The 46,832-nt window shown below is 40.8% G+C and carries 42 protein-coding genes and 2 pseudogenes; 19 read left to right on the top strand and 25 right to left on the bottom strand.

What is annotated here, in order from left to right:
- From B2V92_RS19495 to B2V92_RS19480, 4 genes and pseudogenes are all read right to left on the bottom strand, one after another.
- Positions 1-1,358, bottom strand: a pseudogene (locus tag B2V92_RS19495) (two-component sensor histidine kinase); the annotation flags it as partial.
- A gap of 149 nt (positions 1,359-1,507) precedes the next feature.
- Positions 1,508-2,389, bottom strand: coding sequence for an ACP S-malonyltransferase (gene fabD, locus B2V92_RS19490; protein ID WP_293311356.1), 882 nt, complete (start codon positions 2,387-2,389; stop codon positions 1,508-1,510).
- 144 nt (positions 2,390-2,533) lie between these two features.
- Positions 2,534-3,169 (bottom strand): GTP cyclohydrolase I FolE, encoded by a 636-nt coding sequence (folE, locus tag B2V92_RS19485; protein ID WP_293311354.1) that lies wholly within the window; start codon positions 3,167-3,169, stop codon positions 2,534-2,536.
- Positions 3,170-3,181: 12 nt separating this feature from the next.
- Positions 3,182-3,592 carry a 6-pyruvoyl trahydropterin synthase family protein gene (locus B2V92_RS19480; protein WP_293311352.1) on the bottom strand — a complete coding sequence of 137 codons (411 nt, stop codon included), beginning with the start codon at positions 3,590-3,592 and terminating at the stop codon, positions 3,182-3,184.
- Positions 3,593-3,827: 235 nt separating this feature from the next.
- On the opposite strand from B2V92_RS19480, the gene mqnB reads away from it, so the two are divergent.
- Together mqnB and B2V92_RS19470 are read left to right on the top strand one after the other, a co-directional pair.
- Positions 3,828-4,451 (top strand): futalosine hydrolase, encoded by a 624-nt coding sequence (gene mqnB / locus B2V92_RS19475; RefSeq protein ID WP_293311350.1) that lies wholly within the window; start codon positions 3,828-3,830, stop codon positions 4,449-4,451.
- Between the two features lie 117 nt (positions 4,452-4,568).
- Positions 4,569-5,417, top strand: coding sequence for a menaquinone biosynthesis family protein (locus B2V92_RS19470; RefSeq protein ID WP_293311348.1), 849 nt, complete (start codon positions 4,569-4,571; stop codon positions 5,415-5,417).
- Positions 5,418-5,877: 460 nt separating this feature from the next.
- Here B2V92_RS19470 and B2V92_RS19465 read toward each other — a convergent pair whose 3' ends face one another.
- From B2V92_RS19465 to B2V92_RS19455, 3 genes are all read right to left on the bottom strand, one after another.
- On the bottom strand, positions 5,878-6,573 hold the full coding sequence (locus B2V92_RS19465) for a response regulator transcription factor (protein WP_293311346.1): 696 nt from the start codon (positions 6,571-6,573) through the stop codon (positions 5,878-5,880).
- Between the two features lie 168 nt (positions 6,574-6,741).
- Positions 6,742-8,571, bottom strand: coding sequence for a sensor histidine kinase (locus B2V92_RS19460; RefSeq protein ID WP_293311344.1), 1,830 nt, complete (start codon positions 8,569-8,571; stop codon positions 6,742-6,744).
- Between the two features lie 245 nt (positions 8,572-8,816).
- Positions 8,817-9,182: a DUF3127 domain-containing protein gene (locus tag B2V92_RS19455; RefSeq protein WP_293311342.1), complete on the bottom strand. Its 366-nt coding sequence runs from the start codon at positions 9,180-9,182 to the stop codon at positions 8,817-8,819.
- Between the two features lie 70 nt (positions 9,183-9,252).
- Between B2V92_RS19455 and B2V92_RS19450 the strand changes: the two genes are divergently transcribed.
- The 12 genes from B2V92_RS19450 (at position 9,253) to B2V92_RS19395 (ending at position 25,615) form a co-directional block, all read left to right on the top strand.
- Positions 9,253-10,431: a THUMP domain-containing class I SAM-dependent RNA methyltransferase gene (locus B2V92_RS19450; protein ID WP_293311360.1), complete on the top strand. Its 1,179-nt coding sequence runs from the start codon at positions 9,253-9,255 to the stop codon at positions 10,429-10,431.
- Positions 10,432-10,496: 65 nt separating this feature from the next.
- Positions 10,497-10,991 (top strand): hypothetical protein, encoded by a 495-nt coding sequence (locus B2V92_RS19445; protein ID WP_293311340.1) that lies wholly within the window; start codon positions 10,497-10,499, stop codon positions 10,989-10,991.
- Positions 10,992-11,321: 330 nt separating this feature from the next.
- Positions 11,322-11,603 (top strand): helix-turn-helix domain-containing protein, encoded by a 282-nt coding sequence (locus tag B2V92_RS19440; protein WP_293311338.1) that lies wholly within the window; start codon positions 11,322-11,324, stop codon positions 11,601-11,603.
- Between the two features lie 69 nt (positions 11,604-11,672).
- The gene (locus B2V92_RS19435) at positions 11,673-12,317 is read left to right on the top strand and encodes an HD domain-containing protein (protein ID WP_293311336.1); all 645 of its coding nucleotides are present in this window, start codon (positions 11,673-11,675) and stop codon (positions 12,315-12,317) included.
- Between the two features lie 254 nt (positions 12,318-12,571).
- Positions 12,572-12,937 carry a hypothetical protein gene (locus B2V92_RS19430; RefSeq protein ID WP_293311334.1) on the top strand — a complete coding sequence of 122 codons (366 nt, stop codon included), beginning with the start codon at positions 12,572-12,574 and terminating at the stop codon, positions 12,935-12,937.
- Between the two features lie 92 nt (positions 12,938-13,029).
- Positions 13,030-14,286, top strand: a complete 1,257-nt coding sequence (locus B2V92_RS19425; RefSeq protein ID WP_293311332.1) for a putative DNA modification/repair radical SAM protein — start codon at positions 13,030-13,032, stop codon at positions 14,284-14,286.
- 139 nt (positions 14,287-14,425) lie between these two features.
- Positions 14,426-15,187 (top strand): TIGR03915 family putative DNA repair protein, encoded by a 762-nt coding sequence (locus tag B2V92_RS19420; protein ID WP_293311330.1) that lies wholly within the window; start codon positions 14,426-14,428, stop codon positions 15,185-15,187.
- Between the two features lie 398 nt (positions 15,188-15,585).
- On the top strand, positions 15,586-15,876 hold the full coding sequence (locus B2V92_RS19415) for a co-chaperone GroES (protein WP_056086646.1): 291 nt from the start codon (positions 15,586-15,588) through the stop codon (positions 15,874-15,876).
- Between the two features lie 160 nt (positions 15,877-16,036).
- On the top strand, positions 16,037-17,671 hold the full coding sequence (gene groL, locus B2V92_RS19410; RefSeq protein WP_293311325.1) for a chaperonin GroEL: 1,635 nt from the start codon (positions 16,037-16,039) through the stop codon (positions 17,669-17,671).
- Positions 17,672-18,023: 352 nt separating this feature from the next.
- Complete coding sequence (locus tag B2V92_RS19405; protein WP_293311323.1) at positions 18,024-23,915, top strand: PKD domain-containing protein; 5,892 nt, start codon at positions 18,024-18,026, stop codon at positions 23,913-23,915.
- On the top strand, positions 23,912-24,931 hold the full coding sequence (locus B2V92_RS19400; RefSeq protein ID WP_293311321.1) for a PorP/SprF family type IX secretion system membrane protein: 1,020 nt from the start codon (positions 23,912-23,914) through the stop codon (positions 24,929-24,931). Before B2V92_RS19405 ends, B2V92_RS19400 begins: the two co-directional genes overlap by 4 nt.
- 24 nt (positions 24,932-24,955) lie before the next feature.
- Positions 24,956-25,615, top strand: a complete 660-nt coding sequence (locus B2V92_RS19395; protein ID WP_293311319.1) for an MgtC/SapB family protein — start codon at positions 24,956-24,958, stop codon at positions 25,613-25,615.
- Here B2V92_RS19395 and B2V92_RS19390 read toward each other — a convergent pair.
- Positions 25,596-26,027 (bottom strand): annotated as a pseudogene (locus B2V92_RS19390) (RDD family protein); the annotation flags it as partial. The gene B2V92_RS19395 and the pseudogene B2V92_RS19390 sit on opposite strands and share 20 nt — an antisense overlap.
- 172 nt (positions 26,028-26,199) lie before the next feature.
- Here B2V92_RS19390 and B2V92_RS19385 point away from each other — a divergent pair.
- Positions 26,200-27,627 (top strand): L-serine ammonia-lyase, encoded by a 1,428-nt coding sequence (locus B2V92_RS19385; RefSeq protein ID WP_293311317.1) that lies wholly within the window; start codon positions 26,200-26,202, stop codon positions 27,625-27,627.
- Positions 27,628-27,740: 113 nt separating this feature from the next.
- Positions 27,741-28,934, top strand: coding sequence for an aminopeptidase C (locus B2V92_RS19380; protein WP_293311315.1), 1,194 nt, complete (start codon positions 27,741-27,743; stop codon positions 28,932-28,934).
- A gap of 346 nt (positions 28,935-29,280) precedes the next feature.
- On the opposite strand, the gene B2V92_RS19375 is transcribed toward B2V92_RS19380, so the two are convergent.
- From B2V92_RS19375 to B2V92_RS19330, 10 genes are all read right to left on the bottom strand, one after another.
- Complete coding sequence (locus tag B2V92_RS19375; RefSeq protein ID WP_293311313.1) at positions 29,281-30,192, bottom strand: AEC family transporter; 912 nt, start codon at positions 30,190-30,192, stop codon at positions 29,281-29,283.
- A gap of 179 nt (positions 30,193-30,371) precedes the next feature.
- Positions 30,372-31,592: a DEAD/DEAH box helicase gene (locus tag B2V92_RS19370; RefSeq protein ID WP_293311311.1), complete on the bottom strand. Its 1,221-nt coding sequence runs from the start codon at positions 31,590-31,592 to the stop codon at positions 30,372-30,374.
- A 173-nt stretch (positions 31,593-31,765) separates the two neighbouring features.
- A complete protein-coding gene (locus tag B2V92_RS19365) occupies positions 31,766-32,218 on the bottom strand; it encodes an Hsp20/alpha crystallin family protein (RefSeq protein ID WP_293311309.1) in 453 nt (150 codons plus the stop codon).
- Positions 32,219-32,271: 53 nt separating this feature from the next.
- On the bottom strand, positions 32,272-32,664 hold the full coding sequence (locus tag B2V92_RS19360; protein WP_293311307.1) for a hypothetical protein: 393 nt from the start codon (positions 32,662-32,664) through the stop codon (positions 32,272-32,274).
- A 4-nt stretch (positions 32,665-32,668) separates the two neighbouring features.
- Positions 32,669-32,902 carry a hypothetical protein gene (locus tag B2V92_RS19355; RefSeq protein WP_293311305.1) on the bottom strand — a complete coding sequence of 78 codons (234 nt, stop codon included), beginning with the start codon at positions 32,900-32,902 and terminating at the stop codon, positions 32,669-32,671.
- A 3-nt stretch (positions 32,903-32,905) separates the two neighbouring features.
- Positions 32,906-33,172: a hypothetical protein gene (locus B2V92_RS19350; protein ID WP_293311303.1), complete on the bottom strand. Its 267-nt coding sequence runs from the start codon at positions 33,170-33,172 to the stop codon at positions 32,906-32,908.
- 507 nt (positions 33,173-33,679) lie between these two features.
- Positions 33,680-34,033 (bottom strand): HMG-box domain-containing protein, encoded by a 354-nt coding sequence (locus B2V92_RS19345; RefSeq protein ID WP_293311301.1) that lies wholly within the window; start codon positions 34,031-34,033, stop codon positions 33,680-33,682.
- 10 nt (positions 34,034-34,043) lie between these two features.
- Positions 34,044-34,595, bottom strand: coding sequence for an RNA polymerase sigma factor (locus B2V92_RS19340; RefSeq protein WP_113951757.1), 552 nt, complete (start codon positions 34,593-34,595; stop codon positions 34,044-34,046).
- 437 nt (positions 34,596-35,032) lie between these two features.
- Positions 35,033-35,968 carry a TolB family protein gene (locus B2V92_RS19335; RefSeq protein ID WP_293311299.1) on the bottom strand — a complete coding sequence of 312 codons (936 nt, stop codon included), beginning with the start codon at positions 35,966-35,968 and terminating at the stop codon, positions 35,033-35,035.
- A gap of 218 nt (positions 35,969-36,186) precedes the next feature.
- Positions 36,187-36,951: a DUF4197 domain-containing protein gene (locus B2V92_RS19330; protein WP_293311297.1), complete on the bottom strand. Its 765-nt coding sequence runs from the start codon at positions 36,949-36,951 to the stop codon at positions 36,187-36,189.
- Between the two features lie 188 nt (positions 36,952-37,139).
- On the opposite strand from B2V92_RS19330, the gene B2V92_RS19325 reads away from it, so the two are divergent.
- The 3 genes from B2V92_RS19325 (at position 37,140) to B2V92_RS19315 (ending at position 39,735) form a co-directional block, all read left to right on the top strand.
- Positions 37,140-37,718 (top strand): RNA polymerase sigma factor, encoded by a 579-nt coding sequence (locus B2V92_RS19325; RefSeq protein WP_293311295.1) that lies wholly within the window; start codon positions 37,140-37,142, stop codon positions 37,716-37,718.
- Complete coding sequence (locus tag B2V92_RS19320; protein WP_293311294.1) at positions 37,711-39,018, top strand: carboxypeptidase-like regulatory domain-containing protein; 1,308 nt, start codon at positions 37,711-37,713, stop codon at positions 39,016-39,018. The genes B2V92_RS19325 and B2V92_RS19320 overlap by 8 nt, the downstream gene beginning before the upstream one ends.
- A gap of 78 nt (positions 39,019-39,096) precedes the next feature.
- Positions 39,097-39,735 (top strand): FMN-binding negative transcriptional regulator, encoded by a 639-nt coding sequence (locus tag B2V92_RS19315; RefSeq protein ID WP_293311292.1) that lies wholly within the window; start codon positions 39,097-39,099, stop codon positions 39,733-39,735.
- 291 nt (positions 39,736-40,026) lie between these two features.
- Here B2V92_RS19315 and B2V92_RS19310 read toward each other — a convergent pair whose 3' ends face one another.
- The 7 genes from B2V92_RS19310 to B2V92_RS19280 form a co-directional block, all read right to left on the bottom strand.
- Positions 40,027-41,037: an inorganic phosphate transporter gene (locus tag B2V92_RS19310; protein ID WP_293311290.1), complete on the bottom strand. Its 1,011-nt coding sequence runs from the start codon at positions 41,035-41,037 to the stop codon at positions 40,027-40,029.
- A 12-nt stretch (positions 41,038-41,049) separates the two neighbouring features.
- Positions 41,050-41,691, bottom strand: a complete 642-nt coding sequence (locus B2V92_RS19305; protein WP_208643648.1) for a DUF47 domain-containing protein — start codon at positions 41,689-41,691, stop codon at positions 41,050-41,052.
- Positions 41,692-42,171: 480 nt separating this feature from the next.
- Positions 42,172-43,197 (bottom strand): sensor histidine kinase, encoded by a 1,026-nt coding sequence (locus B2V92_RS19300; RefSeq protein WP_293311287.1) that lies wholly within the window; start codon positions 43,195-43,197, stop codon positions 42,172-42,174.
- 133 nt (positions 43,198-43,330) lie between these two features.
- Positions 43,331-43,696: a preprotein translocase subunit SecG gene (gene secG, locus B2V92_RS19295; RefSeq protein ID WP_293311285.1), complete on the bottom strand. Its 366-nt coding sequence runs from the start codon at positions 43,694-43,696 to the stop codon at positions 43,331-43,333.
- A 16-nt stretch (positions 43,697-43,712) separates the two neighbouring features.
- Complete coding sequence (locus B2V92_RS19290) at positions 43,713-44,852, bottom strand: hypothetical protein (RefSeq protein ID WP_293311283.1); 1,140 nt, start codon at positions 44,850-44,852, stop codon at positions 43,713-43,715.
- A 75-nt stretch (positions 44,853-44,927) separates the two neighbouring features.
- Complete coding sequence (locus B2V92_RS19285) at positions 44,928-45,443, bottom strand: LptE family protein (protein WP_349681441.1); 516 nt, start codon at positions 45,441-45,443, stop codon at positions 44,928-44,930.
- A gap of 70 nt (positions 45,444-45,513) precedes the next feature.
- Positions 45,514-46,764: a sigma 54-interacting transcriptional regulator gene (locus B2V92_RS19280; protein WP_293311281.1), complete on the bottom strand. Its 1,251-nt coding sequence runs from the start codon at positions 46,762-46,764 to the stop codon at positions 45,514-45,516.
- Positions 46,765-46,832 lie beyond the last annotated feature (68 nt).

Genomic DNA, 46,832 nt, shown 5'->3' with positions numbered 1-46,832 from the left:
CTGGTGTATTTAATTGAGGTATTAAAGGCCAGACAGAAAAAAACAATGGCAAACAACCCGATTGAAAAATGCTTTTCTTTAAGATAAACCGCTCTTGCCACGATAAACAGTACGAGTGCAAAAACAATAAAAAAGGCATTAAAATCTACAATGAGTTTATAAATGAAAACGCCTGCAAAACCGATCAGGAAAATAATCAGTCTTTCCTTATTGGTAACATTAAGTTGGCTGCTCACCGTTGCCGAAATAACGGTAATCAGGTAAATCTGGAACCAGGCCAAACATAAAATCACAATCCCAACCCAACTGGTACCGCTCAGTTTAAGAATATTTACAATGTCGAAGTTGATTTTCGAGTTAAAAATAAGTCCGAAAAAAATATCGTCCGTATCCCAAACAATCTGCCCGATCAGCACCATTAAACCAGCCTGGATAGTCAGGCCAACAGCCTTATTGCGTTTAATCCATGTCGGAAATTTATACTGCTCTTTATGGTTGTACATAAAAAGCAAGAGCCAGGTAAGCACAATTACATTTAGAAGGAAATCGCCGAGCGAGGGCATCAGAAAATTATCGGCATAGATCCTCGGATCGAACAGATCAAGGATAAACCGGTGGTTAAACCAGCCATAATACAGATCCGACAAACGGAAAGCCAGAAAGAAAAAGAGCAGTAAAAAGGTTCCCCAGGCAATATGGCCACGGCGTGCAATAAGCGAACTCAACGAGTTAAAGAACATGCAGATGCACAGCATCCCCGCAATAAACAGCCACAACTGTGTGCCCGAATAATAGGTCTCGGCATACCCCGGTTTTACCTTCAGCCCGAACAAAAATTTATTATCGAGGCTTTTTATTACGTAAACATCCTTATCGGTAAAAGATGCAAAGGTTAATAGCTTTGAAGATGATAATAGAGGATCGATATCGTTTTTAAAGTAGGGTGTTTCTTTAAAAGGATATTGCGATTGGATAGCGATTAAAAAAATCAGAGTAAATCTGCCCTGCGTACTTTTGATTACCTCATACCAGCCGTTGGAGAAGAAGAGTACCGAGCTGCCTTCACGGATTGAGTTTGGATCAATATCAGAAACCTTAACCGTACTCCAGTATTTCAGGTCGTTATTTTCGTAGGTTAGCAGATTTACCCCGCTATTGCTGCGATAGGTATTGATAAAATCGGTCGCATTTTTAGGATTATGGTGAAACTGCTTAGCCTTTGCTACCTGTTGTTTATCGGCCAAAAAAGCCTGCACCAACCGTTCTTTCGACAAAAGGTTCTGCTGTACTTCTTCCGCATCGTGCTCCAGTAATTCGCTTTTGGTGGTAAAATGGCTCAACGAAATAGACGTTACCATAAGGCAACAGCCCAAAACGAGTAATAGAAACCTAATTTTTACACCAAAGCTCATATTCATACACGATAAAGATATTAATTATTGATAAAAAGCAACGCCATAAACTTGGGGCTTATGGCGTTGGCATTGTTATATTTTACAACATTGATTTATGCTACAGTAGCGCTGCTGGTTTGTACCTCGCGGCTCACTTTTTTAACCAGCCCCTGCAATACATTACCCGGACCAACCTCAACAAATTCGGTTGCACCATCGGCAAGCATATTACCAACTGTTTGTGTCCAACGTACGGCGCCCGTTAACTGTTTAATTAAGTTCGCTTTAATCTCTGCCGGATCAGTATAAGGTTTTGCATCAACATTCTGATAAACCGGGCATACAGGTGCCGAGATATTTGTTGCTTCGATAGCAGCCTGTAATTCTATTTTGGCAGGCTCCATTAAAGGCGAGTGGAATGCACCACCAACATTTAATTTTAATGCCCTTTTTGCTCCAGCTTCGGTTAATTTTGCACAGGCAAGGTCGATACCTTCAATACTGCCTGAAATTACCAGTTGCCCTGGGCAGTTGTAATTTGCAGGTACCACTACCGCATCAATCTCTGCACAGATTTTTTCTACCACATCATCAGCCAAACCTAAAATAGCAGCCATAGTTGATGGTTCTGCCTCACAGGCTTTCTGCATGGCATTTGCGCGGGCAATAACCAGTTTCAAACCATCCTCAAAACTTAGTGCATTTGCAGCTACAAGCGAAGAAAATTCGCCCAAAGAGTGACCGGCAACCATATCTGGTTTAAAATCATCACCTAAAACTTTTGCCAAAATAACCGAGTGCAAAAAAATTGCAGGTTGGGTTACGTTGGTCTGTTTTAGTTCTTCGTCCGTTCCACCGAACATAATATCGCTGATGCGGAAACCGATAATTTCGTTTGCCTGTTCAAACAATGCTGCAGCTTTCGGGTTTTCGTAAAGATCTTTACCCATACCTACAAACTGTGCTCCCTGTCCGGGAAAAATATATGCTTTCATTATAATTGGTTTGGCGTACCGCGTTTGGTGGTTAGCGTTCTACATCTAGCCATTTACCTCGATACTTTCTACTTGATAATTATTACTTGTACTTATTCTCCTTAACTAAATACTTCTTTCTTGATACTAAACAGTTGATGCCAACTAGTCCAAGCTCGCAGTAATTAACCTTAAAAACTCCGCTCTTGTTTTATCGTTGCTTAAAAAAGTTCCGGTAAAGGCCGAAGTTGTAGTAACCGAGTTCTGTTTCTGTACACCGCGCATCGACATGCATAAGTGCCTACACTCCATTACCACAGCCACACCCATCGGGTTAAGGGTATTTTGGATACAATCCCTGATTTCGTTAGTTAAACGCTCCTGTACCTGTAAACGGCGTGCAAAAGCATCAACTACACGTGGGATTTTACTTAGCCCCACAATGTGTCCGTTAGGGATATAGGCAATATGTGCCTTACCAAAAAACGGCAGCATGTGGTGTTCGCACATAGAATATACCTCAATGTCCTTTACCACCACCATCTGGCTATAATCTTCCTCAAACATGGCCGATTTAAGGATTTCATCAGGCTTAATATCGTAACCATGGGTTAAATACTGCAAGGCCTTGGCCACGCGTTCAGGGGTTTTCAACAAACCTTCGCGCTGGGGGTCTTCGCCCAATTGCCCTAATATATCTTTGTAATGTGTAGCTACAGCTTCAATTTTTTCTTCATTGTAACGGTCTACTTTTACATAACCGCTTACCGGCTCATCGTCAAATGCGTCTATATTGCTCATTAATTTAGGTTTTTAACCAAAGTATTCAACAAAATTATTTTCGGTTTCGTAGATTTTTACACAGTGTAAAATGGCTCCGCTTTCTGCAATTGGTGCCTCTAACTGTTTCCAGATTTCGATGGCCAGATTTTCGGTAGAGGCCAGTTTGCCTTTCATAAAATCGACATCAAGGTTTAAGTTTTTATGATCAACCTTATCTACAACATAGTCGTTCATTACGTCTTTAAGCCATTTTAAGTCAACAAGAAAGCCCGTTTCCGGATTTACCTCGCCTTTTACTGTAACATACAGCCAATAGTTATGGCCATGCCAGTTGGGGTTGGCACATTTACCATAAACTTCACTATTTTTATCATCATCCCAATCTGGACGCGCCAATTTGTGCGCCGCATTAAATGATGCTTTTCTTGTTATGTAAATCATTACTATAAAATAAAATGCAAATATACGGATAAAATGGATGATGTTTGATGGATAATCATGTATGATGGAAGAGGGATAATGGATGATGTAGCAATGCCGGGTCCATATTCCATCTCTTCCCTTCCTTCATCCATTTTAACCTTATATACCCAACATCTTCTGACCTCGGACATCGGACTTTCCGACTCATCCATATTCCATTATACATTTTACATATCTTCATTAACTTTACATTATGAAAACTTTAGTTGTTGCCGCTACCAAGGCCGAATTGGCTTTCTTTTATCAGCATTTTAACCTGCCGGAAGGCGATTTTGTGGAAAGTAAAAATTTCGACCTGCTCATTACCGGCGTTGGTATGGTAGCAACTGCTTTCGCGCTGGGCAAACACCTTTCGCATAAATATGAACTGGTGGTAAATTTTGGTATTGCCGGCTGTTTTGATAGAGATATAGCCCTGGGCACAGTTTTAAACATTACTGAAGATACTTTTGCCGAATTGGGCGCCGAAAATGGCGATGAGTTTATATCTATAACCGATTTAGGCTTCGGAGAGAATCATTACAACTCCAAAACACAGCGTAAAGTTGGCTTGCCACTGGCCAAGGGCATTACCATGAACTGCGTAACCGGAAGCGAAAAAAGCATTAAAAGCCTGATCGAAAGATTTAACCCAACTACCGAGAGCATGGAAGGTGCAGCGGTTTTTTATGCGGCCAAACAATTAAATATTGACTGTTTACAGATCAGAAGCATATCCAATTATGTGGAACCCCGGAATAAAGACAATTGGAAAATTGGCCTTGCGGTTAAAAACCTGAACGATTGGGCCATTGCTTTTATTGGAGAAATGAACTGATTATGACCAATTACTGTAGCACAGTAGTTAATTTTGATTTATGAACCCGACACAATTAAAATAATTATTTTAATTGTCAAAGGCTCCATCTAACAACTGAAAACAAAAAATAAATAGATGAAACTTACACTTGGATTTTCTCCCTGCCCTAACGATACCTTTATTTTTGATGCTTTAATCCACCATAAAATTGATACCGAAGGTTTAGAATTTGAGGTTTTTTACGATGATGTAGAAACCCTGAACCAGAAAGCCATGCGGGGCGAGTTGGATATTACCAAATTAAGTTTTCATGCTTTTGCCTACGTAGCCAATCAATATGCTTTGCTTGATGCCGGTAGCGCTCTTGGTTTTGGTGTTGGTCCGTTGTTGATCAGTAAAAAGCATTTCGACGGCGAAACCGACCCCAAACTCCAAACGCCGAACTCCGAACTTAAAATCGGCATACCCGGAAAATATACTACGGCCAATTTTCTGCTGGGCATCGCTTATCCACACTTACAAAATAAACAGGAACTGGTTTTCTCTGAAATCGAATCGGCACTGCTGAATGAAAAGATCGATCTGGGATTGATTATCCACGAAAACAGGTTTACCTATCAGGACAAGGGATTGAACAAAATTGTTGACCTGGGCGATTACTGGGAAAAACTGACCGGTTGCGCCATCCCCTTGGGCGGTATTGTAATTAACCGTAACCTGGATCGCGAAGTGCAGCTAAAAGTGAACCGTTTGATCCGTCAATCTGTTGAGTTTGCTTTTGCACATCCAAAATCGGGTATCGATTTTATCCGCGAACATGCCCAGGCGATGGAAGAAAGTGTAATGTACAAACACATCGAACTTTACGTAAATAAATACAGCATTAACCTGGGTGAAGAAGGCCGCAAAGCAGTTGATACTTTATTTAAGCTTGCGCAGGAAAGAGGCATTATCCCTGCAATTCAGGAAAATCTGTATATTTAATCCTGCTCCTCATCCCGACCGTAGTGGAGAGATCTATATGTTATTGTTGAAAGGTTAGGAGGTTAAAAGTTGGAAGGTTGGTTTGAGGGAATTGTATTAAATTGCAAAAAAATCTACAAACTCTAGTTCGATAAATATTGATGTGCTTTCATCAATTTTAGCCAACTTTTCCTAATGCGGCCGTCATGCTGAATTTATTTTATTAGCCGTTTTTATTGTTTTCAAAGGTCTAATAGCTACTTCGTGGTCAGCATCTTTCCAGCTAGAAAGACCCTGAAACAAGTTCAGGGTGACGAGTTGATGGAGAAATCTGTGCCTCGATAGATTTGTCGACTGCGCTGCACCCGATAGCTATCGGTCCGCTCGAAATAATGATACGGTTTTAGGATGTAGTCGACATAAATTTGATACGCCAGAACGGTGTAACATTAAAACCTTACAACATTCCAACTTTTCAACCTTACCCTACCAACAACTTATAACCCTTACCATGAACATTGATAATCTCTACAGCCGGATCTGCTTTCAGGTATTTGCGCAATTTGCTTAAAAACACGTCCATACTGCGGCCGTTAAAGTAATTATCATCATGCCAGATGCTTAATAAAGCTTCTTCGCGGGTTAAAACAGTATTCTTTTTTAAACATAATAAACGCAGCAATTCTGCCTCTTTGGTAGAAAGTTTTTGCTGCTGATCATTATTGGTAATAATCTGTGTAGTATAATCGAAATGATACTGGCCTATAGAAAACTCTGTTTCCGCGGTTTCATCATTACTGCCTGTTTTATTGGCAACGCGTTTAAACATGGCATTAATGCGCAACAAAAGTTCTTCGATACGGAAAGGTTTGGTAATATAATCATCGCCGCCCAAATCATAAGCAGCAGATTTATCTTCAAGCATGGTTTTGGCCGTTGCAAAAATGATCGGAACCTGGGTATTTACCTTCCTAATGTCTTTACCGAGCGTAAAACCATCTTTTTTCGGCATCATCACATCCAAAATACACAAATCGAAGTTCTGTTTGTTAAATGTTCTTAAGCCATCCTCGCCATCAGTGCACAACACCACATCAAACTTGCCTTTTAACTGCAGATAGTCCTGTAATAATAAACCTAAATTCGGATCGTCCTCTACCAGAAGTATTTTTTTCATTTTCTTAATTTTATTCACATATGTAGCATTCCCTACAGTGAAAGTTTGATTCTGAATATGCATAACGGTTTAATTTAGGTTGTAGAATAAATTAATACGCTACTATATTAGGCAAATTAAACCTGTAATATTTTAATGTATCGATAAAGCCACCTTTTGTGCCGACGGTTATCCGTTATATAAAGGTAAAGATATTTCGAACGTTGTTCCCTTATCTTTTTCGCTACTTACCTTAACCGTTCCCCCTGCTTTTTTGATAATATCCTGAACATAATTTAAGCCCAGGCCAAAACCCTTAACATCGTGCAGGTTACCTGTAGGCACCCTGTAAAATTGGTCAAAAATTCTCTTCGATTGCTCTTTCGTCATGCCAATACCTTTATCTGCAATCTCAACAATTAAATTTTTATGGTTATTGCGGGTGGTAATGGTAATCTCGGGCGTATTGGTACTGTATTTATTGGCATTATCGATCAGGTTGTAGATTACGTTTGATAAATGCAGCTCATCTCCAAACACCACCGAATTTTCCGCATCAGTATTCACATGGATAATTGCATTTTTTTTCTGCAGCTGTAATTCCATACTATCCAGCACAATTACAATCAGATCGTTTACATCCACTTCGGTATTTTCCATTTTAAGTTCGCCCTTTTCTAAGCGGGCAATACTTAAAACACGTTCTATATGGCTTCCCAAGCGTACGTTTTCGTCATAAATAATCCCTGCCAAACGCTTTAAACGTGCTTTATCTTCTGTTACTTCGGGATCTTTTAAAGCCTCGCTGGCAATCATAATGGTTGCTACCGGTGTTTTAAACTCATGCGTCATGTTATTGATGAAATCCGTTTTCATTTCCGACAGTTTTTTCTGCTTTAAAATAGCATAAAGTGTGTAAGAAAAGATAAAAACGAGTACCAGCAACAGCCCAACCGATGATGCCAGGGTAACACTCAGATTGGCAACAATAGCCGAATTTTTATTTGGGAAACTTACAAAAAGCATCCCCGGATCGCGAAAAATATCGTTGCCGAACAAAGGGGTTTTATAGGTATTCTCCGGCAGAAACTCTCCTTTTACATTGGAGGCCGTCATAAAAATGGTCGAATCCTTTTTAGCCAGCGAAATGCGGTAAGCGGGCTCCAGGGTAATATTATGCGCCAGTAATTCGTCTTTTAACAGGTTACCGAGGGCATCGAAATTAATACGTTTAACAATAGGGATTTTGGTTTCCTGCAATTCCTTCGATACATCCTCAACCACACTTAACCGAGTGTACGAAAAGGTATCTTTACCCAATGCCGCAATCTTAATCTCCAGCTGTTTTTTGGCAATCTCATCCTCACGTTTAAATTTTTTCTGTAAATCGCTCGGAATCTTCGGAACATTGGCAAAACCCGGGCTACCATCCCGCGGGTCGAAAACCAGATACCTCAATGTATCGGGCAAACTCTGTAAACTTTTAAACTCAAATGCTTTAGGCGGTGTAGCAAATGGCTTTGTACGCATGCTATAGCCTTTAATGATCAGGCTTTTCATATCGATAAAAGCATCCATCTGCAGATCGAGCTTATCGCCGTTTTTTGAACTTAACGAACTAAATTCCTTTTCAGAAATTACTGCGGGCGCGCGGTATGTATTACGGATAATACTATCCTGCTGGTTCAGGTAATTTTCGATCTCATTTTCCCGTTCAACCTCTTTTAATTCACTTTGCTGAAGATATTGCTGCCTTAAATCTTTAATATCCAATGTACGTTGCCTCGAATCCTGAAGCTGTTTCAGTTTATTTTCAGCATCCTTGCGGTTTAAATGATCGGCAACATTTCTGCGCTGTATTTTATTTACTACCGTAGTTAAGGTCTGGTTTACCTGTTCATCAAAAAGCTGCGATTTTAGCTTATACGATTCCCTGATGTAATACAGCTGCATTACAAGAACACCCAGCAAAGCCACCGTCATTAAAACGGTAATTAACCAAAAACTCTTTTTCTTCATTGAACCGGAATGGTTTAATTTAAAACCGGAATAAACCTTTTAAATTTAAACAGGTATCAAAAATACTGAATAGCAAAGCTAAGTGTTTGTTTTTAACATATTTTAACAGCGGTGGCGAGACTTCCGAAGTTAGCCGGGCTGGTGCCTCCGCAAAACTTCGGAAGTCTTGGGCAAAAGGCAAAAAAAATGCCGAGACTAAAGCCTCGGCATGGTTCAAAATTGTTTGCTTAAAAAAGATTCTTTATTTAAAAAGGCAAATCATCGTCTTCGCCTGGTGCATTGCTTACATCAACCGGAGCTGCATAAGCTGGGGCTGCCGCTGGGGTACCTGCTGCAACAGCATTGATACGCCAAATTACCAAACTGTTAAAATATGATGTTTTACCTTGTTTATCTGTCCAAGGGCGACCACGTAAATTAAAGAACACTTCAACCTCATCACCTGCTTTAAATGTATCTAATAATGCAGTTTTATCTTGTAAAGCCTCAAAACGGATATATTCCGGGTATGTTGGGTTTTCTGCGTATTCTATTATTAAATCACGTTTTTTAAACGTTTCACTTACTTGTTGTGTGGCACCTACTTCGTGTACTTTTCCTTTAATTTCCATATCAATACTACTTATTGTACTATAAACATCAAATCTCTATAATTTTATTGATAACTTCGCATATATTATGATGCAAGTTTTCCACAATAAAAGCAGGGTAATTATTACCTGCAACAAGCGCCTTTCCCCTTATCTTCAGGACGAAGTTAAGGCTTTGGGCTATACCATCGAAAGGGCTTTCGCCACCGGCGTAGAGCTCAACATTACCCTTACAGAGTGTATTAAGCTTAATTTAAACTTGCGTTGTGCCAGTCAGATCCTTTATGCTTTAAAAAGTTTTAAGGCCGTTACACCCGATGATTTATACAAAGAAATATCAGCTATTGAATGGGAAGAACTGATCGATTTTTCGGGTTATTTCTCGGTTACCTCAAATGTTGATAACCCAAATATTACCACACCTCTTTTTGCAAACCTAAAAGTTAAGGATGCAATCGTAGACCGCATGAAAGAGAAAAAGGGCATTCGCCCCAATTCGGGTTCTGACGCCAATAAAGCAGTGGTACACTTATATTGGAAAGATGCCGATGCAGATATATTTATAGATACCTCGGGCGAAACACTTGCCAAACATGGTTACCGTAAAATCCCCGGAAAGGCACCTATGCTCGAAGCTTTGGCCTCGAGTGTTATCCTGGCCAGCAACTGGGACAGAAAATCGCCATTTATTAATCCCATGTGCGGTTCGGGAACTTTGGCTATCGAAGCCGCTTTAATTGCAACCAACCGTGCGCCGGGCCTATACCGTATGAATTATGGTTTTATGCATATATTGGGTTATGATGAACAGGCCTTTTTTGCTGAACGCCGGATTTTAAAAGACCAGGTAATTAAAAATGTCGACCTTAAGATTATAGCTTCCGATCTTTCGGAGGATGCCGTTGAAGTTACCCGCAGAAATGCGAAAACTGCCGGCGTGGATACTTTGATCGAATTTGAGGTTTGCGATTTTGAGTTAACACCCGTTCCGGAAGATGGCAAGGGCGTGGTGGTTTTTAATCCCGAATACGGTGAACGTTTAGGTGTGCACAGCAAACTTGAGCTAACCTATAAACGCATGGGCGATTACATGAAAACCAAGTGCAAAGGCTATTCGGGTTATATTTTTACCGGAAATCCCGACCTTGCAAAAAAAATAGGTTTAAAAGCATCTAAAAAAATTGAATTTTATAATGGTAAGTTAGATTGTCGTTTATTGGAATACGAATTATATGATGGCTCGCGCAGGGCTCCATTAATTGAGGCATAATTTTTCATTGAAAATTGATATATTACGCTCTCTTACGTACCATAACGTAGAAAATTTTGAAGAATATGGAATTTGATGACATGGATCATATGCCCGAATGGGAGCATTTTAGCCGTTTTGGCCGCGATGACGAGGATGAAGAAGGCCTATCGATTGATGACGCGGAAAAGGTTAGGCTAAAGGCAACCAGGGCAAAAAGTCTTTACAACCAGGCAAGGGCAGTATATAAATATGCCGCCCTATTCTGCGAAACCCTTGAAGGTGAAATGGCCGAAATGACGGCCAACCTGATTATGCAGAATGCACTGATGCTCTGTCCGAAAATTGTTGGTGCCGAAGGTGCCGATATGTATATTTTAAGGATGGAGAATGCTTCCATCATCCGTACCAACTGCCGCGAACTCGAAACACAGGTAAGGGCCGCAGATATGTTCGAAATCTGTACCCCTGAGTACAAGGATATTGTTCTGGATGAAATGGAGAAATTCCGCCTGTTGTTTATCGAATGGGTTAAATATTTCGAAAAAGACGAATTTGAAGATGACTGGGGGTTATATTAATCCTTGGCATCCAAATTTCCAGCAGCTTTTATTTTCCTATTAGGATAATACCCACTATATATATATTATCCTGCCCTATTCCATCCGCTAAGATCAGCGCCATAACAGATCTTATTGCTACGGCGGACAAACCCCACAAAACGCTCATAAACAGACAACTAAATACCCCGGATTTAGCACATTAAACATTTGGTCTGTTACTTTGTTATAACCATAAGTATCTTTTGGAGCACATATAATTCCTAAAAGTGCTAAAAATTTCCTTTTTTGAAATCTGCCCCATTTGGATTTTCGTAAATATCGGAAGAACATTAAAATTATCCCTTTTTTATGGAAGATGTATTGGCTTTAAAGACGAAGAATGTTGCCGGGAATATCAGAAAAATTAGAGAATACAGAGACTATACTCAAGATTATCTGGCAGCAAAATTAAAAATATCACAAAATGCCTACAGCAAGATTGAGCTTGGCTATAGTAAACTAACTATAGACCGCTTATTCCAGATTGCAGCAATTTTGGAGGTAGAGGTTGCGCATTTGCTCACGCTTAACCATAGCGATCTGATCAAAATTATTACCGATGATGAGAACAGGGCAGCTGCTGCAAGTTAAACCGCACTGTTGATATCATTTTTTTATCCCTGCCGATAATTCCGATACCTTTGGGAAAAAATTAGGATTATGCAGGATGCCATTCAGAAAACCATCGATTTTGTTAAAGAAACCTTAGCCCATGCTGAGGCGGGACATGACTGGTTCCATATTGAACGTGTTTTTAAAACCGCTCAAACCATTAATCAACAAGAAAATGGTGATGGATCTGTAGTGGCATTTGCGGCCTTATTACATGATATTGCCGATCCTAAATTTAACAATGGCGATGAGGAGTTGGGACCGAACATGGCTGCGTCATTTCTGGCGTCAATCGCTGTAGATGCTGCCGTTATCGAACATGTTAAACTGATTATCCAGAACATGTCGTTCAAAAACAGTTTCGATGGCACCGGCTTCACTTCAAAGGAAATGCAGATTGTACAGGATGCCGACCGTTTGGATGCCATCGGGGCTATTGGTATTGCAAGGGCTTTTACCTACGGTGGTTTTAAAAACCGGGTGCTTTACGATCCGGCTATCCCGCCAGAGGAGCATTTAACCAAAGAAAGTTATAAAAACACCACCGCGCCTACCATTAACCACTTTTACGAAAAGCTGCTCCTGCTAAAGGATATGATGAACACCGAAGGCGGTAAAACAATCGCCACAGAAAGGCATAACTTTATGTTGCAATACCTCAATCAGTTTTATAAAGAATGGGAAGGCCAATAAACCTACGGGCCGTCTGTTAAAAAATTACCCATTAGTAAGTATTTTGGCGCATTTTATAAGGACTTAACTTTACAAAAAATTAATTCCTTATGCAACCATACAAACTAAAGTACCACAAAAACAGTGTTTTGTTGATTGCCATGGTTGGCATTCCGGTGTTTTTTATATCACTGATGTTATATTGCCTCTTTAATTTGCCAACCTCACTTTCAGAACCCTCAACTCTGATTCTAATCTGCTTATCGGTCGTTTTTATGGCCACTACGCTTTTGTGGATTACCCGTACGCAGATTTTTGTATCAGGCAAAGTCCAGATCAATGAAAAAGGTATCCGGTTTAAGCTAAAAAGCACTTCATTTTTATACAGAAGAACAAATTTTTTCTGCCATTGGGATAATGTAATCGGTGTAACCGAAATGTTCGATAACCATAATGGCGGATATTTTTATAAGGTGGCGTTTAAAAACCCAAATTTCGTGGCTTATTTCAGTCCCCTAAAAAAACACGAAAAAGATGCAGAGCGTTTTTTTACGGAACTACAGTTTTATAAAGAAAGTTATAACATTCCACTTCAGTTACCATTAAATATAAAATTGAAGCCCAGCAGTAGTTTTGATTAAATTAAAATTATTCCCTAAACGAATAGGATAATCAGAGATTTTTACTAATATTTTTAGTTATTTAAGCTATCTTTGTTAGTAAACACATCCCTATGTCTGATAGAATCCGTGAAAAGCTGAACATTCTTGCTGACGCCGCTAAATATGATGTTTCTTGTTCATCAAGCGGCGGCACAAGAAAAAACACCAATAAAGGTCTTGGCGACAGTCACTCGTCGGGTATATGCCATACTTATACCGAAGATGGGCGCTGCGTTTCGCTGTTAAAAATCCTGTTAACCAACCATTGTATATACGATTGTTTATTCTGCGTTTCGCGGAAAAGCAATGACATTAAACGTGCGGCCTTTACCGTTGATGAAGTGGTAGAGCTGACCATGAATTTTTATCGCCGCAATTATATCGAAGGTTTATTTTTAAGCTCAGGTATTTTTAAAAATGCCGATTTTACCATGGAACGTTTGCTCCAGGTGGTAAAAAAATTGCGTTTAGAACAAAATTATAATGGTTATATCCACCTTAAAACCATTCCAGGTGCCAGCGATGAACTGATTAAGGAAGCAGGGCTATATGCCGACAGGATGAGTATTAACCTCGAAATGCCAACCGAAGCCGGTTTAAAACTTTTGGCACCCGAAAAAAACCACGAAGATGTAATTAAACCGCTTGCATTTGTACAACAGCAGATTAGCCAGTTTTCGGCAGATAAAAAGCTGATCAAACATATCCCAAAATTTGTTCCGGCGGGCCAAAGCACACAAATGGTGATTGGTGCCACGCCCGAAAGCGACAAGGATATTATGTACACGGCCAATGCCTTTTATAAAAACTTCGCCTTAAAAAGGGTTTATTATTCGGGTTATGTGCCCATCAGCAACGATACACGGATGCCCGTTCTGGGTACACAGCCTCCACTGTTAAGGGAAAACCGATTATACCAAACCGACTGGCTGATGCGTTTTTATGGCTTTAAGGTGCAGGAAATTTTAAATGACGCCAACCCTAACCTCGATGTGGATATCGACCCCAAATTAAGCTGGGCCATCCGCAACATGCAGCATTTTCCTGTTGATATCAATACTGCAGATTATAAAATGATCCTCCGCATACCGGGAATAGGTGTAATGTCGGCACAGAAAATTGTACAGGCTCGTAAATTCGGAAAATTAAGAATCGATCAGTTAAAAAAAATCGGCGTGGCCTATAACCGGGCGAAACATTTTATTACCTGTTTGGATAGTCCATACCAGCTAAGAGATTATCAGGGTACACAGATCAAAGCTTTTATTTTGGCCGAAAGCCAGAGTAAATATTTAAAAACAGATAGTAATCAGATGATTTTGTTTTAAAACCCATTCTCGTCATTGCGAGGAGGCTTTTTCAGCCGAGGAAGCAATCTTAAAACGATCGCTCCAGCATCCGCATTAAGATTGCTTTCCCGCAAAGCGGGACAGGCTGTTCCTCGCAATGATGGCGTTTATAATAATAATGACATACATTTTCGACAACTCCCTCCAAGGCCTTTTAACATCGGTTTTCGAATGGTTTGAACGCAAACCGGGCAAAGTGGTATTAAAATCGGCCGAAATTTTCCAGCCCGAAGCTTTTGTAGAAAGTTTTACGGTGATTACCGATGCCGAAAAAGCCGACCGGGTTTGGAATGGATTGGAAAAAAAACTCAAAAAAGATTGGTTACGCAAATTCTATTGCAGTTACTTATCAGAAATTCCGGAGGCCTATAACCACCTGTTCCAGTTTAGCATTTATATCTTTCAAAATCCGATAGGTGCCGAAAGCAATTATGGCAATGAACATGTAATTGCATTATCAAAATACGCAAAAAGTGTAGAAAGGGAAAAACACCGTATGGAAGCCTTTATCCGTTTTCAGAAAACAGGAGATGGTATTTTTTACGCGGGCATTGATCCCGATTTTAATGTATTGCCCTTAATATCCAATCATTTTAAAAACCGTTATGCCGATCAGCAATGGGTAATTTACGACCTGAAAAGAAAATACGGCCTGCATTATAATTTAACCGCAGTTGAAGAAATTACCATCAGTTTTAGCCATGGGGTAAATAAGCAAAACCCTGCCCCTGTTTTAATGGACGAGGGCGAAGCACTTTACGCCACACTTTGGAAAGATTACTTTAAAAGTGCTAACATTGTAGCGCGTAAAAACACTAAACTGCATGTGCAGCATGTGCCTAAAAGGTACTGGAAATATTTAACGGAAAAAGCGATATAGAACAACTGTAAATATTAACATATTTCAACACAATCAAATTCGTCATCTCGACTAAAACGCAGTGGAATGGAGAGATCTAACTCGAGATAGATCTCTCGGCTACGTTTCACTTCGCTCGAGATGACGTATCTGGGGGATTCAGCTTAAATTAACCCCTCTGTCAATAATATTGATTTTTAGGCAATAAATTATTCCTCGAAATGACGAACGGTTGATTAATCAATAATTTGGCTCAAAATTTAAAAACTTACTGCCATGCTGACACGCTGCATTCTTAATTAGGGTATAAAGTTTGACAGTTTGGTGAAAATTTGTCCCGCAAAATCACTTGGCATAAAAAGTGTTAAATGTATGCGTAGTTAAAAAAACAAAATCAAAATAAAAAAATAATAAAAGTTATGGCGTTAAACCTTAAACCAATTGCTGGCAGTTCGAACAGAGTAATAGTTGAACCGGCTGCGGCAGAAGAAAAAACTGCATCGGGTTTGTATATCCCTGATACTGCTAAAGAAAAACCATCTAAAGGAACCGTAGTTTCTGTTTCTGAAGAAGATTCTGAAGGTAAAAAAGCAACTGTAAAAGTTGGCGATGTTGTAATTTATGGTAAATACGGTGGTACCGAATTCCCTTACGAAGGTAAAGACTACCTAATTATGCGTGAAACCGATATTTACGCAGTTGTAGGGTAAGAATTTAGGATTGAATGACCAAGTGTTTCAAAATCACAACATTCAGCATCGATTAAAAAATAAACAATAAATGATAGAATGAATGATTTTTGAATGATAGAACATTTCGAAATTCAAAATTTAACATTCTCTCATAAAATCATTCAAAATTTAAAAAGTAATGTCAAAACAAGTAAAATATAACGTAGAAGCACGCGACGCCCTGAAAAGAGGTGTTGATATCCTTGCAAATGCAGTAAAAGTAACTTTAGGCCCGAAAGGCCGTAACGTAATCATCGATAAAAAATTCGGTTCTCCGGCAATTACCAAAGATGGTGTTACTGTAGCTAAAGAAATCGAATTGAAAGATGCGGTTGAGAACATGGGTGCCCAGATGGTGAAAGAAGTAGCTTCAAAAACAGCTGATATTGCTGGTGATGGTACTACTACTGCAACTGTATTGGCTCAGGCTATTATCACTACAGGTATTAAAAACGTTGCTGCAGGTGCAAATCCAATGGATTTAAAACGCGGTATCGATAAAGCGGTTGCTGCTGTTGTAGAAAACTTAAAAGCTCAATCACAAACTGTTGGCGAGGATAACAACAAAATTAAACAGGTTGCATCTATCTCAGCTAACAACGATGAAGTAATTGGTGCTTTAATTGCCGAGGCAATGGGTAAAGTAGGTAAAGATGGTGTAATTACTGTTGAAGAAGCAAAAGGTACTGAAACTGAAGTAAAAACAGTAGAAGGTATGCAGTTTGACAGGGGTTATTTATCTCCATACTTTGTTACCAACGCAGATAAAATGGAAGCTGAATTAGATAATCCTTACATTTTAATCTACGACAAAAAAATCAGCAACATGAAAGAATTGTTGCCTGTATTAGAAAAAACTGTTCAAACCGGTAAACCATTGGTGATCATCTCTGAAGATTTAGATGGCGAAGCTTTAGCTACCTTGGTAGTAAATAAAATCCGTGGTTCGTTAAAAGTTGTTGCTGTTAAAGCTCCGGGTTTTGGCGACAGAAGAAAAGCAATGTTAGAAGACATCGCTATCTTAACCGGTGGTATCGTGGTATCAGAAGAAAGAGGTTATAAATTAGAAAATGCTGATTTAACTTACTTAGGTTCTGCTGAGAAAGTTGTTGTTGATAAAGACAATACAACTGTAATTAACGGTGCCGGTAACTCAGAAGATATTAAATCACGCGTTAGCCAGATCAAATCTCAGATCGAAACTACTACATCTGATTACGATAAAGAAAAATTACAGGAGCGTTTGGCTAAATTAGCTGGCGGTGTTGCTGTTCTTTATGTAGGTGCAGCTTCTGAAGTCGAAATGAAAGAGAAAAAAGACCGTGTTGATGATGCTTTACATGCAACTCGTGCGGCTGTAGAAGAAGGTATTGTTGCAGGTGGTGGTGTTGCTTTCATCCGTGCAGTAGCTTCAATAGCTGATTTGAAAGGTGCTAACGAAGATGAAAACACTGGTATCCAGATCATCCGTCGTGCTATCGAAGAACCATTACGTCAGATCTGTGAAAACGCAGGTATCGAAGGTTCTATCGTAGTACAAAAAGTAAAAGAAGGTACTGCCGATTTCGGTTACAATGCCCGTACTGGTGTATACGAAAACTTAATTGGTGCAGGTGTTATCGACCCTACTAAAGTAAGCCGTGTAGCATTAGAAAACGCAGCATCTATCGCAGCAATGTTATTAACCACAGAAGTTGTTTTGGCTGACGAACCTGAAGAAGGTGGCGCTCCAATGCCTCCAATGGGCGGCGGCGGCATGGGTGGTATGATGTAATATCAGCTCCATAACGAAACCATTTCGTGTAAAAATATTCCCCGGGCCCGAAAGGCACCCGGGGTTTTTTATGCCCTCTACTTAGCGGAAACGAAACTTAATCCTGTTTATAACCTACTCATTTAGTTATGTTTGGTGTAAAAAAATATGAAATGTAATACAGAAATTACGTTCTTTGCACTTGAATATTTATTGGCGCGTCTTAGGGCTAGTACTCAATTCTGAGAACAGGCAAAAGCTGATTCACTAACAGCTTCCGGAACACAATAAAATCATTCCCTAGTGTTAGAGATTTATGAAGATTCGTTGTAAAAGGAAATGGCTTTGTTTTGTCCTATTTTTTGGGGCATTTTTGTTCACGTCAGATGTTTTAGCCCAGGTAAGCCTTGGCACGGTAGATCCCGGGCCTTATACTCCCGGCAGTACTATTGCAGTTCCATTTAAGGTACCGGCAAGCTGCATATCACAGGGAAACCAATTTCAACTTTATCTATCAGATCAGAACGGGAACTTCGGTACTGAAACACGTATTGGTACCTACGATAGTTTCTACAGCACTTATATCAATGGGTTGCTCCCTGCAGGGCTTACGCCGGGCACAGGTTACCGGGTGAGGGTAAAAACAACCATACCCGCTACCGTAAGTGCTGCCTCCACCCCCTTTGAGATTAAAGCCGGGGCCCCTATTGAAGCGAAATTAACTTCAAACTACCTGAATAATAATAACAAAGAAACATTTGGCACCTGTATAAGTAAACCCAATAATAATTTTTTAATCAGTAACGAGTCTACTGCCAACAGTACAGTTACAGCAACAATAACCGATGAAGGAACCGGTGGGGCTACAAGCTCAATGACATTCTCCGCTCCAATACAAACTTTTACTGCTCAACAATCTCATTATACCATATATACTAAAGCCGTAATGCCTGATGGTACAGTTGCAACCAAGGCGTATCTGCTAATCAATAATAAAACAGTAACCGCTTTCGCAAACACCGGAAATACTGTAGTATGTTTGCCTTTGGGTACACTAACATTTAATGTCGATGTAACGTCGGCATCGGGCATACAAAACAACTTTCCAGGTGATATTTATACCATTACCTGGGGCGATCAAACTACAACAACCTACACCCTTTGCGAGATCATCAGCAATGGTGGAATTGTGGCACACTCTTACTTAAAATCTTCGTGCGGAAGTGTGTCTACTTCAAGCGCCGGTACTATTTTTAATGCTTTTGATGTATCTATCAACGTTTCGAACACTTTCTGCGGTATAATTGGCACACCTGTATCTTCATCAGCCAAAGTAGTGGTAAAGCCGGTAAATTCGTTTGTTTTTAACAACCCTGGATGTACAAATACTGATATTACCTTTGTAAATACTTCTACCCTCGGCGAAAACCCCAACACCAATACACTAGGTTGTGCACCAAATGAGGTAACCTATAACTGGTATGTTGATAATGTACCGGTTAAGGCAAACCAACCACGATCTTATAATCTGGTATATAAGTTCCCAACAAATGGAGAACACACAATCCGATTGGAATCCAATAGTTCCGGTTCTTGTAATGCCGATCCTGTAGAGATGAAAATCTGCATCCAGGATCCACCTAAACCGGCATTCGAGATTTTACCAAGCACCATCTGCTCGGGAACAACTTTAATACCGAAAGATCTTTCAGTTATAGATAATATCTGCAATGCAGCCAATAGTTATTCGTGGTCGGTTACGCCTGCTGTAGGTTTTGCAGGTGGCACCAACGCAGCAAGTAAAGAACCACAGTTTAATTTTACCAATCCCGGCATTTATACGGTTACCTTAAGCATCACCACTCCATCTTGCGGTCCGGCTGTTAGCCTGCCCCAAACTGTTATCGTAAATGAAAGTCCAAAAGCCCTGCTTTCGCCCGATATTACCCTGTGTAACCTTACTACCTACGATTTTAACAATACCACCACTGGGCCAACCAAAACACTGATCAGCGGAACCACACAGGAACTCGCCGATACTTATATCTGGGAGGTTATACCTTCGGGATCGGGCACTTATAGTTTTACCAGCGGCACTACGGTAAACTCCAAATATCCATCGATTAAGTTTGATAGTTACGATACTTACAAGGTATCGGTTACGCATAAAAATAATTGTGGTTCGGTAACCGATTCCCAGATACTAACCTTTAGTACTGCTCCTGTGGTAAATGCAGGCGCTGACCAAAATATCTGTTTTAACGATCCAAGCTTTACCTTGAGCGGAGCGGTAACCGGAGCCACTACCACACAAACCTGGATAGGAGGAGCAGGAACATTTAGCCCGAACAGAAACGATTTAAATGCGGTTTATACCCCAACACTGGCCGAAAAAAGAGCAGGAATCGTTACGTTGACTTTGAGGGTAACCACCGCACTGGCTGCACCATGTAACCAGATTGATGATGATATTATCTTAAAAATCAAGCCGGATATCAGTTTAACAAGTGTAGCAACCAAAACCATCTGTACCGGTAACAGTGTAGCTTATACCCCAACCTCGGCAGTTGCAGGTGTTGCCTATACCTGGACGGCTACGGGAACAGCCACAGGCTACACCGCAAATGGAGCGGGAAATATTAATGATGTACTCACCAACACTGATCTTAATGCCGACGCAAATGTAACCTACATTATTACGCCTCATTTCGACGGTTGCGACGGTACTCCATTTCCATTCGTTGTTACGGTTAAACCTAACCCGGTTATCACAGCAACTCCCGACAAGACCATTTGTAACAAAACGTCATCGGCCATTACTTTATCGGCTAATTTAACCGGAATAAATTACACTTATACCAGTACTGCAACAGGCAGCATAACCGGTAACAGCAACAGGCCTACTGCTTCTGCAGGAGCACAGATCAATGATATTTTAACTAATCCAGGCACTACTTCAGGGACCGTAACCTATACCATTACTCCGGTATCTTCAAACGGGTGTCCGGGTGTGCCAATAAGCGTTACGATTACCGTATTGCCAAGCGCTACACCGGCCAATGCAGGTCCTGATGATGCCATCTGTAACCTAAACTCTTATACACTGAAAGGCAATACTCCGGTTGTGGGTACAGGTAAATGGACCATTGTTTCGGCACCAACCACGGTAACTTTTACCGATGATACACAGCCAACTACCGATATAACCGGATTACAGGCTGGCAACACTTATGTTTTAAGATGGACGATCAAAGATGCCAGCTGTTCTACCTCTGGCGATGATGTGCAGATTACCGTTAATCCTTTAAGTGTTGGCGGGACTACTGCCGGCGACGTAGATGTATGCGCAGGTGCCAATGGTGGGAATGTTACTTTAAGTGGGCAGGTTGGGAATATTACCCGTTGGGAACGCTCTATTGATAATGGGCTAACATGGTCTACCATTATTTCAACAGCCAATCCTTTTGTTTTTTCGAACCTGGCCATTAGTACTAAATACCGCGCCATAGTGCAAAGCGGTAGCTGTGCCGAAGCCGTATCAAGCCTAACTACCATTACCGTAAATCCCGGAACGGTTGCGGCAAATGCAGGCCCAGATCAAAATTTATGCAGTGGAAACGGCATTACCTTAAGCGGTAATAACCCTGCACCAAATACTGGTAAATGGGAAATAATAGCGGGACCAGCCGTTACAATTACCGATCCTACCCTATATAATACCGCGGTTACCGGCTTGGTACCAGGACAAACTTATACCTTCAGGTGGACAATTTCGGGCTTTAACGGATGTCCTCCATCAACAGACGATGTAACGGTAATCTATTATCCGCCCGTTACCAATAACATCAGCCCTATAACAGTTCCAGCCTGCTCCGGCCAGAGCATTACCATTACGGGCGATACCCCAACGGGAGGTACAGGTACTTTTGCTTACCAATGGCAGAGCAGTGCTGATGGGAACACCTGGATAAACATTCCAACAGCAACCAATAAAGATTTAACCTTAACTACAAGTTTATCAACCTATTTCAGGCGCTTGGTAAACAGTTCCATCTGTGTCCCATCTATCAGTAATTCTATACAGGTTACCGTTTTGCCGGGCTTAACCAACAACACTATTTCTACCGATCAGAATATCTGTACCGGTGCGCCCGCAGCTCCGTTAACAGGTACCCTACCAAGTGGAGGCAGCGGCTCTTATACCTACCAATGGCAATCGAGTGTTAACGGCACCACCTGGACCGATGTATTGGGAGCAACCGGCGTTAGTTTTACTCCACCAATACCAACCGCTACCATTTATTACAGGCGCTCCGTAACCAGCGGTGCCTGCAGTAATAATTTAAGCAATCAGGTTAAAATAACGGTTAACCTTCATGCCTTAGCCGAATTAAACTTTATTAAAAACATTGATTGCGCCCCTTTTAAACTCGTTGCAGATAACATTACAGCTACTTTACATCCTGATCGTAACGCCATCTATACCTGGTTTGCCAATGGCGCGCAGATTGGCGTTGGCCCAACTTTTCCCGGTTATACTATCGTAAACGGCAACGAAAGCGTAATCATCAAATTGGTGGTAACCAGCAGCCTGGGCTGTAACCCTGATGAAAAAAGTCAGGAATTCCGTACGCTTCCGGTAGTAACCCCATCTTTTACTGCGAGTAACACAGAAGATTGCGGACCGTTCAGCGTAACCTTTACCAATACCACAACACCGCTTTCGGGTGCTACCTATAAATGGGATTTTGACAATGGATCAGGATCTGTATTGCCACAACCAGCGCCACAGACTTTTCAGCCCGCCCCAACAGGGAAAGACAAAATTTATCATGTTACTTTGGAAACTACGCCACCCTGCGGACCACCGATTATTACAGATGTAACCATTATTGTGCATGCAAAACCTATTGCTATATTTTCGCCCGATAAAACCACCGGATGTTCTAATTTATTGGTAAACTTTGTCAATACCGGGCCAGAAAGTGCAGGAACAACCTATACCTATGATTTTGGTGATGGTAATACCTCCGGTCCTATTCCCGACAGAAGAACAATAAGCCACACCTTTACAACAACTGAGGTAAAAGATTTTACGGTAAAAATGACCGCTAAAAATAGTTGTGGTGAAGTAGAGGCCATCCCGGTTGTGATCAGGGTTTCGCCAAATAATATTATACCGGCGTTGGTAGTAAATGGAAATGAAAAAAGAGGCTGTGCGCCCTGGACAGTAAATTTTTTAAATAATACCAGTGGGGCAAGCCGTTTTATTTATACCATTACCAATGAAGATTCGGGAGAAGCCCCCATCCAGCTTCCAACCAATAGTACCGGCGTTTTCCCTTACACTTTTATTAAACCTGGGAGGTATACCATCCGCCTGGATGCTGAAAACGACTGTTCTAAAAACTTTGCCACAGAAACCGTAACCGTACTGGCGCAACCTACGGCAAGTTTCAGTGCCGATAAAACTGTTGGCTGTACCAACCTGGCCGTTAAATTTAAAAATACAAGTACCGGAGCAATTGGTTATACCTGGGATTTTGGTGATGGTTCTCCCGTTTCGAATGAATTCGAGCCACAGCATACCTACACAGGCTCGGGTATTAACTATGCAGTAAAATTAACAACCGTTAATGCAGAAGGTTGCAAGAACACAACTACACTGGCCAACTTCATCAATATTGTAGCGCCACCGGTAGCTACCTTTACCGTAACCCCAGGCAATGAAATATCTATACCCAACTATTCATTTGCTTTTAAAGATATCAGTACGGATGCGGTAAGCTGGCAATGGACTTTTGGCGATGGCGCTATTTCTACCCTTCAAAATCCTAACCATACCTACGCTAATGAAGGTTCGTACACCGTAACCCTTAAGGTACTCAATAAAGAAGGCTGTTTTGCTACCACTTTTCAATCGGTGAGGATTATCGGAGTACCGGGCAATCTGAATATCCCGAATTCATTTATGCCGGCGAGCTCGAAAAATGAAATCAAGGTATTTAAGGCCAAAGGCAGGGGAATAAAAGAGTGGCGCATGTCCATCTTTAACAAATGGGGACAGTTATTATGGGAAACTACCAAACTGGATGATGGCTCACCTCTGGAAGGTTGGGACGGCACCTACAACGGACAGGATCAGCCACAGGGCGTTTATTACTGGAAAATAGATATAAAATTTATTAATGGCAGCGATTGGAAAGGAATGACCTATGATTCATCTCCTCCAAAGAAAACGGGCGTAATATATTTAATAAGATGATGAGGAGAAGGATAATATTATTTTTGTTTTGGATGCTGCCATTGATTTCGCTGGCGCAGGACCATATTTATTCGCAGTTTTATAACGCCCCGATTTATTTAAATCCGGCCTTAACGGGTCAGTTTGAAGGCGACCTCAGGTTTAATGCCCTTTACCGTAACCAATGGACGGGTTTGGCAAGCGATTATTCGTACATGACCGCTTCGGGCGACCTGAACCTGCGGAGATTGAACAGCGGAGTTGGGATCATTTTTAACCGCAGTAGCGAGGGTACGGCCTATCTGGTTAAAAACAACATTGCTTTAAGCTATTCTTACATCATCGGCGGAGACGATTTCGCCCTTTCATTCGGCTTACAGGGCGGTATTACCAACCAGAAATTAAACTGGGATAAACTTGTTTTTGGTGATCAGATCGATATTGGCACCGGTTATATTCCCGGCAGCGTTTCGGGTGCAGAACGCCCCAGTATCGATAGCAGATACTATTTTGATGCCAACGCCGGAGCTAACCTTGTGGTAGGCAAATTTATGCTGGGTTTAGCCACACACCACCTTAACCGCCCCGACGAATCTTTATCTGGTTTTCAGGCAAAGTTACCCATGCGCATTTCAGCAAACTTAAGTTATAAACTTACTTTGGTGCCCGATGAATATGATCGCGATGGCAATTACATTATCCCCTCAATCGTAGCGTACAAACAGGGTAACGTAAGCTCTTTCAGCGCAGGCATGCAGTACAAATATGCAGGCATTAATGCAGGTATCTGGTACCGCAACGATGGGAATTCGAACGGAAATGATGCCATTGTTTTTTCAGTGATCTTCGATATTTTCAACAGGCGTACCAACGGCGAAAAATTCAGGCTGGGCATCAGTCACGACGCCACCATATCAAAAATTAATTACTCCAATACGGGTGGAACATCCGAAATTGGTGTGGGCTACGAAAAATATTTTCCAAATAGTTCAAATGGAGGTCGGGCAAATGGCCTGAGATGTTACGATTTTTATTAATTTGCCAATGATAATCCAGGGGCAATGAACGAAATCTTAGATCACGACCATTTTATTACACAAAGCGAAATCAATAAATTTTTATTGGCTACCCTGCTTTGCGGCATCATTGGGGCCGAACGAGAATACAGAAGTAAATCGGCAGGTTTAAAAACCATGATGATGATCGGTTTGGGTGCTACCCTATTTACCATTTTATCCATCAAAATCGGTCCAACCAGTCAGGATCGTATTGCCTCCAATATTGTTACCGGCATCGGTTTTCTTGGTGCCGGCGTAATTTTCAAAGAAGAAAACCGCGTAAAAGGGCTCACTACCGCCTGTATTATCTGGATTGTTGCGGCCATCGGCATGGCCATTGGTTCCGGCTATTACGAGCAGGCAGTTGGCGTTACCATTGTGGTATTACTGGCCCTGATTATTTTTCCTTTTCTGGAAGAAATCGGCGACCGCAGGTTTACAAAAAGGGTTTACCGCATTGTGAAAAAACAGCATACCCACGGCGATCTGGAAAGCTACGAGGAGGTTTTTAGAGAAAGTAAGCTTAAGCCGCAGCGTGGCAAACACCAATTGGTAAACGACATCATCACCGGAAACTGGATTGCTACCGGAACACCGCAAAACCATCAGAAATTTGTGGAGCGTATGCTAAAGGATAAGGATATTATAGAGTTTGATTTTTAACCGAATCAAACAGCTCTGCCCTACTGGTATGTAAAGCAAGTTTCTTCTCGTCGATTACAATGGTATCCGACCAGCGATCGTGCCAAGGATGACTTGGCGTGCCCAAAGCACTTAACGCATTAAATGGAATAGCCCGAACGATATTCCTAACAAAGGCTTTTTGAAAAGTCATATCACTACCATCCTCATTTACCGCCCTTGTACCCGTAATTAATTTGCCTATCGATCTTCCGTTAGACATTCCCTCTGTCATAAACATCACAATAGCGTAAAACAACAGCATAATTAAACGCAGGGATAAATTATCCAAACCCGTTAATAAATCTGGTTTTAAAATACCGATTACAATTCCCAATACAAAAGCGACAATGTAAAATACGATCATATCGATAACGTAATTGGCAAATCTTTTACCTGTGGTGGCGCGGCAGTAATCTAAATCAACTACCTAATCGTTTGTGCTGAAGTCCATTTTAGAGCGTTTATAATTAGACCTTTCTAAGGTAAAATATTTTGATCATCGGTCAAAATTAATTTAGCCAAAATCATAAAACAATCATAGCTTTGTATAACTTATATTCATAATGATCAAGGAACAAATTTCGGTTTTCGATATCTTTAAAATAGGCATTGGCCCATCCAGTTCGCATACTTTAGGCCCATGGCGTGCGGCACAGCAATTTACTTCTTCGCTTGCGCAAAATGGCCTGATTAACGATATTGAAGGCATTAAGATATTATTGTATGGTTCACTTGCAAAAACAGGTAAGGGACACGGAACCGATGTAGCCATTTTATTGGGTTTAACTGGTGCCGATCCGGTAACTTTTGATGTAGATGCGGTTACACCTACTTTCGAAAGCATCCAACGCGACAAAAAACTGAATCTTGCAGGCAATCTGATCATCAATTTTGACTATGACGAAGATTTACTCTTCCTTTTTACCGAAAGTTTACCTTTTCACCCCAATGCAGTAACTTTTCAGGCGTTTTTAAATAACGGAAAAGCCTTTTCAGAAACCTATTATTCTATTGGAGGTGGTTTTGTGGTAAAAGAAGGTGAAGACAACAGCAATAAAGCGCAGGTAGATCTTCCATTTCCGGTAGAAAAAGCCAAAGAACTATTACACTGGTGCTTATCAACCGGATTAAAGGTGAGCGAAATCGTAATGGAAAACGAATTGGCCTGGCGTACCGAGGCGGAAACCAAAAAAGGTATTTTACAGCATTTCGCCGTAATGCGCGATTGTATTTACCGTGGCTGCCATACTACCGGTTTTTTACCCGGCGGCTTAAACGTTGCCCGGAGAGCCTTTCCTTTGAATAAACGTTTGATCAACAAAAGCGAATATGCCAATTACGATGGCTGGGTAGAAGCGATCAGAAAAGGCGGTAACGGCTTTAATTATACTTTAGATTGGGTAAGCTGTTTTGCCCTGGCCGTAAACGAAGAAAATGCTTCATTTGGCCGCGTGGTAACAGCACCAACAAATGGTGCTGCCGGTGTTATCCCTGCGGTTCTGCAATATTTTATTACCTTTTGCGACGGTTATAGCGAAGAAAAAATCATCCAGTTTATTGCCTGTGCTTCAGAAATAGGCAGTATTTTCAAAAAAGGTGCAACCATATCTGCTGCAATGGGCGGCTGTCAGGCCGAAATTGGTGTTTCATCTGCTATGGCCGCAGCAGCACTTACCGAATGTCTTGGCGGCTCGCAAAGGCAGGTTTTAATGGCTGCCGAAATTGCCATGGAACATCATTTAGGCTTAACCTGCGATCCGATCGGTGGTTTGGTACAGATCCCCTGCATCGAACGGAACACCATGGGGGCCATTAAAGCCATTACGGCTAGTCAGTTGGCCCTGCAAAGTAATCCCGATAAAGCCAAAGTAAGCTTGGATGCCGTGGTTAACACCATGTGGGAAACGGCCCTGGATATGAACGCCAAATACAAAGAAACCTCTGATGGAGGCTTGGCAACCAATATCCCGATCAGTTTGCCAGAGTGTTAATTCAACTTTGTTGCAATTAAATGACTTATGTTATCGATTTATTACAAACTTTCTGACCCTAAATCAGCAAGTATTTCTACATTCGCTCAATTTTTAATAATTATTCATAAAAAATGATCAACTACACCAAAATCAGTGTGATTGGTTTGGCTTTGTCGTTATCTACTATGGTAACTTACGGCCAAGACAATCTTGTTAATTCTTTAAAAAACAACCAGAGCGAAAACAGTGCGGCTTCTTTTAAATTTACCGAACTGATTAATCTTGCTAATACACCAGTTCAGAACCAGGGTTCGTCAGGTACCTGCTGGAGCTATTCGACCAATTCATTTTTAGAGTCTGAAATGATCAAGGCAGGTAAACAACCTGTAACCTTATCGCAGCTTTTTTCCGCACGTAATGCTTACGTAGAAAAAGGAAAAAATTACGTACGCATGCATGGAGCCGTTTCGCTGGGCGATGGCGGTGCTTTGCACGATGTAATCAATATGTACAAAAAATACGGTGCAGTTCCACAGGAAGTGTATACCGGCTTAAACTATGGTACCAAAATCAATAAAACTGCCGAGCTTGGCGATATTGAAAAAGGTGTTTTAGAAGCAGTGGTTAAAAATGCAAATGGCGAGTTAACTCCTAACTGGTTAAAAGCTTACACAGGCGTAATTGATGCTTACTTAGGTGCCGTACCGGAAAATTTTACCTATAACGGCAAAAAATATACACCAAAAACCTTTGCACAGGAAGTTGTGGGTTTAAATCCTGATAATTATGTAGAATTATCATCTTTTAACGATCATCCTTTTTACAGCAAGTTTACTTTGCTAGTGCCTGATAACTGGTCGTTCGATCAGGTTTACAATGTTAAAGTAAATGAACTTACAGATATTATCGACAATGCATTAAAAGGTGGTTACACTGTTGCATGGGCAACTGATGTAAGCGAAAAAACTTTCAGCTGGAAAAACGGTGTTGCTTTTGTTCCGCAAACGCCTTTCGCAGATATGACAATGAAACAAAAAGCTGAACTTTTTAACGGTCCACAGCCAGAAATGGAAATTACGCAGGAAAACCGTCAGTTGGCTTTCGATAATTACCAGACTACCGATGATCATGGTATGCATATCGTAGGTTTAGCCAAAGATCAAACCGGTAAAGAATACTATATCGTTAAAAACTCATGGGGAGCAACCAACGATTATAAAGGCTATTTATACGTAACCAAAAACTACGTAAAATATAAAACCACAGCCATTTTATTGAATAAAGCCGGTATTCCGGCCGTCATTGCTAAGAAATTAGCTTTGTAAGCATTTTAAACATATTTAAAGGAGCCGCAAGAGAGATTTTGCGGCTTTTTTATTGGTGTTAACCGCAAAGGACGCTAGGTTTTTAGCAAAGAGCGCTAAGCGTATGGTGGCTGGCGTTAAGCGAAGCTCCTCCCAAACCGTCATTTCGAGTGCCTCTGTCAAATCTACTTTGTCATCCTGAGCGGAGTTGAAGGATTTCCATTCCACTGCGTTCCAGTCGAGATGACGATTTTGTCTGTAAATCCGTGCATCCCTGCCTGAACAGCTAGGCAGGCGTTGCAAAAAAAATCCTCTGTGTTCTCCGCGCCCTTCCCTTTGCGTGCTTTGCGGTTAAAAACGAATTAACTTAAACCAGCCCCGAGTAAGTTAGCACCAGCCACCACAAACCTGTGGTTATAAACGAAAGCAATATCCCGATCCCGACTACCAGATTGGAAAGTTTAGGGTTAAGGTTGTATTGGTCGGCTACTACTCCTGCGGTTAATAATGTAGGCATGGCCATTTCGAAAATGGTTATTTTGGTAATTGTTCCATTCATGCCCAGAACCAGGGCAATCAACATCACGAGCAAGGGAGCCAGAATTAACTTGTACAACAAAGCCAAACTGATGTGTTTGAGTTCGCTGAACCAGCCACCAAATTTGAGCTGTAAACCGATCGAAAACAAGGCCAGCGGACCAACCGTTCCGGCCAGCTTATCGAATAATGGATCGAGTATAGAAATGTCAATAAAATGGGGTATAGTTAAAGCCAATACACAACCGATTAAGGGTGGAAAAGTCAATACCTTTTTTAGAACAAGTTTTGCGCTCAATTTCTGGTTCTGCGACGATCGGATGGCTACAATAACACCAATGGTTGATAAAAGTGTGAAAGTAACCTGATCGCAGATAATGGCAATTCCGAGTTCTTTTTCACTAAAATAAGCCACAATTAACGGGAAACCCACAAATGAGGTATTGCTTAACGAACTGGTGAGTTTTAATCCACCCGAAGTTGCCTTACTGAGGTTTCTCATCCGGCTGTAAACCGTAATAAACAGCCAACCTGCCAGCCATATACAGACCGGTGCCAGGGCTGGAAAAAGCAGGTCTTTAGTCCAGGTAATGTGCGGAAGGTATTTAAACGAAACTGCGGGTAAAGCGATGTAAATAATCCAGGCGTTAATGCCCTTGTGTGCATCTTTTGGTAACGATTTGCTTTTTCTGAAAAGAATACCCGCCAAAATGCATAAACCGATAAGAATAAAATTTGCCATTTGAAATAGCGCAGAATTAATCTAAAACTTGAACTCTATAATGACTGATTTAAAATAATGTTTAGCATGAAAGACCCTGATCCCGAAGGTTCGGGACAGGGTGACGAGCGTTTTCAAAAAATGGACGAATATCCTATCGCTAGCTCAATCATCCATTTTACATCTTCCCTTTTACATTTTTAAGCTGAAGGCTTTGGTTTTTTCTTTTTATGCCAAACCTTTTTCTTGCCTTTATTTTGAGGTCTTTTTTCCTCTACATGTGTAATTTCCATGGTGGCTATGCTTTCAGGCAATGGCATCCGCGGCACTTCTTTTTCGATCAGTTTTTCGATATTATCGAATTTGCGTTTATCCCTGCCGTTAACCAGCGTAATGGCTGTACCTTTTGTTGCTGCCCTGGCTGTACGACCGATGCGGTGTACATAATCAGCCGGATCGCCCGGAACATCGTAATTAATTACAAGATCAACCCCTTCTACATCAATACCACGCGATAACACGTCGGTACCGATAATGATAGGCAATCTTTTGTTTTTAAAAGCCAACAGAATATCTTCCCTTTCTTTCTGCCCCAAATCGGAGTGGAAAGCCTCTGCTTTAATATTCAGGCTTTTAAATGTTTTGTATAATGCCTTTACTTTTTCTTTTGTCGAGGCAAAAATGATCGCACTTTTATAGGTTCCGGCTTTAAAAATATCAGAAAGCAGGGCCTGTTTTTGCTGATCGTGGATATTGTAGGCTTGCTGATCGATTCCTTCGGCAGGCTTAGCAATCGAAATGGTAATCTGCTGTGGATGATTTAAGATGCTGCCGGCCATTTTCCTGATCTTTGGAGCCATGGTAGCCGAAAACAGAAGCGTTTGCCTTTCTTTTGGCAGATAGCTTACAATACGCATAATATCGTCGTAAAAGCCCATATCCAACATCCTATCGGCCTCATCCAAAATGAGGTGCTGCAAGTGCTGCAGTTTTAATACTCCCGACGATAAATGTGCCATTAACCTACCCGGAGTAGCGATAATAATATCTACACCCTCGCGCATCGAACGCTTTTGCTGTTCGTAGGCAATACCGTCTCCCCCACCATAAACGGCCAACGAACTGATATTGGTAAAATAAGCCAAAGCTTCAACCTGTAAGTCGATCTGTTGGGCCAATTCGCGCGTTGGTGCCAGAATTAAGGTATTGTTATGCCTATCGGTAGCTCTGCTGATTTTGTCCATTACAGGCAAAAGATAGCTGGCGGTTTTCCCGGTTCCCGTTTGGGCGCAGGCAATCAGATCGTGGTTATCTAAAATTACCGGTATGGCTTGTTCTTGTATTGGAGTAGCGCTTTTATACCCCATGGCCATTAAGCCTTCGTATAAATCGGGGTTAAAGTTAAAGTCGTTAAAATTCAATCTATTGTATTTATGTCTTTTAGCAAAAGTACCTTAAAATACCGCCAATAGCAAACGGCATTTCAATATCGGCGAGTTTAATACGCTATAACTACTTTTTGCAGGCCAACTACAAATAAAATAGCCCCAACTGTTCTGAACAACTGGGGCTTGGAAATTATAATAGACGAAACTTAGTCTACCAGGATATCTTTCTCTGGTATATTGGTTTCGGGGTTTTTAGGAAGGGTAATTTTTAGGATCCCATCGGCATAACCGGCCGAAATGTTTTCTGACAAAACCTTTCCGTTTAGGGCAAAGCCCCTTTCGAAAGCACCGTTGCTGTATTCTCTGCGGCTATATTTTTTAGCGGCATCGGCTTCTTCCTGTGGTTGATAAGAAACGGTTAATACATCATCTTTGGTTACTACTTTTAAATTTTCTTTAAGCAGAGCCGGAGCAAAAAGCTCGATGATAAAGCTACTTTCTGTTTCTTCGATGTTTACCGGCACTTTTCTAAATCCCTGGTTAAACATCCCGAATTTGTGGTGACCGAAAGGGCCACCAAAGTGCCTTCCAAATCTTCCTTCTCCAGCGCCGAACCGACCGTGCATCTTGCCCTCATGGCATCTATGTTGATTGTACATGTTATTAATTTTAATGTGATTAATCTGTTAATTTATTGGCCCAAGGCCAATTTCTAATTTAAAACCGCCTGTTCGGTTTTTGGTATGCCCAATAGCTGTGTAATGATGTTGGCATAAGGGTAAGCTGGCGAAAAAACGGCATAATCGAATTTCAGTCCCCTGATCTGCACCAAAATATCATCGATAAACTTCATGGGTTCCAGCAACGCACTGATCAATCCCGATTTAGGTTTTTCTTCTCCGTCTGCATCTTTTTTCGGCTGAAAAATATTCACTTCCTGATTGTAGGCTTTAAAATCGGCACCTATTTCCTCAATGGGGGTTTTAAATTCATCCGAGCTAAAAAAGGTTACCTTTTCTCCACGGCTGATCAGTTCGTTGGCCATCCCTAAAATCGGACTTACATCACTTTGGGATGGATCGCTCAAAAAAAGTATCTGCGACATATCTTTATCTATTTAGGGTGTTAACACTATCAACCTTACTGATCATTGTATAGTTTGTGTTGCTGTTGTGGTGATTGAAAGCATGGTGTCTGTTACGCTCATGATCGCAATCTTCGTTATAATGCCTGTTTTTAAAGTCAAGGCGATCGCGGTATCCATTTTGAACCGCCAGTACATTTAAGCTGTAAAAAGTTCCTGCGGCAACAGCCAATGCCAGTAATATTCTAAATGTTCTCATGGCTTAGTAATTGATGTTGATGTGGTTAACCGTTCCATTGCTTTGTACATTTGGTTTGTACCATTGATTATCGATGGGTACAATCGGGTTGAAATGGTTTTCGAAACCATTATAACGGCTATGGAAATAATGACGTTTCCTACCTGCGAAAACCCTGAACATAAAGCCGATCACTACTATCGCCAATATAAATTTAAATACAAATGGGACAAAGAAAGCGGCTGCGCCAAGTATAATCCCAAATCCTATAGCTTTTAATATTTTTTTCATCTGTTTATATATGTTTTTATTTGTGATGAAGCTATCTTGATTTCCCTGATTGTTTTCTGTTCTGAAAATCAAGATGGTTTCATCTCTCTATATTTTATGACGGTAATCAATTCGCTATAAGCGATTTGATGTACGCATCTGTTATTTTTTGTTATTTATATAGGAAGACGGAAGAGTTTTATTTTTACTTTAAATTATTTTGATTTTTTTTATTTGTCATCCTCTCCTCCTCGTGTCATCCTGAACGCAGTGAAGGATCTTTTTAATCTGCGTCGATTATTATTTATTGAAAAGAATATTTATAAATGCACTGACTAGATCAATTCGTCATGCTGAATTTATTTCAACATCTTTTTAGCTTGTAAGACCCTGAAATAAATTCAGGGTGACGATCGCTTTAATTAAAAAGCTAGTTAAAACTCAAAAACGAAAAATTAACTATTTAAACTATCGGTTGTCCACCAACCAATAAAACAAAAAAGCCCCGAATTTCTCCGGAGCTTTTTACTATTCTTTATTGCGGTGATGGCCCCATCCGCCACACCTCCGTTTATATTCTTCCTTAAACCTTGCCCGTTCCTCATCATCCATGGTTTCCCATTTGGCGCGCATGGTTTTTGCACGCTCACGGAAACCTTCGTGCCCACCATGACCGCCTTTTTTAAAATTGCCGAAAAGTAATCGGCACAGCACCAATAAACCAAGGGCCTGCCAGTAAGTTAGTTTGCCCGCATGTGCCACCTCCGGTAAAATCCAATTCCATAAAAACATAACCACATACCCCAAAACCGCTGCAATAAGCAGGGCTACGGGTAAAAAGAAAATAAATTTCTTGCGCCGATTAAAATTTCTATTCATCATGTCTGCAAATTTAATAGTTAATAAATTCCTGATATAAATTTTGTAAGCGGTTACGCAGGTGTTTTACCGCATAACCTTTTCTTGATATTAATGTTTTGATATTCTCACCACTTTCATCAGCCAGCTCTTGAAAAGTACGTTCTTCCAGTTCATTCTGTACAAATACGTAACGCTGATTTTCGGGCAGTTCTTCGAGCGCCAGAAACAGCTGATCCCAGAATAGCTTTTTTAAGCTTTCCTCTTCCGGCGAGTAGGCCTCGGCAAGTAAAATTTCCTTAAAATTAATTTCACCATCTTCTCCCTCGAAACTAAAATCTTCCAGCGATTCTTCCTTTTGTTTACGGTATTTATCGGTAATCTTATTTCTGGCTACACGGTAAAGCCAACCGCTGATCTGCTCGATGGTGCCTACTTCGGGCTGATTGCTCAGCTGGAACCAAACATCCTGTAAAATATCTTCCGCGTCCTCATCGGTATTCACCCTTCCACGGATGAAACTGAACAGGCGCTTACCATAATTGGCAACCGTTGAAATGATATTTTGAGGTTCGTTTGTTGGCACTATTTATTGCGTATAAAGCAGTAAACGGATGAAACTCAATATTACTTTAAATTTTCTTTATTTTTTTGGCATCTTTCGAAGTTTAACGGAGGGGATTGGGAAGAGGGTAACTTCGAAAGTATAAATAGGCCTTGTTCAGGTTTATTATTAATTATTCTATTTTGAAAATGAAAGGCCGGGTGTTCTTGGCAGACTGCAGCCCTGCTTTCCTCTCCAAGTCCGCTCCCGATGAAGGATCGGGATTGCGGGCTTTCCGTTTCAATCAGGTTTATAAACAGCGTAGGTACACCCTGCAAGCGGTAAAATGAAATTATATAAAGTGTCCGTCATCTCGACCGAATATTCGGGAGCGGAGAGATCTATCTCGGGATAACTATTCTGCAGACTTCCGAAGTCTTCCCCGGCTCACCTGCCTTTTTTGACTTCGGAAGTTACCGTTACTTGAGCGCGCCTGTTGGGTTGCTTCCTTTATCAACCACCGTTTTAATATTGCCATTTAAATCGGCTACATAAATTTTACTCTCTGTATAAGGCTTTTCGGCACCACTGTAAAAAATACGGTCGTCGGCAGTTACAAAAAGAGAAGGCACGTTCATTCCTTTTTGCGAAAGTGGTGTTATTTTTTTGCTGGCCACATCGAGGATATAAACGGCATTGGCCATATCATGTAACTCATGTAGTACTTCGCCGCTGGCGGCAGTAAAAATCAGTTTATTTCCATCTTTGCTATAAAAGAAATTGTCGCTACTCGAGATATGATATTCATTTCCGATTAATGTTTTGATCGGTTTCGTATCGATCAATTTCCCGGAAAGATCAAAAGTGTAAAGGTTTTCAAGATCGTGTGCAATGATCTCTTTATCGTTTTTCCAGGTTGGTGCATAAGCATTTATTTTCGATGTGCTATCCAACATGATGTAACCGGAATTATCGGCCTTTATCACACCTATTTTCCAAATACCACTTTTGTTAAAAATACTGAAGGCGATATTGTTGCCGTCAGCAGACCATACCGCACCATAATAATTATTGCTGTTTACCTGTAGTTTGCCCTGGTTTTTATTTTCCATATCGGCAATCCAGATGGACCTGTTGCCTACCGAATCGCTTAATGTATAAGCCAGTTTATTGCCATCGGGCGAAATAGCAGGATTGGTAGCCCCACCGAACGAAATCTGTTTCATCGTATCGATACTCGTGGCAACGATTTTATCACCATCCTGGTAAGCTAATGCGAAATTTTTATTGCTTAATGAAACAGTATCCAAAACGGCTTTATTTCCATCGTTGTTAGATTTGCTGTTGTTGCATGAAGTGATTAATGCCACACAGGGAATTAAAATAGAAACTAATGTGCTACTGATTTTCGTCATACGCAATTTTACAAATAGTTTTCGTTTCTATCGGTCAGAAAGTAGCGGATAGGTGATATTTTACTTAGGGTAAACTTAATTAGTGGTTCGTGAAGACACGAACCACGAGGCATGGGATATCTTTCTTAAAACATTATGAAGCTTACGTTTCGTGAAGACACGAACCACAACATATATTAAATCTCGCCGATGTTCGTGTCTTCACGAACATCACTTAACTAAATTTTTTTCTTATCGGCGTAACCAAATACCTTTTGCAGCAAGGTAGAACTCCTGGAGCTTAGGTTACCCCTTATTTTTAATTCTTCTTTTGCTACTTCAACAAATAAACCATCTATGGCTTTTTGTGTAACGTATTCGGTAAGGTTCGTATTTACCGGTTTTACCAAAGGCAAACGGTTATACTGCGTGGTTAAATCGCTGTAATATTTGGTGGCATTTACCTTATTTAAACTCGTGCTTACAATCGGGCTAAATTTTTCCATCAACTGTGAAGTAGTCACCCTTTTAAAATAATCGGTGGCTGCATTGTTGTTCCCCAATAAAATATTGGTGGCATCGGTTAAAGTCATTTGCTTAATAGCAGAGATAAAAATCGGTTTCGCTTCTGTTGCTGCATCTTCTGCCGCACGGTTTAAGCTCACAATTACATTATCGCAAAGTTTGTTCAGCCCTATGCCACGTAATGTTTTTTCTACTTTCTGTGCCTCGGGTGGCATCAATATTTTAACGGCAAGGTTACCTAAAAAGCCATCTTTAACCGAGAGCCTGTCTGCCCCAGCCGAAACCCCGATCTGCAATGCTTCCTTAATGCCCTGCCCGATTTCGAGTGTAGATGGTGTTCCGGTTGCACCTGTAGCGGTAGTGGTACCCTGTTTTTCGGTTACCTTCTTAAAAATATCGCTTAGTTTTATCTGGGCGTTTGCGTTTAAGCTTACCGATAGCAGGCCTATCGATGCGGCTAAAATATAGATCTTTTTCATTGTGTGTGTTTAATTGGGCTTAGCAAAACAACTGCCATAATTTAAATTGATAACTCAAATATAAGTGTTTATATCCTGCGAATCCGGAATTATTCAAAGTCAATCAATCCTAAAATATTAGTTTATACGCCATCACTCAGAAATATTTTTTATACTTGAAAGATAATTCGAATAGCTGCCATATTTTTTTGAGATTTATAAAGAATACAGCTGGAAATAACCAGCAAGATGATGCCAAACTGATTGCCCAGTATAAAAATACCGGCGATTTGAATGCATTGGGTACGCTTTATAACAAATACATGCACCTGGTTTTCGGGGTTTGCCTTAACTATTTTAAAGATGTAGAGCAGAGTAAGGATGCGGTAATGCAGATTTTCGAAGAACTGGTTACCAAGCTAAAAATACATGAGGTACAGAATTTTAAAAGCTGGCTCCATGTTTTAACGCGCAACCATTGTTTAATGGCACTGCGGAAATCCTCGAAGCAGAATAATGTTTCGATTGACGATACTTTTGTGGAAAACAGCGAGTTTGTGCATCTGGATATAGACAACACAAAAGAAACGCAGCTTACCATCATGGAAAAGTGTATGGAAACTTTGCCCGAAGAACAGCGAAAAAGCGTAGATTTATTTTATCTACAGGAAAAATGCTATAAAGAAGTAGCCGATATTACGGGTTACGACATGCTTAAGGTAAAGAGTTATATCCAGAACGGTAAGCGGAATTTAAAGATTTGTATAGAGAAAAACAGTAGTGAATAACGATTGGTTAGATATTGATGTACTGGAAGATTACCTTGATGGTAAACTTGATGCCAAGGCTATGCACTTTGTAGAAAGGCAGGCTTTGGAAGATCCTTTCGTGGCCGAAGCTTTAGAAGGATTGAAACAGTCGCCAAAACGCAAACAAACGCTTTCCATTTTACAAAAACAACTGTACGACCGTGTTTCGGAAAAACCGATAAAACGCAAGCTTTGGGGCATTACCACACAAAGGTTAAGTATTGCTGCAACAGCTACGGTAGCTTTTATAGCCGTGAGTATTCTGTTTTTTATGCGTGAAACAAACCGCAGAAATATAGAAAATGCTGCACGTAAAAATAAAGGTGTAATGGTTCAATTAGATAGCAGTACCGCAATTGTATCCAATAAAACCAAGGAAGATACTGTAGTTCAAAATGCGACCAAATCTGCATTGGTAGATCAGGCGATTGCTGATGCAAAAACCGGCGATCTGGCAAAAAACACCAGAACAAAAGCAATTATTCAACCTTCAGAGAAAGCTGTTGCCGAACAAAAAGCTGTTATCGATTATAACCGTAAAGGTACCGCGAGATTTGAGAATTTTAATGGCTATGCAAGTAAAGCAAAGGCGGCACAAGAAGCCCTAAATGAACCGGCGATTGCTGCAGCACCTGCGCCAGCATTTGGCTCAAGCAAAATTGCATTTAGCGGCAACGTGGTAAATCAGAGCAATGGCCAGCCCATTCAGGGTGCTGTTGTAAAATTGGCCGGTTCTAAAAATGTAACCGCAACCGATGCCAAGGGTTATTTTTATTTGCCTGCCGATAGTAATGCAAAAGATAAAGACCTGTTGATTAATGCAATCGGGTTTAAAGAAGCGCCTGTAATTGGATTGCAGGATCCGAATGCGATTAAAAACGCTTTAACCGGCAATAGAACGCTGAACGAAATTGCTTTGATTACCGGCTCTAACGGACAGAAGAAAGAAAATATCCCTGCACCGAAAATCACCTTACGTGCAGAACAGAACCTGGATGGAAAAGCTAAAGAAGAAATAACAAAACCAGTTCCGGTTTCTACCATAAACTATACGCAATACCTCGAAAGCAACAATAAACTATACAACCCCAAAGGCCCTGAACAATTTGTTATTTTAAGCTTTAAGGTTAAAAAGAACGGACGGCCTACCAACGTTGCTGTTATAAAATCGCTGAACAAAAAAGCCGACGCAGAAGCCATGCGGCTTATCCAAAGTGGTCCGGATTGGGTATTACCTAAAAACGGAACTGATTCAGTAGAGATCAGTGTTAAGTTTTAAAAGATTTTCTTTCCAAAACAGTTTTCTAATTAGATTGTTTCGTCGTTCCTTCTCGCAATGACGACAGACTTAAATATTATGTACAAACTCCCACATTTTACAGCTAAAAACCAGGATGAAATTCTTGAGTTTATGCATCAAAATAATTTCATCACCTTAATTGGTTCCGACGGAGAATATCCCGTTGCTACGCAGGTACCTGTTAAAACGGTGGTGAATGGTGATTCGATAAAACTTATCGGCCACATCATGACCAAAACCGATCATTGTAAAGCCTTTGAGCAAAACCCGAAGGTAATGGCCATTTTTACCGGTGCACATGCTTATATCAGCGCATCTGTTTACGAAAAACCGGCTTCGGTTTCTACCTGGAATTATAAAACAGTTCAGGCTAAAGGCACCATCAGACTTATGGATTCAGAAGAAACCTACCAGGTAATTAAAGAACTGACCAATAAATATGAAGATCCCGAAACAAGCCCAGCGGCATTTAACAAAATGGATGAAGCTTATATCCAAAAACATTTAAAGGCAATTACAGGTTTCGAAGTTTCGGTGAGCCATATCGACCATGTTTTTAAACTGAGCCAGAACCATTCAGCAAAAAACCAGGAAAGCATTATTGCAAACCTGGAGAAAAGCGAAGATCCGGTGGCAAAGGAAGTGGCTAAAGAAATGAACAAATCAATGAAAGATTCTTCACTACGTTCAGAATGACAGAGGAGTTGACGGGTAACTTCTCTATAGTCGCCGTCATCTCGAGCGGAGTGCAACGTAGTCGAGAGATCTATCTAGGCAGATCTCTCCGTTTCGCTTTGCTTCAGTCGAGATGACGACCTTTTTGTTGGGGTATGTTAATGGGTAGCCCAGACTACACTTTTCCCGTTCACCTCTGTCCAAAACTCAATACCCTTTGTGGTAAGCCCATCAGCCTTTCCGTTAAAAAACGCCAAACAAAAAAGACCAAAGCTAATGCCTTGGTCTTTTGAGTATATAAAGGATTTTGTTTTACTTCAAGTAGTAAATGATGGCATAAATAATTGCAGCCAATGTTGCCGAAACCGGAATGGTTAAAATCCATGCCCAGATTAAGTTGATGGTAACGCCCCAACGTACAGCTGATACACTTTTTACCACACCAACACCAACGATAGAACCTGTAATGGTATGTGTAGTAGAAACCGGAATACCAAAATGCTCGGTAATACCCAATGTAACCGCACCGGCACCTTCGGCAGCAACACCTTCTAAGGCTGTTACCTTGGTAATTTTTGAGCCCATGGTTTTAACGATTTTCCAACCACCACTCATGGTACCTAAAGATATTGCCGAATAACAGCATATTGGCACCCAGGCCGGCATTGATTCGAAGTTAGGAATAACTTTGGCCGCAATTAAAGCGGTAGCAATGATACCCATTACTTTCTGTGCATCGTTACCTCCGTGGAAGAAACTTAGTGCAGCAGATGAGATCAATTGGAGGCGTTTAAACCATTTCTCTGCTGTTGCTGGCTTAGCATGGCGACAGATATTTATAATAATCAGTGTTAATACAACCGAAATTACCATACCAATTATTGGCGCAAGTACAATAAACGATACGATTTTAACAACATATCCCATTTCAACCGCAGCCAATGGGCTGGCACCAATGAGCAAAGCATGTGTCATACCAGCACCGGCAAAACCACCGATAAGCGTGTGCGAAGAACTTGAGGGAATACCGTACCACCAGGTTAACAGGTTCCAGATAATTGCAGCAATTAAACCTGCAAGAATTACCTCTAAAGTGATATAGTTTTCGATTACGGTTTTAGCAACCGTGTTGGCCACTTTGTGGTCGGTAAAATAAAAGTAAGCAGCGAAGTTGAACAACGCAGCCCACAAAACCGCCTGAAAAGGCGTAAGCACTTTTGTAGAAACAACTGTTGCAATCGAGTTAGCGGCATCGTGGAAGCCGTTAATGTAATCGAAAGCAATAGCCAGAATTACAACAACAACCAATAAGGTAGTTACCATGTTTGTTTTTTATTAAGCGTTTTTAACCAAGATAGTTTCAAGCACATTCGCCACATCCTCACATTTATCTGTCGCTTTTTCTATCGTTTGTAAAACCTCTTTTTGTTTAATTAATTCAATCGCATTGGTTTCGTATTCGAATAAACGGGCAACCGCCAATGTAAATACGTAATCGGCCTGGTTTTCGCCGCTGTTGATGCGGATACAGGCATCAGCAATTACACGGATGTTTTTAAAACTGCGTAATTCTTTAATGGCTTTATCAATATCGGTACACATTTCTACCAAAAGCTCTGCAATTTTAACAATCGGCTCGTTAATGGTATTCATGTTGTACATCTGCATACGGTTTGCAGTTCCATAAATATAATCGGCAACATCATCAACGGCAGTAGCCAATTGGTGAATATCTTCGCGATCGAACGGCGTAATGAAGTTCCTGCTCAATTCAAGAAAGATCGAATGGGTAATATCGTCTCCCACGTGCTCTAGGCGTTCAATCTCTTTAAAAATAGTTTTTCTGCTTTCAGCATCACCTGTGCTTACCATTTCTAAAAGGGCTTCTGCAATCTTTAATGCGTTGCTACCAGCCTGCTCGAAAAGTGGGTGAAACTTTCTATCCTGAGGGGTAAAGAACTTAAAAATATTGTTCATGTTAATTTTTAATATGTTGCAAAGCTACAAGCTCAATGTTAAGTTAATGTTAATTCATTAATTATATTAAGAAATTATTACCTGTTTTTGTCACATTACATCGCTTTCATCTTCCTATTAGGTATTTGATAATGAAACGGATAAAGGTTTAGGAAAATAATAATGTGGTGTGTAAGATACAAAGATAGGACGAGGGAGAGCACGCGGACAATATCACATTTTTTAGCCGCGGATGCACGGATTTGGATTTATTTATACTAATAGTGATCCGTGGAGACACGAACCATGGCGACGGATTAACACGGATTTTATCTTTCTCCGTGCTTTCAGTGTCTCCGTGGCAAAACAAAAATGGTTTGGTGAAATGAACCAAGGCGTGGATGCACCAAACATTGCGGGGCCTTAACGAGACGCTAAGACCAGTAAGAAGTCTTTGCGTGCTTCGCGCATTCCCCAGCGAACTTTGCAGTAAAACCCGGCCTACCCCCCCTTTTGCAGCGTAAATGCGAAGGTTGTACCAATGCCCGGCGTACTTCTCACCGAAATGGTCTGCTGGTGGGCCTCTAAAATGTGTTTTACAATGGCTAAGCCCAAACCTGTTCCACCAACTTCCCTTGCGCGGTGTGTATCAATGCGGTAAAAACGCTCAAACAAGCGCAATAAGTGCTTTTCTTCAATGCCGATACCGTTATCAGTAACCTCAATTAAAACCTGATCGTGCAGTTCGAAAATCTTGATTGCGGTTTCGCCGCCATCAATACCATATTTAATACTGTTTACAATTAAATTAATCAGTACCTGACGTACTTTCTCCCTGTCTGCCGAAACAGGAGTTATTGCGGTATATTTATCTTTAAAAAACAGCTTAATGTGTTTAGCATGCGCACGGTCTTCAAGGTTTTCCATTACCTCTTTGGCCAGCTGCACAAAATCGAATTTTTGGTAATTAATGGGCGATTCGCCGGTTTCGAGTTTAGAAATCACATCCAGATCCTTGATCAGATAACTTAAGCGCTCTACGTTATTCTCTGCCTTTTTTAAAAAAATAACGGCCTGGTCGGGATCATCCACCAAACAATCCTGCAAGGTTTCGATATACCCCTGAATGGCAAAAAGCGGTGTTTTAAATTCGTGCGAAACGTTTGAAAGAAATTCCCTTCTGAACTGCTCCTGCTTTTTCAACAGGTCTATTTCTTTTTTCTTAGCCCCGGCCCATTCCTTTACTTCATTTTCTACATCATTAATCGGATCCGAACTTACATATTCGCCAAGGGCATCCTTTAAATCTTTGCCCAGTTTAAGGTTATGGATCAGCTTGTAAATGAGTTTGATCTTAGTGTAAATATATTTTTCGAGCAGGTAGTAAAAAACCAGAAAACTGCACAGAAATGATACCCCGAACGAAATGGCCATGTAATACCAGCTATGCTGAAAATAAAAATTAACCATCCCGATGGAAATGCCAACGGCGAGAGCAGTAAATAAAACCAGCACACTTAATTTCATGCTGCAATTTAAAGTTTTTTATGTTAAATGTGTGTTAACAACCGTTTCTCTATGCATCAAAGCCCAAAAATAATTAAAAAACAAAAAAGCTTTCCTTTTTGGGGAAAGCTTTTAAAATCTTATTGATTATAAATTATTTTTTAGTCGAATCGCTTTTAGCCGGAGCTGGAGTTGCAGCAGGTTTAGTGCTGTTCAGGCCTCCGCCAAGTGGAGATGGTGTAGGCGTTTTATCTAAACGTTCCTGGATGGCTGAATTTCCAACAGCTGCAGAACCGCCGCTTGTTTTGGCAATTGTAGTAACAGCAAGGGTTAGTACCACAATTAAGGTTAACAAAACCCACGATCCTTTTTCCAAAACATCGCCGGTACGCTGTACACCAAACATGTTACTTGTGCCACCACCTGTAGCTAAACCACCACCTTTAGGATTTTGGATTAAAACAAACAAACCTAAAGCTACACACGCAATAATTAATAAAATGATTAGAAAGGTTACCATGGTAATATTATATTTTTTAAAATTTCTTTTCTATAGATTGGATAAGGTCGGCAAAGTAACGGCTTTTTTCCGGATATTTCAAACTTAATTTTTTATAAGTATCTATGGCTTTGTGATAAAGCATCTGTTCGATATAAATTTTGGCCAAAGTCTCCGAAACAAGGTCGTAATTGTCTTCTGCGCTCTTTTTTGCTTTATTCTCGTTATCAATCTGCTCTGGTTTAGGCGGCTTGATTGTTGGATCTTCTTTTAAAAAGCGCTCGATAATTTCGGCACCCTTAACATCCTTCACTTCGGGAGCAGGATATTCGGCTAAATGATCGGCTACCTCGAATGGGGTTTGGATATGGAAAATATGCTCTACATACTGCTGCTGAAACTCTGCCCGCTCCTGTTGTTGTGTATTTTGAGGTTGCGGTCTTAAATTATTAGGGTTTACAGGTGCATAGGGCTGAAAAACCTGCTCGTGCTCTTTACGTGTTTTGGCCAGCCACCATAAAAAGGTATATGGAAGTTTATCGTCGTTATATTGCGAAACAAAATTTACTTCAGGATCATCAGGTACTACGGTTTCGATATGCGGTACCTGCGTTACCATATCGGTACCCATTTTTTCTTCAAATGCAAAAAAATCAACCGAGGCTACACTTTCAATAAAAGAATCATCGGCTGCAGGCTTATCTGTTAAATGGCTATCGGTACCCGGCAAGCCATCTGGCGTTTCGATCTCCTCTACCGGATTTAAGCCGCTTGTATCATTTTTTAATTCGGCAGGATCTTCAAAAACCTCTTCTTCATCATGAATGCCCTCAGGAGTTTCAATTTCAGCTGTTCCCCTATTTAACAGATTAAGATTTTCATCATTTAATGCTCCAATCACCTCAAAAACCTGTTGTTCATCAGCGTCATTTTCTGCAACCGCAGTCTCAGCCTCCACATCATCAACCGCAACCATATTAAGTACATGGAAAAGTACATGGCCCTGGCCATATAAAGCGGCCTTTGGTACAAATGATGCATTAGCTTTTGCTAAAAGCAGGTGGATAGGCTGTGAATAAGGATATTGAGCAACCATTTCCTGTAACATGGATGCATGCTCTGGCCTAACCTTTCCGGGTTGCGCAAGTAAATCTGCCAGTAGCTTTTTGTTATCCATTATTGAAGGTTTGGTGCTAAGTTAAAAAAATGTAGACGGGTTTTTAAAATTTTGTCGTGTACAATACAGCTTTATTTACCACTGTGCAAAGGCACGGTTAAAAATATCTTCGGATAATTGCTTGTTAATGTTCTCGATAGCACCGGGCAATAACGTCTGTATCGGCGCACCGGTTATCGGGAAATCGAAATATTTGGTAAAGCTTTCTTCAAAACTTTCTTTTTCGTGCTCTTTTAAGTTGTTTTTATACTTTACAGAAACGGTAATGGTTAGCCTGTTTGCACCCGAAGTAGGCGTAGCACTGTTCTGAAGTGCCACAGGTTTGATTTCGTAACCGGTTATCCTGCCTTCAAAAGAAGCATCGCCCTCTCCTGTTGTTGCAATAATCAATTTAGTCTGGTTACGGATACGGGTTTTTAACGATTCGGTAACCTGGTTACTTAAGGTAGGCACCACCAGTGGCGCATTGTTTTCGAACGGACGTATTACCACCGTTTTTAATCCTGTTGTAGAAGCTCCGCTAAATTTATAAGAGCAGGCACCCAATACCGAGGTAATAAGGATTAAGGCAAATATTTTAATTTTCATCATTATCGAAAAATAGGATCTAAAATTATAGGGAACGTAATTTGAACAGAATTGATATACGGCTATTGATAAATTACAGATTTAATTCCTTGATCTTACGATAAAGTGTACGTTCTGATATGCCCAGCTCCTGGGCGGCAAATTTACGCTTGCCCTTGTGCTTCTTCAATGCTTTTTTGATCAGGTCTGATTCTTTATCAACCAACGAGAGCGATTCTTCTACCTCTTCGGCCTCGTGCGCAAAATAATCGTTATTGTTATTATTATTGTTAACGTTGTTATTTACAGGCGTTGGGTGCTGGATGGTAAAAGCATGCTCATGCCCTACAGGCAATTCCACGTCGCGGTAAAGCTGATTGATATATTGAGGATTATCGGCCAAAACCGTAGCAGTATTTCCACCGTGCTGGATAATTTCGGCGACCAGTTTTTTTAGCTCAACCATATCCTTTTTCATATCGAAAAGCACTTTGTACAAAATATCACGTTCTGTAAAATCTTCTTTTGATTGCGAATTGATGGCCATTGGCAGGTTACTGCCGGCCTCGTTAGGGATATAGTTTAAAATAGCCTGCCCGGTAACATTGCGGTCTTTTTCGAGTACGCAGATCTGCTCCGCAATATTTTTTAACTGCCGTACGTTTCCCGGCCAACTGTAATTGGTTAAAATCTGGATGGCATCAGGCTCAAGGTGCAAAGCCGGACTGCGGTATTTATCACTAAAATCGGCAGCAAATTTTCTGAACAACAGGTAAATATCCTCTTTGCGTTCCTGTAAAGCTGGAATCCGCAATGGAACGGTATTTAACCTGTAATATAAATCCTCACGGAATTTTCCGTTTTTAACACGGTTGTATACATCAACATTGGTGGCGGCAATAATACGTACATCTGTTTTTTGAACTTTAGATGAACCTACACGTAAATATTCGCCACTTTCTAAAATACGTAATAAACGGGCCTGGGTACCTAAAGGCAGTTCGGCAACCTCATCTAAAAAGATGGTACCGCCGTTAGCTACTTCAAAATAACCTTTACGGGCCTCATGGGCACCTGTAAAAGATCCTTTTTCGTGACCAAAAAGCTCCGAATCTATTGTTCCTTCGGGAATAGCACCGCAGTTTACGGCAATAAAGGCACCGTGCTTGCGGGCACTCATTTGATGGATAATCTGCGAGAAAACCTCTTTACCGCTACCACTTTCGCCGGTAATCAACACCGACATATCGGTTGGCGCCACCTGGCTTGCAATATCTATGGCACGGTTAAGCAAAGGCGAGTTGCCAATAATACCGAACCGTTGTTTAATATTTTGTGTATCCATTGTTCTTTAAGTTTCGTCACTCTGAACTTGTTTCAGAGTCTTTTATTAAGATGCTGAAATAAATTCAG

The sequence above is a fragment of the Pedobacter sp. UBA5917 genome (genome assembly GCF_002432345.1).
Lineage (GTDB): Bacteria > Bacteroidota > Bacteroidia > Sphingobacteriales > Sphingobacteriaceae > Pedobacter.
Note: the sequence above shows the minus strand (reverse complement) of the source record. Positions and strands in the feature narration are given on the sequence as shown.

Bases quoted from the DNA above. Each gene is read 5' to 3' on its own strand.
- B2V92_RS19310 (WP_293311290.1), bottom strand. From the start codon at position 41,037: ATGGTAACTACCTTATTGGTTGTTGTTGTAATTCTGGCTATTGCTTTC.
- B2V92_RS19415 (WP_056086646.1), top strand. From the start codon at position 15,586: ATGGCGTTAAACCTTAAACCAATTGCTGGCAGTTCGAACAGAGTAATA.
- folE (WP_293311354.1), bottom strand. From the start codon at position 3,169: ATGAGCAATATAGACGCATTTGACGATGAGCCGGTAAGCGGTTATGTA.
- B2V92_RS19330 (WP_293311297.1), bottom strand. From the start codon at position 36,951: ATGAAAAAGATCTATATTTTAGCCGCATCGATAGGCCTGCTATCGGTA.
- B2V92_RS19300 (WP_293311287.1), bottom strand. From the start codon at position 43,197: ATGAAATTAAGTGTGCTGGTTTTATTTACTGCTCTCGCCGTTGGCATT.
- B2V92_RS19425 (WP_293311332.1), top strand. From the start codon at position 13,030: ATGTCTGATAGAATCCGTGAAAAGCTGAACATTCTTGCTGACGCCGCT.
- B2V92_RS19435 (WP_293311336.1), top strand. From the start codon at position 11,673: ATGCAGGATGCCATTCAGAAAACCATCGATTTTGTTAAAGAAACCTTA.
- mqnB (WP_293311350.1), top strand. From the start codon at position 3,828: ATGAAAACTTTAGTTGTTGCCGCTACCAAGGCCGAATTGGCTTTCTTT.
- B2V92_RS19480 (WP_293311352.1), bottom strand. From the start codon at position 3,592: ATGATTTACATAACAAGAAAAGCATCATTTAATGCGGCGCACAAATTG.
- B2V92_RS19350 (WP_293311303.1), bottom strand. From the start codon at position 33,172: ATGAAAAAAATATTAAAAGCTATAGGATTTGGGATTATACTTGGCGCA.
- B2V92_RS19365 (WP_293311309.1), bottom strand. From the start codon at position 32,218: ATGTACAATCAACATAGATGCCATGAGGGCAAGATGCACGGTCGGTTC.
- B2V92_RS19395 (WP_293311319.1), top strand. From the start codon at position 24,956: ATGAACGAAATCTTAGATCACGACCATTTTATTACACAAAGCGAAATC.
- B2V92_RS19385 (WP_293311317.1), top strand. From the start codon at position 26,200: ATGATCAAGGAACAAATTTCGGTTTTCGATATCTTTAAAATAGGCATT.
- B2V92_RS19380 (WP_293311315.1), top strand. From the start codon at position 27,741: ATGATCAACTACACCAAAATCAGTGTGATTGGTTTGGCTTTGTCGTTA.
- B2V92_RS19345 (WP_293311301.1), bottom strand. From the start codon at position 34,033: ATGATGAATAGAAATTTTAATCGGCGCAAGAAATTTATTTTCTTTTTA.
- B2V92_RS19360 (WP_293311307.1), bottom strand. From the start codon at position 32,664: ATGTCGCAGATACTTTTTTTGAGCGATCCATCCCAAAGTGATGTAAGT.
- B2V92_RS19400 (WP_293311321.1), top strand. From the start codon at position 23,912: ATGATGAGGAGAAGGATAATATTATTTTTGTTTTGGATGCTGCCATTG.
- B2V92_RS19305 (WP_208643648.1), bottom strand. From the start codon at position 41,691: ATGAACAATATTTTTAAGTTCTTTACCCCTCAGGATAGAAAGTTTCAC.
- fabD (WP_293311356.1), bottom strand. From the start codon at position 2,389: ATGAAAGCATATATTTTTCCCGGACAGGGAGCACAGTTTGTAGGTATG.
- B2V92_RS19420 (WP_293311330.1), top strand. From the start codon at position 14,426: ATGACATACATTTTCGACAACTCCCTCCAAGGCCTTTTAACATCGGTT.
- B2V92_RS19315 (WP_293311292.1), top strand. From the start codon at position 39,097: ATGTACAAACTCCCACATTTTACAGCTAAAAACCAGGATGAAATTCTT.
- secG (WP_293311285.1), bottom strand. From the start codon at position 43,696: ATGGTAACCTTTCTAATCATTTTATTAATTATTGCGTGTGTAGCTTTA.
- B2V92_RS19430 (WP_293311334.1), top strand. From the start codon at position 12,572: ATGGCCACTACGCTTTTGTGGATTACCCGTACGCAGATTTTTGTATCA.
- B2V92_RS19460 (WP_293311344.1), bottom strand. From the start codon at position 8,571: ATGAAGAAAAAGAGTTTTTGGTTAATTACCGTTTTAATGACGGTGGCT.
- B2V92_RS19280 (WP_293311281.1), bottom strand. From the start codon at position 46,764: ATGGATACACAAAATATTAAACAACGGTTCGGTATTATTGGCAACTCG.
- B2V92_RS19445 (WP_293311340.1), top strand. From the start codon at position 10,497: ATGGAATTTGATGACATGGATCATATGCCCGAATGGGAGCATTTTAGC.
- B2V92_RS19285 (WP_349681441.1), bottom strand. From the start codon at position 45,443: ATGATGAAAATTAAAATATTTGCCTTAATCCTTATTACCTCGGTATTG.
- groL (WP_293311325.1), top strand. From the start codon at position 16,037: ATGTCAAAACAAGTAAAATATAACGTAGAAGCACGCGACGCCCTGAAA.
- B2V92_RS19290 (WP_293311283.1), bottom strand. From the start codon at position 44,852: ATGGATAACAAAAAGCTACTGGCAGATTTACTTGCGCAACCCGGAAAG.
- B2V92_RS19375 (WP_293311313.1), bottom strand. From the start codon at position 30,192: ATGGCAAATTTTATTCTTATCGGTTTATGCATTTTGGCGGGTATTCTT.
- B2V92_RS19440 (WP_293311338.1), top strand. From the start codon at position 11,322: ATGGAAGATGTATTGGCTTTAAAGACGAAGAATGTTGCCGGGAATATC.
- B2V92_RS19465 (WP_293311346.1), bottom strand. From the start codon at position 6,573: ATGAAAAAAATACTTCTGGTAGAGGACGATCCGAATTTAGGTTTATTA.
- B2V92_RS19470 (WP_293311348.1), top strand. From the start codon at position 4,569: ATGAAACTTACACTTGGATTTTCTCCCTGCCCTAACGATACCTTTATT.
- B2V92_RS19355 (WP_293311305.1), bottom strand. From the start codon at position 32,902: ATGAGAACATTTAGAATATTACTGGCATTGGCTGTTGCCGCAGGAACT.
- B2V92_RS19335 (WP_293311299.1), bottom strand. From the start codon at position 35,968: ATGACGAAAATCAGTAGCACATTAGTTTCTATTTTAATTCCCTGTGTG.
- B2V92_RS19455 (WP_293311342.1), bottom strand. From the start codon at position 9,182: ATGGAAATTAAAGGAAAAGTACACGAAGTAGGTGCCACACAACAAGTA.
- B2V92_RS19450 (WP_293311360.1), top strand. From the start codon at position 9,253: ATGCAAGTTTTCCACAATAAAAGCAGGGTAATTATTACCTGCAACAAG.